Consider the following 54,728-nt stretch of genomic DNA (forward strand, 5'->3'; position numbering starts at 1 on the left):
TGGCCTGTTCCACAAAAATAAATCTGCTTGTGGAACAGGCCAGAAAGCCTGTTATTCAAAATAGTCAAGCCTGCTGCTTAATATTACTAATTAGCCATCGTGCGACTGGTGTAAGCATCCATGCTGTAGGCGGGAACGCGAACAGTGTAATCAATTTCTGTTCCAGTCATCGATTTTGCCAGTTGTTCAAAAGATTCATTGCTCCAATTGCGATCGTGAATGGGCTTGGACTGTTCGCCCAGGAAATATGCTTGAGTGCCAATTAAAGATGCTGCGACCCAACCGACGACCAAAAGAGCGATTACAATAGTCATTTTTGCTATTTCCTTAAACTTTTGTTGCTTTATGTAAACAAATGTAACAAAAATTTACAAACAGCGTCAAGGCAGTGTAGTGTCGTGCAAACCGTCCGGTAGGTAGTAAAAACCGTCACTCCGACGGCCGCCGGAGAGGGTTCGAGGGGGAGAGGGGACACGGGGAAAGGATTTATATATAAGTATGTAGGGCGTGCACCGCCAAGCACGGGTCTGTAATACGGCGATCGAGATCCGAATCATGAACTGTATCCGCAATAACAAATAAGATTGTTTAATTTTTTTAGTTAAGAACTTATAAGTTTTGCGTTCATAAATTACGATTAAAACTCTACCACTGGCATGACGAATCGCGATAGAATTATGCGTTATGATTTATCAGTTTGGATTTTTCACTAACAAATCCAAATTACCAAATCCAAATTACCAAATCCAAATTACCATTCTCCCATAAAAATTATGCCAAACTCAATGTTAAATAACGATCCCTTGTGGTTCAAAGACGCCATCATTTACGAAGTACCAATTCGCGCTTTTGCAGACAGCAATGCAGACGGCATCGGCGACTTTCGGGGACTCACAGAAAAACTAGATTACCTGCAAAACTTGGGAGTAACAGCAATTTGGGTACTGCCATTTTTTCCCTCGCCACTCCGAGACGACGGCTACGATACATCTCACTATACCACCGTCAACCCGATTTACGGCACGTTAGACGACTTTAAAGAGCTTTTAGAAGCAGCGCACCAGCGCGGAATTCGAGTTATTATTGAGTTAATTGTCAACCACACTTCCGACCAGCACGCATGGTTTCAGCGAGCGCGGCGCGCCCCGAAAGGCAGTAACGAAAGAGATTTTTATGTGTGGAGCGATACGCCGGAAAAATATCAAGATGCTCGGATTATTTTTCAAGATTTTGAAACTTCTAATTGGGCTTGGGATGCGGTAGCAAAAGCTTATTACTGGCACCGTTTTTATTCTCACCAACCAGATTTAAATTACGACAATCCCGCCGTCCGCCAAGCCATCTTAGATGTGGTAGACTTTTGGTTGGAACTGGGAGTAGATGGACTGCGAATGGATGCCGTGCCTTATCTGTACGAGCGGGAAGGTACTAACTGCGAAAACCTGCCAGAAACTCACGTATTTCTCAAGCATTTGCGGCAGCACGTAGATGAGAAATTCCCGAACCGGATGCTGCTTGCTGAGGCGAATCAGTGGCCGGAGGATGCGGTTGAATATTACTCGGGTGGCGATGAATGTCACATGAATTTTCATTTCCCGCTGATGCCGCGTTTATTTATGGCTTTGCACATGGAAGATAGCTTCCCAATTAGCGATATTCTCCAGCAAACTCCGCAGATTCCTAATAATTGTCAGTGGGCATTGTTTTTGCGGAATCATGATGAATTGACGCTGGAAATGGTGAGCGATGAAGACCGAGATTATATGTATCGGGTTTACGCTCAAGATACTCAGGCGAGAATTAATTTGGGTATCCGCCGCCGCTTGGCTCCGCTGATGGGAAATAACCGCCGCCGCATTGAGTTGATGAATGCTTTGCTGCTGTCTCTTCCTGGTACGCCGGTGCTTTACTACGGCGATGAGATTGGGATGGGTGATAATATCTATTTGGGCGATCGCAACGGGGTGAGAACTCCGATGCAGTGGAGTAGCGATCGCAATGCCGGTTTCAGCCGCGCTAACCCGCAGCGGCTGTACGCGCCACCAATCGTTGACCCTGAATATCACTACGAATCTGTGAACGTGGAAGCGCAGCGGGCGAATCCAAGTTCACTCTGGTGGTGGATGAAACGCTTGATTGCTGTGCGCCAGCGCTTCCAAGCATTCGGCCGCGGCACTTGCGAGTTTCTGTACCCAGAAAACCGCAAAGTTTTAGCTTTTGTTCGCACTTATCAAGACGAACACATCCTCGTAGTCGCTAATTTGTCGCGCTTCGTGCAGACGGCAGAATTAGACCTTTCTCCGTTTAAAGGTGCTGTGCCGGTGGAGATTTTCGGTCGCGCTGAGTTTCCACCTGTTGGCGAATCACCTTACTTTTTGAGTTTGAGTCCTCACACATTTTACTGGTTTACTCTTACTCCTAAACCCGAAGAATTTTCGCTGCACGGTTTTAAGACAAACTTGCCTAGTTTGGCGGTAATCGGCAATTGGAAAACCGCTTTTGTAACAAGTCAATTAAGCGAGATGCTACTCTCTCTTTTGCCAAACTATTTACGCAGCAATCGCTGGTTCATCGGTGCAGATAGGACGATTCAATCGTTGGAAATTAGTGAAATTATTCCTGTAGAATGTCACAATGGTGCGGGAGAAGAATCTACAGTTTACATTCTGTTTGTGCTGTTGAATTATACAGAAGGTATGCCGGAAACTTACGTTTTGCCCGTAGGTTGGGAAGAGATGAAAGGCGATGCGGACGATCGCGCGATCGCACGCCTGCACTTCCCTGAAAGCAACGAAGCCGGGGTGCTATTTGATGCTGCTGGGGACAAAGGCCTGCTGAGCGCGCTGCTGGGGGCGATCGGCAATTCTCGCAGTTACAAAGGTACAGCAGGTCAACTGGTGGGAATTGCCGACATTGCATTCAACTCAGACCAAGATTTATCGCAGCTCGAACCTCACCTGTTCAAAAAAGAACAAAGCAATACATCCGCAGCTTACGGCGATCGCTACGTCCTAAAAATATTGCGAAAAGTCGAAGAAGGAATCAACCCCGAATTAGAAATCGGGCGGTTTTTAACCGATCGCAACCCGATCCAACACTACGCTCCAATTGCCGGAGCCTTGGAATATCACACAGCCGAAAAACAAGTAATTACAGTCGGAATACTGCAAAAACTAATCCCCGACAGCAGGGACGCTTGGTCTTATACATTAGACACGCTGCGCGACTATTTCGAGCAAGTAATGACAGTAGAAGCCAAGCATTTAGGCGATAATTTATCGACAGATCCCGAAAACTATTTACCCAGCGCTTTGACCGCACAAATGCGGCAACCAAACTCTCTAGTAGCCGATTTATCCCTAGAAATTCCGGCCTTAGCTCGCGAACTAATCGGCTCTTACTTAGCATCAGCCGAACTTTTAGGTCAGCGGACAGCGGAACTTCACCTCGCTTTAGCTTCAGACACCGAAAATCCCGCTTTTGCTCCAGAAAACTTCACCTCATTTTACCAGCGTTCCATCTACCAACACATGAGAAATATGGCAGGAAGAACTTTGCTGCTGCTGAAAAAGCGGCTGTCAAAACTGCCGCCAGAAGCGCATAAACTAGCACAAAATCTCCTAAACCGGGAAGAGTTGCTGATGGAACGTTTCAAGTCTATTTTGAACTTGAGAATCACGGCGGATCGAATTCGCTGTCACGGGGACTTCCATTTCGGACAAGTTCTTTATACAGGTAAAGACTTCGTAATTATTGATTTCGGAGGAGAACGGAATCGACCGTTAAGCGAGCGGCGGATGAAAAGATCGCCCCTGCGAGATGTGGCGGGAATGCTACAATCTTTCAATTATGCTGTTACTTTGGCACTGCGAAATGAAGTTGAAAGCGGTATGATCCGCCCTGAAAATCTTCCGGAGATGCAGCAGTGGGCGAATGTTTGGCACCGCTGGGTCAGCCTCACTTTTCTTAACAGCTATTTGGTAACAGCAGCCGATGCCAGTTTCTTGCCAAAATCTATACCAGAACTACAAGTTTTGCTGGATGCTTACATTTTGGAAAAAGGGGTTGCTGAGCTGGCCTACGAACTCAATTACCGCTTGGATTGGGCGGAAATTCCGCTGAAGCGGATTCTGGAATTGTTGAAATTTAATGGCAAGCCGTAGTTAATTTTTAAGTAGTGAGTAGGGTGCTTGTGGCGCACCTGGCATTAACTCGTTTCTGCTGGTATACGAATAATAATTCTCTGAATTTAGTGCTGTCTCGCTCGCGAGCTGTCATCGCGAGCGAGACAGCACTATAATATAATTACGATGTCACGGAATTTGACAGCTCGCGATCGGGACAGCACTATAATATGCACACCTTTGAGGAATCGCTAGCGAGACTCTGACAATATATAATACGCATCTGGCATTACTTAAAATAGAGAGCTGCTTCATATAAAACTTTTTCTTGATGAGTTAACAAAGTGCAGTCAGAAAGCGGGTAAGCGACACAGGTAACAGCGTAGCCAGCTTGCAATTCTGAGGGCTTCAAAAACTTTTGTTCGCTTTGGTCGATTTCACCGCTAAGCAGTTTGGCAACGCAAGCAGAACACTCTCCTTGCTTGCATCCATTCGGCAAGCGGATGCCGGCATCTTCTGCCATATCTAGGATATACTGGTCGTCCGGTACTGCGATCGTGCGATCGAGCGATCGCTCCTCATTCACCAGCCGAACTTGATAAACTGCCATTTTCACCTCTGATATTATTTCCGACTATTAGTGCGGTTGAAACCGATTTTTGTCAAATACAATCGAGACTCGGCGGTTGAAACCGCGTCTACACAAACGAAGTCCGCCTCCGCGGACTAAAGAATAATTGATGTTAGCTTCTTGATATCGGCGATTGAAACCTCTTCTTGTCAAACAAAGTCCGCAGCAGAGGGGGACTGAAGAATAATTGATATTAGCGGAATTCTCGGCTGCTAGACAAGTGCTTGTTGATAATCGAGATTTTCATCCAGATAAATAGCGCGAATATCCTGCGGCAAATTTGACTCTAAAGTTTGATATCCTTTTTGCAGCAAAGCCCTAACTTGAGCGGGCGAAATAGCTTCACCTTCTGCTTGCAAATAAGCTGCAATTCGAGTTTCGCTCCAGCGGAAAGTCTGGGCCATCAACACGACTAAACGTGGCAGTGGCGCCAACAATTCTAAGGCTTGTCTGACGTAACACCACAGGGGAGGCGAAGCGGATTGCAAAGAGTAGTGAATAGACTCAACTGGGGGTAATTCGGCTTGATTGATGCAGACAGCGGTGACATTAATCAGCCAGTTTTGGAGACTGAGATTGTCGCCATCAGGATCTTGGGTTTCGCGGCGCAAATCGAGGCCTCGGAGCTCGTGATAGATGTGCTGCCAGGTGTGGGCGAAGAGGTAATCGCCTTGTACGGGCGATCGCACGGAATGGCGGATCAGGGAGTGTACAATTTGAGCGTAGCGGCAAAAAATCGCCGTGAAAAAGCGGCCCTGATCGGGATGGTTTTGAAACAGGGTCAATAATTCCTGATCGCTGTGATGGAACAGGGATTTGACCACAGGGTGGTTGAGTTCGGAAAAAACTGGTGCTTGCACAATTGTTCTGTAAAGGTTTTGGGTATCAATGCTGTTGCAGCCCGATTCTACACTACGATCTACATTTAATGCAACTGCTTAAAAAGTGTTGATACTTAAGTCAATTTTAATTATATAATGGAGTTGTAGGTGATGCTGCATTAATCTAAATTGATACATATAAATTCTATGTATCCAGCGCATCTAAAAAGATAATTAGTTGTTTCAAGGGTCAAGTGTTTGTATGTCTAGCATTAATACTGGTATCGAGTGGTGCGATCGCACATGGAATCCAACAACTGGCTGCGATAAAGTCAGTCCCGGCTGCACCCATTGTTATGCAGAAGCATTAACAAAAAGGTTTCACACTAATTTTCCTAACGGCTTTGATTTAACACTCCATAGGAATCGCTTGGAAGAACCAAAACGCTGGCGAAAACCGAGCCGTATTTTCGTGAACTCGATGAGCGATTTATTTCATGAAGAAGTGCCAATAGATTTTCTCAAAGAAGTTTTTGAGGTAATGCGTGAAACTCCCTGGCATATATATCAAATTCTGACCAAAAGACACGAACGCCTTCGAGAAATAGCTGACAAATTAGACTGGCATGATAATATTTGGATGGGAGTTTCTGTTGAAAATCAAAACTACGTTAACAGGATTGACTGTTTGCGACAAGTACCCGCTAAAGTCAGATTTCTATCATGCGAACCACTTTTAGGTAATTTAGAACTAGATTTAACAGGCATTAATTGGGTGATTGTTGGCGGAGAATCTGGGGTAAAACACCGTCCCATCCAAGCAGAGTGGGTTGAGAATATTAAGCAGCAGTGCGAGGATGCTGAAGTCGCATTTTTCTTCAAGCAATGGGGAGGTAGAACACCTAAAGCTGCTGGGAGACTTCTGCATGATAAAATTTGGGATGAGATGCCGGAAGCATGGGATAAACATCAAAGGCAATGGAATCGTTACACTTTGACAACAAGCAGAGATAGAGGACACGTCAGTGGCGTGTGCCTACAGGAATCGATTGCTTGAGGAGTGTACTTCATCAACGTGACATCTCCTGTCTATCTATAATATGGTTTATTTTACTACTAAATACACTACAGTACAATCTACCTTTAGTGCAAAGGCTTAAAAATTGTCAATATTTAAGTAAAATTAATTATATAATGTTGAAATTTCCTGAATAAGTTATACAATCATGAGCAACTTGAAACAAGTTAGCATTTATACTCGCGGTATAACTATGGCGAGCGGTGCTGGTGGATATGGGGCAATCTTGCTGTATGAAAATTTTCGCAAGGAATTATGTGGCGGATTTCAGTTAAGTACAAATAATCGTATGGATATTATTGCTGCAATTGAAAGTCTGAAAGCACTCAAAACAAGATGTAAAGTGACGCTATACAATAACAACGGCTACCTTGTAGATGCTATTGCCAACAATTGGGCGATTCGCTGGCAGGCTAATAACTGGAAAAATAGTGACAATAAACCTAGTGCTAACGTAGATTTGTGGGAGCAACTACTTCTATTATGTTCACAACACGATGTTGAGTTTATTAGAATTAAGCAATGTGCGGGCAACCAAAAGTATCAACGCTGCAATTATGTTGCCAGACAGGCAGCAAATCAACAAAAATTACCGGTAGATGAAGGCTATCAACCGTAAAACTCGCTACAAATAACCATAACCTCCGCCCCCCGGAGTCTCAATGACAAACACATCCCCGGGCTGCATTTCGACACTCGCCGTACTCCCCAATTCCTCAACATTTCCATCAAATCTTTCAACATAACTCCGGCCAACTTTCCCCGCTTCACCTCCATGCAAACCACACGGAGAAATCACTCGCCTCCCCGATAAAATTCCCGCCGTCATCGCCTCCAGAAACCGCACTCGCCGCACCACTCCATTACCGCCGCGATGACATCCATTCCCCCCGCTATTAGCCCGGATTGCAAAACTTTCTAACAACACCGGAAACCGCCATTCCAACACCTCTGGATCGGTTAAACGCGAATTAGTCATGTGAGTTTGTACCGCATCTGTGCCGTCGAAATTTGCACCAGCACCCGAACCGCCGCAAATTGTTTCATAATATTGATAGCGTCGATCGCCAAATGTGAAATTATTCATGGTGCCCTGAGAAGATGCGATCGCACCCAGCGCACAATACAAAGCATCCGTAATATTCTGCGATGTCTCCACATTTCCCGCAACCACAGCCGCCGGATAACGCGGATTCAGCATACAGCCAGCGGGATTGATGATTTCGAGAGGCTTCAAACAGCCAGCATTCAGAGGGATATCGTCATCTACCAAGGTGCGGAAAACGTACAACACAGCCGCTTTACACACCGCAGCGGGAGCATTAAAATTGTTGAATTGTTGGGAAGAAGTGCCAGTAAAATCTATTTTTGCACTGCGCGCAGACTTGTTAATTGTAATAGCTACTTTAATTTGTCCGCCGCTATCCATCGGATAAGTAAACTCGCCATCAGTCAAAACCTCAATTACGCGCCGCACAGATTCTTCAGCATTGTCTTGCACAAAACCCATATAAGCTTGTACTGTTTCCAAGCCGTAATGTTCTACCATCTTGACAAGTTCTGCTAAACCGCGATTGTTGGCGGCAATTTGGGCTTGCAAATCTGCGATATTTTGTGCGACATTGCGAACCGGAAAATCCCCGGCTGTCAGAATTTGTAGTAATTCTGTTTCTCGGAATTTACCCTCGCTGACTAGCTGAAAATTGTCAAACAATACGCCTTCTTCAGTGACTATTTTACTATTGGGAGGCATGGAACCGGGAGTGATGCCGCCGATGTCGGCGTGGTGTCCCCGCGACGCAACATAAAATAAAGGAAGCGAGGAATCACGATTAAATACTGGACTAATAACGGTGATATCTGGTAAATGCGTGCCGCCATTGTAGGGATTGTTAGAAACATAAACATCGCCCGGTTTAATAGTATGACTTTGTGCTAGGATTAAAGCTGCAACACTTTCGCTCATGGAACCGAGATGCACGGGAATGTGCGGCGCGTTGGCAACTAATTGCCCGTTTGCATCGAAGATTGCACAGGAAAAGTCCAGGCGTTCTTTGATGTTGACTGAGGAACTTGTATTTTGTAAAGTCACGCCCATTTGTTCGGCGATGGCGCGAAATAAGTTATTAAAAATTTCTAGCAAAACTGGATCTGATTTAACCGCCGATGAATGGGTTTTAACTGCATTCATCGGCGCGGATCTGCGGTTCAAAATTAAGTCATTGTTTTCGGTGATTTCGCCTTCCCAACCCGGTTCTATGATATTAGTTCCAGTTGCTTCGACAATCATCGCCGGGCCCGTAATGCAGTCGCCCGATCGCAAATCGTCTCTCTGATAAACAGGTGTTTCTCGCCACCCGCCAGCAACATACATTTGTACAGGCAAGATGCCTGTGCCACAAGATGGGGAAGTTGTAGATGCTTCAGCCACAGGCAAGATGCCTGTGCCACAAGATGGGGGATTTGTTGATGCTTCAGCCACAGGCAAGATGCCTGTGCCACAAGATGGGGAAGTTGTATAATTATCAGCCACAGGCAAGATGCCTGTGCCACAAGATGGGGGATTTGTATAATTATCAGCCACAGGCAAGATGCCTGTGCCACAAGATGGGGAAGTTGTAGAATTATCAGCCACAGGCAAGATGCCTGTGCCACAAGATGGGGAAGTTGTAGAATTATCCAGTACATCCATTGTTTCTACAACTTCTACAGAAACTGCTTCTACAATTAGCGATTTTTCCGGCATAATAAAACTGTAACGCTGTCGGTGTGCTGCTTCAAAATCAGCCTGCATCTCCTCAACACTCCCAGCAAAATTCACCATCAAAACCGAATCGCTTCCCTGATATTTAAGATGCAGCTTCCTCACAACCAAAACCTCTTTCTCTCCCTCTGCGCCCTCTGCGCCTCTGCGGTTCAATTCCCCTTTTCCCTCCGCCTCCAATTGCGCTAAAATATCATGCAAATCCGCAATTAATTCAGCAGTTAATAATTGCTCGATCGCCCTTTCGCGCATAGCCCGCACATCAGCCAAACCCATACCGTAGGCGGATAACACCCCCGCGTAGGGATGAATGAACACCCGTTTCATGCCCAAACTATCGGCGATCGCACAAGCGTGTTGGCCGCCCGCACCGCCAAAACAGCACAAGGTATACTCGGAAACGTCGTAACCGCGCTGAAGCGAGATTTTTTTGACCGCATTAGCCATCTTTTCCACCGCGATCGCCAAAAACCCCTCCGCCACCTGTTCCGGTGTCCTCTCGCCCCCAATTTCCCCCGCTAACTGCACGAATTTTTGCTTAACTACGTCAGAGGCGATCGGCAAATCTCCCGTCAATCCAAACACTTTCGGGAAAAAATCAGGTTGAATTTTGCCCAACATCACATTGCAATCAGTCACCGTCAAAGGGCCGCCCTTCCGATAGCAAGCAGGGCCTGGATTTGCGCCCGCAGACTCCGGCCCGACGCGGTAGCGCGCGCCGTCAAAAAACACGATCGAACCGCCACCGGCTGCTACAGTGTGAATTGCCATCACGGGCGATCGCAATCTCACCCCTGCAATTTCAGTCTCAAATTCGCGTTCGTATTCGCCGTTAAAATGGGCAACATCTGTCGAAGTTCCGCCCATATCAAAGGTAATAATTTTATCGAAACCAGCCTTTTTACTCGTTTGAACTGCACCGACAATTCCCCCAGCCGGGCCTGATAAAATACTGTTTTTTCCTTGAAATTGGGCGGCATCAACTAAGCCGCCGTTTGATTGCATAAACATTAATTGGGGGAATTGGGCATTGGGAATTGGGCATTGGGAATTGGGCATTAATAATCCCTCATTCCGAGAACCTACCTCAATTAACTCACTGGTTATTTGTTCGACATATCGGCGTAAAATCGGAGATAAATAAGCATCGACAACCGCAGTATCTCCCCGCGAAACTAATTTCATTAAAGGGCTGACTTCGTGAGATACTGATATTTGACTAAAACCAATTTCTCTGGCTATTTGAGCAACTTGTTTTTCGTGTTCCGAATAGCGGTAGCCGTGCATAAAGACGATCGCACAACTGCGAATTCCGTCATCGTAGGCTTGCTGCAAAAACGGGATAAACTCAGGATTGACAGCAATTAACTCTTCACCTCGGGCGCTGTAACGTTCTGCAACCTCAATAACGCGATCGTACAACATCTCGGGCAGCACAATGTGGCGGGCGAAAATATTCGGGCGATTTTGATAGCCAATTCTCAGCGCATCGCCGAAACCTTTGGTAATTAACAGAATAGTGCGATCGCCCTTACGTTCGAGTAAAGCATTTGTCGCCACCGTCGTCCCCATTTTAATCGCTGCAATCTTGTTCGCCGGTATCGATTCCCCCGCCTCAATCCCCAAAATATCGCGAATTCCTTGCACTGCTGCATCGGTGTAGCGATCGGGATTTTCCGACAGCAGCTTGTGAATAACTAACCTACCGTCGGGCTTTTGGGCGACAATATCGGTAAAAGTACCACCGCGATCGATCCAAAATTGCCACGAAGTGCGATCGGGAAAATCAACATTCATATCTTTTTCTATCATCTTCTTTCTTTATTCCTTCGCGTTTTTCGCGTCTTCGCAGTTCATTAAAATAAAATTATAGATATCGAATAGCCTCAACCAAGCCCCCACAAACACCAGCCAAAAAATCCAAATCCAAAGTCTCAATCTTATCACTCGGTTGATGATAGTGCGGATTCCGCATATTAGCCGTATCCGTCACCATAATCGCCGGATAACCATTATCCCAAAAAGGAACATGATCGCTGCGGCGAGTATCCGGCACAATCAAACCTCGATTCGGCACCGGCAACCACTCGCAATCCTGACCGACTTTGCGGATATTTCTGCTCAAAGTAATCATATCGCGCACAGTCCGCAAGTTCCCAATTAAAGCAATAAAGTTGCCAATATTCGGATAAAAATATTTTAGTCCAGCCGGATAGCTTTGGGAGTTCGGAGTGCGATCGCAATAACCCAACATTTCCAAAGCAATCATCAACCGAATTGACTGTTGCTGTTGCTTGCATTTAGCTGCATAATGCCTGCTTCCCCAACAACCAGATTCTTCCATATCGAACGCAACTAACTGTACTGGATATTTTAGCGGTTGAAGTGCGATCGCCCTTGCGAGTTCCAGCAACACAGCAACACCCGTAGCATTATCATCAGCCCCAGGCGTCCCCGGCACAGTATCGTAATGAGCGCCTATAATAATCGGCAAATTTTCTTGCTTCCCCCCCTTAGCAAGGGGGGGATTGAGGGGGGGTAAATCCAAGATAAAATTGTGATGAATTCGCCCGCGCACCGCAAAATCGTCGGTTTCTACAGCGCCCCACTGTCCCAACTGTTCGCGAATGTATTGCTGCACATAGAAGTGCCCTGCGGATGCCAAGTAAGGATTGCGATCGCGTACAATTTGAATTAGGTGGCTGTGCAGGCGTTCTTTTAGATCCATGACATCCGAGATACAATGAGTACATTCAGATTATAGGGGATTTAATTATGATTAAAGAAGTCAGAATCAAAAATTACAAGTCTATTCAAAAGCTGAAGCTGGAATTAGGACGAGTCACCGTACTGATTGGCGAAAATGGCTGCGGTAAGAGCAATATTTTGGAAGCCATCGCCCTGGCTTCGGCGGCTGCTAATGATAAACTGGATAACGAGTTTCTTGCTGCACGGGGGATTCGGGTGACAGAACCTCGATTTATGCGATCGGCTTTTGAAAAAGATAATCTTACTAAAGATATCAGCATTGAATTAAGACAGAATGATAAAGAACAATTTAGTTGTATTTTACAAAATGATAATTCTCCCTATTCTCAGTGGATTAGTAAAAAATTTTTTGGTAATTCTGAAATATCTACAGAGAATGCTCTTAAACTTTTTGTTGAGCAATACGGGGGACAAGACAAACTTTTATCAATTTTAAAAGGAGCAACTCAACTAACGGAACAAGAATTATCAATATTCAACAAGGATGTAGACTCATTTATTGAATTATATTATCTAAATAAGTTTATTGTTTACTCCCCTGAAAACCCAGCTTTACGAACCTTTGAAAAAGAAGGGCAAATTCAACCATTAGGCATTAATGGTCAAGGTTTGTTTAAACTTATAAATATCTTGAATGCAGATAACCCAGATAAACTTAATCAAATCAAAGACAAGCTGCAATTGATAGATTGGTTTAAAGATTTTGAAATTCCTCACAATCTATCAGCGATGCAAACTTCTCTCCAAATTACAGATAGGTACTTAGATACAGATTTAAGTTACTTTGACCAAAGAAGCTCGAATGAAGGCTTTTTGTTTTTACTCTTTTACTTTACCTTGTTCATAAGCGAACTCACACCTAAATTTTTTGCAATAGATAACATTGACGCTTCCTTAAATCCTCGATTATGTCGCAGATTAATCGAAGAATTAGTCGAACTAGCAAAAAATAACGATAAACAAGTCATCTTGACAACTCATAACCCCGCTGTTTTGGACGGCTTAGATTTAGATGATGATGAACAGCGGTTGTTTGTGATTTCCCGCAACCAATTAGGTTATACTAAAGCTAGACGTATTCTCAACCCGGAACCTTTGGATGGACAAGAACCTGTAGATTTATCAGAGGCATTTTTGAGGGGCTATATCGGCGGACTTCCTGAAAATTTTTAATATGATTAAGTTTGGATTGATTACAAAGGGACTTACCGAATTTTTATGTCCTATAATAGAGACAAAGCTTAGGAGATTAGTATGCAAGCATACAAACTTAGAGGTAAAATAGATGAGGCTGGGAATTTGGTAGTTTTGGAATCCCTGGATATGCCAGCCGGAGATGTGGAAATCATCGTTTGGCCGGTGGCTGATGCGGTTGTCAGTTCCCCACAGCTAGTAATCCAGTCAGAAGAAGCTAACCTTAAAAGAAAAGTGAAAACTAAAATCAAGGCTTTGCAAGCCTGGTTTGAGAATACTCAGCCTGTCCCGCCTGACTTCGATGCAGAGGAAGCTAGATGGGAAGCTTTGAAGGAGAAACACAAGCTATGAAAATCTTGCTAGATACCAATATCATCTTAGATATCGCCCTTGAACGACAGCAATTTTTTGGTGAAAGCGAACAAGTTTTGTCCTTTGTTGAACAGGCACAAGTAGAAGGTTATATTTCAGCCTCTACTTTTGGCGATATTTACTACATCATACGCAAAGTTAAAGGTCGAGATTCAACGCTTGAGTTTTTGAAATATATAGCCACATTTTGTCAAGTGGCGACTGTGGATAGCTCTGCTATTTCAATGGCATTAATTTCCAACTTCAAGGATTTTGAAGATGCGATTCAGTATAGCACTGCCGTAGTCAATCAAATTGATGCCATTGTCACCCGCAACCCGCGAGATTTTCCGGTGACAACTCCTCGAATTGTCACTCCCAATCAGTTAATTGAAGAGTTAACCAATTCTGTCTAAACCTCCGGCTCCAATTCTGTAGCCCGCACTTGCACGGGAAATTCAACTGCATTCAACTCCGACGACTCTAATAACTGCACTTCCTCCTCAGAATTCGCTGCACCATTCCGGCCTTTCCCCAATTTCTCAGCCAAAGTATCCCGCTGATTAATCAAATAAATACTTACCAAAGTCAGCCCGACTCCCATCGATTGCAGCGGATTCAATACTTCGCCCAACAACAAATTCCCGAACAGCAAAGCAAAAATCGGAGTCAGAAACGTTAGAGAACTTAAACTCGTCAAACTGCCGCTTGAAGCAAAGTAAAAGAATAAACCGTAGGCGATCGCACTTCCGAACACAGTAGAATACCCTAAAGCCATCCAACCCGACAAATCGATATTCACAAACTGCCCCGACTCAGTAGCCGCCGAAATCGCCAACAACGGCAAACCGCCTAAAATCATGTGCCAGCCCGTCGCCACCACCGGGTCAACATAGCGGCACACCCACCGCACCAAAACCGTACCTACAGCCATCGACAAAGCCGCCAACAGCATCAACCATTCCCCGCCCTGAAACACACTTTCGATACCCGCAGAAACCTGCACATTTTCAGGATGAAACAGCCCCAAAATAAAGCCATCCGGCAATCCAATCAAACTGATGCCGATAACGCCAATTACTAAGCCCAACCAGCCCCAAAAACCTATTTTTTCTTGAAACAGCCACAAACACAAAATCGCCACGGCTAGCGGTTGAGAATCAATCATCACTGAACCCAAACCCGCACCGGTTCTCGCCAAACCTTCGGCTAAAAATCCTTGAAACAAAGTGCCGTCAACTAATGCAAACAGCGAAATCCACAGCCAAGCTTTCCAACCCTGCGGCTGCTTTTTTCCCATCAAAGCCGCCGCCAGCAACACCAACACGCCCGCAGGTAATAAACGCACGACAGCCACAAACAGCGGTGTCGTGTGTGGCATCACCCCTTTCATCGCTACCATCGCGGTTCCCCACAGGAAAAACGGCGCAATGAGTAACAGCGGGGCAAAGGGCAGTTTAGAATCGGTAAGTTTTAGCTGCATGGCGGAGGCTCCAAATAATTGATGAGAGTGGCGCTCTCGGGAATGATGTAGATTTGTTAAGCAATTTTTACAATTATATATCGAAGGTGGGTTAAGTGCGATCGAACGGGCAAGATGCCCGTTCCACAATTTGTGAAATTGGTTGTAGAACAGGCATCTTGCCTGTTGCAGTTCCACAATTTCTGCAATGGTTGTGGAACAGGCATCTTGCCTGTTGCGGTTCGACAATTTGTGAAATTGGTTGTAGAACAGGCATCTTGCCTGTTGCAGTTCCACAATTTCTGCAATGGTTGTGGAACAGGCATTTTGCCTGTTGCAGTTCCAAAATCAGTGAAATGTGTTGTGGAACAGGCATCTTGCCTGTTGCAGTTCCAAAATCAGTGAAATGTGTTGTGGAACAGGCATCTTGCCTGTTGCATTCCAAAATCAGTGAAATTGTTTGTGGAACAGGCATCTTGCCTGTTGCAGTTCCAAAATCAGTGAAATTGGTTGTGGAACAGGCATCTTGCCTGTTGCGAACACAAGCACAACATCTAACCCAATGAATAAGGCACACTAGAAGTGAGATACAAAATTTCACATTGCCCGAAACTGCCCATGATTTGGCCATTCAAGCCCCGCTACCGCAAACAAATCGCCCGCATCGAAGTCACCGGAGCGATCGCCGGAGAAACCCGCAAACGAGTTCTAGAAGCGCTCAAAACCGTTGAAGAGCGCAAATTTCCCGCCTTGCTGCTGCGGATAGACAGCCCCGGGGGCACTGTCGGCGATTCCCAAGAAATTTACAGCGCCCTCAAGCGTTTGGGCGAAAAAATCAAAATTGTCGCTAGTTTTGGCAATATTTCAGCTTCTGGCGGAGTTTACATCGGCATGGGAGCTCAACATATCGTTGCTAATCCCGGTACAATTACCGGCAGCATCGGCGTGATTATCCGGGGTAACAATCTAGAAGGGCTGCTAGAAAAAGTCGGCGTTTCTTTTCAAGTGATTAAATCCGGGCCCTATAAAGATATCTTGGCATTCGATCGACAATTGACCGAGCCCGAACAGCAAATTCTGCAAGACTTGATCGACAGCAGCTACCAGCAATTCGTGGAAACCGTCGCCGAAGCCCGGAAACTCCCCGTTGAAAACGTCAAAACTTTTGCCGACGGTCGCGTTTTTACCGGCCAGCAAGCCTTAGAATTGGGTTTGGTCGATCGACTCGGAACAGAAGAGGACGCTCGCCGCTGGACTGCCGAACTCGCAGGCCTCGATCCCGAAAAAACCGAATGCTGCACTCTAGAAAAACAAAAACCTTTCCTAAATCGCGTCTTGGGGAGTAGTCTTGATACATCCGGGCTTTGGGCTTACAAAAATTTGCTGGAATTCGAGCTGTCTACTAGCGGTTTACCGCTGTGGCTGTATCGCCCGTGATTAAATAAATTAGTCATTGGTTATTGGTTATTGGTTATTGGTTGTTGGTTGTTGGTTGTTGGTTGTTGGTTGTTGGTTATTGGTTGTTGGTTATTGACAAACCAACAAATAACAAGTAACTCTTCGACTCCGATCGGGGCAACGCAAATAACAAATAACAAGTAACAAATAACAACTAACAAATAACAAGTAACAAATAACCATTGACAACTAGCAACTGACAACTGACATAAAAAATGGAGAATATTTGCGTGGATTGGCAAGTGCGGGCGATTCGCGGGGCAACAACTGCCAGCGATAATTCGGTAGAAGCAATTCGAGAAGCGGTGAGAGAACTGTTAGATGAATTAGAAACAAGAAATAATTTAGATCCGGAATTAATAATTAGTGTTACGTTTTCTGTTACCCGCGATTTGGATGCTGTCTTTCCGGCTGCGATCGCCCGCGAACGCCCTCGGTGGTGCAATGTTCCTTTGTTGGACGTGCAGCAAATGTACGTTAAGGGTTCATTAGAACGCTGCATCCGCTTTTTAATTCACGTCAATTGGCCCGCACACACCGAAATTTATCATCCTTATTTGCGCGGAGCTCAAAATTTGCGGCCCGATTGGAATTTAGCCGTTGCAGTTGCTGCGGAAAAATAAGAAAATCACTTTTTGATTGATTCAAGAGTAAACCCACCAGCCATGGTGGGTTGATTTTTAACTGAGGAATGAAAAGATGTAATAACAAAATGAGTGATTACAAAGGATGTAACTACTGCCAACATTTTCGAGCAGACGGAACTTGTCCGGCTTTCGATCCAGGTCTAATTCCCTTAATAATTGTTGACGCGCAAATCAAACACACTAAGCCTTTGAAAAATCAGAAAAACACAATTGTTTACGAGCCAACTGAAAAACACATAATGTACAGGTATAGTCCTGATTAAGTATTGATGAAGTTGAGCTATTAGCTGCAATTGTTATGGATTGCAACAGTCTGTTGTTAATCCCAGATTTGCCGTAAATTCAAGGTAAATCCCGGCAACACATCTACCGAAACAGTTTGAGGTGCTTGCAATACCTCAACTTCTCGATCGGGGCGATAAATTTCCACTTGTTGCTTTTTGCGGTTAATTAACAAACCCAGACGACAGCCATTGTCGATATACTCTTGCATTTTGTCTTGAGTTTTTTTCAGGCTATCGCTTGGTGAAAGAATTTCAATCACAAAATCGGGACACAGCGGGATGAATTTTTCTCTTTGTTGTGCAGTCAAAGCCTCCCAGCGAGATTTTTCGACCCAAGAGACATCGGGAGATCGATCGGCTTTGTTTGGTAGAGTAAACCCTGTCGATGAGTCGAAGACTTCGCCGAGTTGAGTTTGCTCGTTCCAGATTGCCAGTTGTACAATCAGTTTGACGTTACGTTTTCCGGTTTCTCCTCCTGTCGGCGGCATCACGATTAATTCTCCATTAGGGTTCCTTTCTAGTTTTAAATCTGGGTTTTCTTGACAGAGTAAATAAAACTGTTCTTCGGTAAGTTTGATAATTGGGTTGAGGTCGAGAGTAATTTGGGTCATGGCAGTTGCGATCTGCTGAATTGAAATAGGCTTCTCCAGCAGATAAATTTATTTTAGCTTACCTTTTTCGGTTGGGATTGGCTTAGATAAAAAACATAAAAAAACCGGCTTCTCGAAGAAACCGGATTTTTTGTCAATCAGTGGCTTTCTTGTGATGCAGCCTAATCCCTAAAAAGATGTCATATATAAAACTCCAAAAGTCCTTTTTACCTTCCAATATTCCCAGACTTTGAGGAGAACCCTTTTCATCTAACAGCGGCTTCACAGCTTCATAAGCTGGCTTGTAATTGTACCAAGGAATTGAAGGCCACAAGTGATGGATCAAATGATAGTTCTGTCCCAAAATTAAAATATTCAGAATTGGACTAGGATATACTCTGGCATTTTTCCAGCGATCGCGCTCGTGAAACGGACGGTGTGGCAAATAATCAAAAAATAAGCCCAAGGCTAACCCCACTACCAAAGCAGGAGAAAACCAAAAGTTCAGCACATAGCCTAAATGGTCGTATTGAATTGAGAGATAAACCACTCCGATCACAAACAAACGGCTGAAAAACCATTCCCAAAGTTCGTATTTCCGCCACAGTTTGCGCTTAAAGAAGAAAATCTCGTGGTAAAAAAACCTCGCAGCAATTAGCCACAGAGGCCCACCCGTAGAAACATAATGGTCTGGATCGTTATCTGGGTCGTTAACGTGGGCGTGATGCTGCATATGTACCCGCGTAAATACCGGGAAAGCAAAGCCCAACATCAGCGCGCTACCGTGTCCCAAAATAGCGTTAATTGTACGATCGCGGTGCGCCGCGTTGTGAGACGCATCGTGAATCACCGTTCCAGCCATGTGCAACGCCAGCACGTTCAGCGAAAAACAACACCAATCCGGCCAGTCCCCGTACCAGTAACCCACAAAGGAAATCGCGATAATCGCTAATGCACTCAAAAACAACAGCAGCGTCGGATTCAAGTCACCCGGAGGACTCAGAAACTCTTTCGGCACTGTCAGCGGCCGTCCTGCCTCCGACATTTTTGTTAACACTCCTTAATATTTCACACTTGCGTAGTATAAGATACAAGTCTGCCAATAGTAAAGTTTCGTGAAAAAACAGAGTCCGATCGCCAGACAGTTGCCTCTGCACAAGAAGCCAAGTATTGCTGCTGTGAAACGATCCCAATCCTCGATTAGCCGCATAGCAGAGCAGCTCAAGTCTAATAAATGGGTATATCTGTATTTATGTCAACCCTGGGAGCGGAAATATTTTCTAAAAAAGCCGATCGCCAAGAAAAGATTACCGATCGGTAAAAAGTCAGATATTCTATATATTGGTCAATGCCTGCTGTTTTGACGACTATCAAAATTTTTAAGACTTGAGACTAGCGTCATTGCTTGTACTGAAAGATGAAAAGTTAGCCGAAATTTAAACTAGAAATCCTCCAGCCACCCCATCTCAATTCATGCAACTGCCAAAAGCCCTACGCCGAACTAAAATTGTAGCCACCATTGGCCCAGCAACATCCGACCCAGAAGTGCTCCGCAACCTCATAGAAGCTGGCGCCACAACTTTGCGACTCAACTTTTCCCACGGAACAGAAGATGACCACCAGCGCAGCATTCGCTTAATCAGACAAACGTCCTTTGAACTCAACCAGCCGGTCGCCATCCTCCAAGACCTTCAAGGCCCAAAAATTCGTTTGGGGCGCTTTGAAACAGGCTCTATAGTTGTCAAAAACGGCGATCCTTTCATTTTGACCAGCCGCCCGGTAGCCGGCACAGAGCTGATTTCCTCCGTCACCTACGAACCCCTAGCTTCGGAAGTCCCAGAGGGAGCCGTAATTCTGCTCGACGACGGAAAAGTGGAAATGCGTGTGGAAAAAGTAGACCGCGGCGCGGGAGAATTGTACTGTCGCGTCGTTGTCGGCGGCCCGCTTTCCAACAACAAAGGCGTGAATTTTCCGGGCGTATACCTGTCAATTAAAGCGCTCACGGATAAAGACCGCAAAGATTTAATGTTTGGCCTCGACCAAGGTGTCGATTGGGTAGCCCTCAGCTTCGTGCGGAATCCCCAGGATATGCTCGAAATTAAAGAACTGATTGCCAGTGCGGGCAAGCAAGTACCGGTAATTGCTAAGATCGAAAAGCACGAGGCGATCGAACAAATGGAAGAAATTCTCGCCCTTTGCAACGGCGTGATGGTCGCCCGGGGCGATTTGGGCGTAGAACTCCCCGCCGAAGACGTGCCGATTTTGCAAAAGCGCTTGATTGCGACTTCCAACCGCATGGGGATTCCGGTGATTACCGCTACCCAGATGCTCGACAGCATGGTCAACAATCCCCGTCCTACCCGCGCCGAGATTTCCGACGTAGCCAACGCGATTCTGGACGGAACCGATGCGGTAATGCTCTCCAATGAAACAGCAGTCGGCAGTTTCCCCGTCGAAGCGGTGGCGACGATGGCGAGAATTGCAGTGCGGATGGAGAGGGAAGGAATTAGGGGCAATATTAGAAATGTAGAAGATGTTGGTCGATCGATCACCAACGGCATCAGCCAAGCAGTCAGCCAAATCTCCGAACAGTTAAACGCAGCGGCGATTATGACACTGACCAAAACCGGCGCTACAGCCCGCAACGTCTCGAAATTCCGACCCAAAACACCGATTTTGGCCGTTACTCCCCACGTAGACGTAGCCCGACAACTGCAATTAGTATGGGGAGTCAAACCATTACTGGTGCTGGATTTGCCCTCAACAGGCCAGACATTTCAATCTGCCATTAATGTCGCCCAAGAAAAAGAGTTCCTGTGCGACGGAGATTTAGTAGTGATGACAGCCGGTACTCAGCAAGGGGTTGCCGGCTCGACGGATTTGATCAAAATTGAGGTAGTCACAGCCGTTTTAGGCAAAGGCACCGGTGTCGGTTTAGGATCTGTGAGCGGCATGGCCAGAGTTGCTCGCACTGCTGCGGATGTAGCCAATTTCCACGCAGGAGACATTTTAGTAGTAGAACGCACCAGCGCCGAGTTTGTGGAGATGATTCGCAAAGCCGCTGGTGTGGTAACGGAGGAGGAAAGTTTGACTTCTCACGCCGCGATTATCGGTTTGCGTTTGGGCGTGCCGGTGATGGTGGGTGTGGAGAATGCCATGCGGGTAATTCGGGACGGCACGATGCTGACGCTGGATATGCAGCGTGGCTTGGTTTATTCCGGTGCCCGCGGCGGCTCAACAGACGGAGAACTTGCGGTTTAACAAGTTATGAGTTTTGGGTTGTGGAGTTTTTCATGAAATTCTACAGCTCATTGCTTTTTTGTTGAATTTGTGCTATAATTCATAATCGTCTTGCCGATGTAGCTCAGTGGTAGAGTAATCGATTCGTAATCGATCGGTCGCGGGTTCAAATCCCGCCATCGGCTTTAGGTTTTGTGAAGTGTCAAAAGTTCTAAAGACTTTCATACACTTTTAACACTTCATCCCCGTAGTGGTTAATCACCTTAACCGCAATCTTTCCCGATTTACCATTCTTGCCTTTGGGAGAATCAAAAGGACGGCTAGTAGTAGAATACATCTGACTCCAAGCATCTTCATCAATTTCTGCTTTCAGCGCCCGCTTTAATTTTTCATAAGGTTGGTTAGCACCTGTAAAATAGGCATGACGCACAAAAAAGCTTTCCTCATTGTAGTCAGTGTCAATAAACCAACAAGCAATATCATCAGGCGAACTGCTGCGAATTTCTCCTGTAGTGGGATCGTAAATATCTAAACCTTTTAAGGTGACTACTAGCTGACCATTTTGGCGTTTTAACTCAATATCTGGTTCGCCAAATACCATAAATAAATTACCAGCCCCTGTTTTCTTGAGCAGTTCATCACCCAGTAACAAATCAGGATTCATGCGAGTGATTAAAACTTGCAATTTGCCATAACGTTTTGCTTCTTCATTAACATTAGGTTCAAAGGCAAAACCGCAGACAATTAATACATCATTCCCCAAGCCTTTAACAGCTTCTTTGGCAGCTTCTTTGATATCATCAACGCTGACAGTGCCGTATTCTGGCCCGATGTGGACTGCTACCCGCTTGATGGTTTCATCGCTTTCTGCGTACTCGCCTACAGCATGAATGTAAGTACCCGCATGAGATTCTAAATACTCTAAATTTTCAAACTTGAGGCGTTGATTTTTTAAAGTATTTTGGATTCCTGCCCTTTTCAGGTTGTCAATGATTCTGACTTCAAATTGATCTGATGCTTGGGTAACGCCTTCCTGTTCTGAGGCTGGGTATGCTTCATCAGTAGAAAGAATGCGGTGAGGTGAAAGACTTTCGACAGTAAACGGGCCAGTTATCCGAATGCGTTTATTGTTTTCATAAGGTTTGTCATAGAGTAGTTCCGTATCCGCATTACGGGCAATAGATTCATCGATTTCTTCCTGCCGTTGTTGCCTGAGTTGCCACCATTTAGCTATTAATTCTTTAGCTTCGTCTGACCATTTAGCATCGGATTCTCTGGGAATTTCCCATTCTTCCCAGGATTTTTTGAGTAACTGGTTTAATTGAGTGCGAACTGGTTCTAGTTGTAACTGCCATTTGGCATGGATAGTATCAATTTCTGGATTATTGGCGATTGATCCCAATGTAACATGAGGAACGCGCTTATAAACAAAGCCTTTTTTGATTGCGTTGTCTGTCTTAGGTTGTGTTGATGGCAGTTGTTTAGTGATTTCCGCTTCTTTCTGGATGCCGTCAGGGGAATCTGCTAGGAAGTAGTAGGGATATTTAGCAGACATGAGGCGAGTTCTAGCTAGTGCTAAAGCAACACGGCTTGTGTCGATGGTAATCCAACGTCTTCCCCATTGTTCGGCAACATACGCTGTGGTTCCAGATCCGCAGGTTGGATCTAATACTAAATCACCGGGATCTGTAGTCATTAAAAGACAGTTTTCAATTATTTTGGGATTTGTTTGAACTACATAAACTTTGCTTTCCGAGAAACCACCAGCCGTTTTTGCCCAAACATTTGTAATTTGGCTAACAGGGTAATCATCAAAAAAAGATTTATATCTAAGATATCCACCTAGTTTAATTATTCGGTTAGCTAATTTTAATCTTTGTATTCCTGGCAAATGCGTTTTCCAGCTTTTGCCCCTTAATGGATAAAATTTTTCGCCTTGATAATCAATAGGAAAATTTGTACTAGCTCCCCAACCAGTCGCAAGTAAATCGATGCGTTGAAAAATTTTTAAGTTATCGCTAATATGACTTTTTTCCTGCTTGTCTTCAGTTGTTAATCTCTGATGATTACCATCAATATCCTGTGCTAGAGTAAATTCAGAATTGCTTACTAAATTTTTTTCTTCATAGAGCTGTCTATATTTAACACTTTCTTTGTTTTTGGAGTACCAAATAATATAATCTTGAACCCCAGCGATGTATTTACTTCCTAGAGAAACTTTAGTAGTAGCAGAAATTTGAGTAATAAAGTTTTCGCTCCCAAAAACCTCATCCATCAAACACCGAACCAAATGCACATTGTCATCCCCAATCTGCACAAAGATACTACCAGTTTCCGTCAATAACTCTCTTGCTACAACCAACCGATCGCGTAAATAACTCAAATAAGAATGAATCCCTAACTCCCAAGTATCCCGAAACGCTTTCACCTGTTCCGGTTGCCTTGTTACTTCTTCAGCCTTCCCATCTTTAACATCGCGCTTCCGAGTCGAAACCTGCCAATTAGAACCAAACTTAATCCCATAGGGCGGGTCAAGATAAATCATCTGCACTTTACCCTTTAAACCCTCCTTCTCCGCCAATGAATTCATCACCAACAGCGAATCACCCAGAATCATCCGGTTAGCCCACTTCACCCCATCCTTATGCTGATAAAAGTCAATTAATTGGTCAAACTCTAACCCATTGAAATCACTAAATAAACTTAATTGTTCCGCTGGCTGTTCTTTCTTAACCTGCTTCTTAAAATCCTCAATAATCGCATGGGGGTGTATTTTCTCCTGAATATAAATCGGCACAGCAGGCACTTCTAAATCCTGACTGTCCTGTTCGTCTTTCCCCTGCCACACCAACTGCGGATCTAAAGATGGATCGCGGGGATAGAGAACTTTTTGAGGTTTTTTCTCGTCGTCAGCCATAAAATCACGCAACTCTTCAGTAGGAATATTAGCCCGTTTATCCTGATGTTTCACACTATCAATAGGTGTAGATTTGTCATTCTTTTTCCTAGGCATTAGTTATTTCCTTATAGATAAATGTTTGAATTTTACAGCCTTTGACATTCTGCTTTTGTACTCGAAACAATCGAGACTTCAATTCACTGAAATCTAAAATCAATTCATGAATTTTTAAGGCTTGTTGTTCATAATCAAAATCTCCTTGACATTCTTTACAGAGGATAATTCCACTGTGTTCTTTGACAAGCTTGTGTAGTTCAATAAAATCCTGCCTATTGAGCGTAATCACAGCCCGCTCTTGTTGATGGGCAAACTTGAGAACATCATCATCGGGAATTCCTTGATTAGCCTGTTTTGCGTCATAGGATGTCAACACATCATGTCCGAGATAACGAAGTTTGTTGACGATATCTAGGGGGAAATTTTCGTTAGAGTAAAGCCTAGCTATCTTCATCATCGTCATCCTGGGCAGCAATTACTCGATCGATTTCTGTTTGATGCTGTTCGTAGTATGACGAAGCTAATCTTAAATCTGCGGGAGTTAACCCCGGATAATTCCTCAGTATTTCCTCATCGGATGCCCCCAGTTTGTAAAAAGAAATAATTGTCCAGACAGGAATGCGTGTATTGCGTATCCTAGCGTTACCTCCACAGACACCAGCGGTTTTTTGAATGGTACTAATATTCGTATCCGTTTGTGCTGTCTGCTTAGACAAATACATCCGAATAGATTTTTCGGCATTCCAAGGATCGGATATTTCTAAGAAATCCCAACGCCCTAATCCCCCGTGATTTTTTACTGCTGGTATCCAAAGAGTTCTAGCAGTCGCCACCTTAGCGGCTTTGTCCTTTCTCGCTTCCCCCGATACTTCCAAAATTAAATTCAGTAGTTCTTTTTGCCCATCATTAATTCGCACAATAAAATCAGGCAAATAATTTCTCTGTTCCCCATTGAGAGTATAGGGAATAGTAAAGCCTAAATTGTGATTTTTTACATAGGAGACAACCTCATTCATTTGTTCTAAGGATTGCACCATCTTTGATTCCCAATTACTATCGAGTACCACATGAGAAACATGACATTTATGAGGGTTAGTCGTATAAACCGCACGGGCGGTGTCAAAGTCTACATAGCGAGTCGAACCAAAAGTATCATAGGGGCGGAGAATTGGCTTTAAAGATTTTCGCAACTCTCCTTCCACAATGGCATGATAAATCTTGTCTGTCGCATCGTGGGCAAATTCAGTCAGCATTAACAACTGAGGATAGGTATTGTCTTTGTAACGGACACATTCTTTGAGCCACTGTTTAGTTATTTGCAAAACTTGGGGAAACAACCAAGCTTGTACATCTGCATCAAAAAAATGTATTGTAGTTTTTTCTGGTTTCTGATTCCCATCCCATCGAAAATACTTTTCTAAAGTTAGTTTTGCCAACAAAAAAGCGACTTCCTGTTCTCTGTGGGATTTCAATTGATCCAATGTATGAATACTGGATTGACCAACAATCGGAGCATTGACTGTAAGAGTAGGCAAATCAGCCGTAGAGATAACATATTGACAAACATCTGTAAAATTAGCTGTTAATTTGCCCCTACTAATGTCGTAGCGATAACCCGTCAATCGAGGGAAAGTAATTTCAGATTCATTTCGTTCTGCTAAAGCTCGAACACGGGTAGGGAGTGTTCCCCGCTTGGGTGTTTTATTAGAACCTGCACAGGGGATAAAAGCAAAGGGAATACCGTAAACTTCGGCATATTCGGGTTCATACATTCCCTCTTTATTCACTGCATAGTTAATCCGTCGCAGTCCCCGTCCAACAACTTGTTCGCACAACAACTGAGTGCCAAAAGCTCTTAACCCTAAAATGTGGGTGACGGTACTAGCATCCCATCCTTCAGTCAACATAGAAACAGAGACTACACAGCGAATGTGTTCCCCCAGTTTTCCGGGTTTACCAACGGTATTTAATACTTCGCGCAGTAACTCTTCTGGTGTGATTTTTTCGGGATCTTTACCTGGATATCTTTGTCGATATTCGGCTTTAAATTCTTCAATCTCCTGTGCTGTAATTTTTTTGAATTCAGCACTCATCGCCTCGCCTGATTCTAGTTGTTCGCTGTCTACCAGAATCGTGTTAGGTCTAGCTGTCCAGTTTTCGTTTTGGACGTTACTAAATAATGGTAGTTTACCGGGAGCTAAAACAGGTCTACCATCAGGATATTTTTTGCCAGTATCCCAGCCAGCAATATAGTCATAAACTAATTTAGAGACATTGGTATTATTACAAACAACGATAAATACAGGCGGTGTTTGTCCTCTGTCAGTAGCTTCTGTGTCCTGTTCCCATAATTCAAAAGCTTTTTTGTAGTTACTATAGAGACTTTCTAAGGCTCCCTCTAACTCTTTAGGAAGTTTTGGTTCGGGTGATGATTTACTTTCATCTTGGGTACTGCGTCCTTTCTTGGGGAGTTGATCGCGAATTAATGGCCAAATACTGCGATAAGCAGGCAATTCGCCTTTCATGTTGTCGTCAGATACGGGAACGCGGGGAATTTTGACAATGCCTGATTCGATCGCATCAATCAAGGAAAAGTCAGAAACTACCCAAGGAAATAGATTGCCTTCTTGATAGCCAGAACCTTTTAAAAAGAACGGTGTAGCTGACAAGTCATAAACTACTTTGACCCCAATTTTTGACTTTATAGCTTCAATGCCAGAAATCCAAAGTTGTGCCTGATCGTTGCGTTTTTCTGCTTCTTTGCGGTCATCACCTTTGAGCTTGGCATCGTCATCACCAACGCGACGACGGTAACAGTGGTGAGCTTCATCATTAATCACGATAATGTTTTTCTTGTTTCCTAAACCTTTGCAAACTCGCCTTACCATTTGGTCTGGGGTTTCAGTGAAAGCACTTTTTTGTCCTTGGGCGAGAATATCTTTAGTTAACCGAGCTGCTGAATTAAGTTCTCGCAGTTTAAAGGCATGATAGTTAGTAATAACAATTTTAGCTTTTTCTAATTCTGGGATTAAATCTGGTGGTACTAGGTCAAGTTTTTTGTAGTAATTTTCAGCATCATTAGGTTGGAGTACCCGCAGGCGATCGCGCACGGTAATTCCTGGCGCTACTACTAAGAAAGCATCGCTAAATTTATTGTTCTGAGGGTTGGCGGCTTTATTAAGAGTATGCCACGCCATCAGCATTGACATGACTACTGTTTTACCGCTTCCTGTCGCCATTTTACAGGCCATGCGGAACAGCAGCGGGTTCGCATCTTCATTGAATTGTCGGAGTTGATTCTCAATCCAGTTATCGCCGCACTTTTTTGCAACTTCGGTGATATAGATAACTGTCTCTAAAGCTTCTATTTGGCAAAAATATAATTTACGTTCGCGATCGGGGTTAGTCCAATATGCCAACAATTTTTTAGTGGTAGGGGTAACGTAGAGATAGCCGCCACGTCTCCACAGGCTAACGCGATCGCGAATTTGGTTAATAAACTTGTTTTCTGCTACTCTGTCTTGTGTCCATTCACCTAGATTTAGCTCTAGTTGTTGAAACTGCTTGCTTTTTTTCTTCGGTTGGGCGATCGGGATAAAATAATGGCTGATGCGACGCTCTTCGAGAATTTCATCGGTAATACCATCATCGTCAAAGCGAAAGTGGTACTTGGGTTCCAAGAAGGCAGAGTTAATAATAGGATTTTCAATGACAACTTGATTCATCTATTTCCTGATACTTGTTATATGGACATAGCGATCGCCAATGATAGAGAATTCCTTATTCCCTAACCAATTGTCCCAAGGTCAGAGCAAATTCCCTCCAAATAGACTACCATCATAAATCATCCTTTTATCTATATTTTAACTGAAAATAAGTTACTTATATTTATATATCTACATAAAATATTATCTAAAATGATGGACTTCTGGAAATTGCTCATCTGCCCAAACCTCATAAAACAGTGCTGACACCAGCCATGCACCCACAAAGCAGAAATCTTAAACCTGGGCCCACAATTGGGACATTCCCAACCTGCGTAGGTGAAATCTGCCAAAGCGATCGCACCTCCCAACCCCACCAACTTCCCCAAGGATCGTCGGCGTTAACTCCTTCGCCTGTCGAAACCGCCCCAAAAGAGGACTGGCATTCCTCACGAGAAACCCCACATTGTATTAGTTCGGAGGGCGGGGGATGCGAAAACTTAGGGGGCTGAGGATTTGATTGAGGGCGCGCAATTGTTCGGCAGTACCCAAACAAATGAGCGTATCTCCTCCTTCGATCGCAGTTTCTCCAGTTGGCCCGACAATCAAAGTGCCGCCAGCCCGTCGAATTGCTAACACTAATGCCCCGGATTGCGATCGCAATTTGGCATTTCTCAAAGTTTCTCCGACGTAGACACAACTATTCGGATCTACCAGAAATTCTTCCATATAAAAAGAACTATCCGTACCCGTCAATACGCCGTCTAAAAAATCCATCACCTGAGGGCGCAAAGCAGCCGCTGCCATCCGTTTGCCGCCCGTAATGTAGGGGGATACGACGGCATCGGCGCCGCCCCGCTGCAACTTCTTTACGGCTTCTTCTGTGGTGGCGCGGGCGATCGCCCGTACCTTCGGATTCAGAGTTTTCGCCGACAGCACAGTGTACAAATTCTCAGCATCCGACGGCAAAGCTGCTACTATGCAAATTGCGCGATCGATCCCCACATTCAACAAAATTTCATCGAGTGTCGCGTCTCCCTGCACCGCCGTGTACCCCAACGCCAAAGCAGCCTGCACCGACTGTAGCGCCGAATCTACCACCACAAAAGGAATATTTTCTGCCTCAAATTCCAAGGCAATCTGTCGCCCCGTGCGCCCGAAACCGCAAAGAATGTAATGTTCGATCAAAGAATCCACCAAACGCCGCTGCTGCCTAATTCTTGCTCCTTCTTGAAAATATCCTTGAATCAGCGCTTCTGTAAAGCGGTTGACGATATAACCAATCACCATCACGCCCATCAAAATCAGGCACATGGTAAACATTCGCCCGCGTCTTCCGAGGGGGTGAATTTCACCGTAGCCGACAGTTGCTAAAGTAAATACAGTCATGTAAGCGGCATCGAGCAAAGGCCATTTTTCCACCAGCCAATACCAAAGAGTACCCGTGCAGAAAATGCCGCCAAGGGCGATGATGCCGCCCGTTAACTGTTTTTGCAGGCGCTGGTACTTTTGCTCTAAAGTTGAATACACCGATCGCCCTGACCTATTATTTATTACCTGCTACCAAATTTAAGCATATCAAGACTTAGGCAGAAACCCGGTTCCTCGGAGTAAATCTACAATCTACAATCTCAAATCGCCCGATCGACTTTCAATCCCGTCGCAGAGGTGGCGGTTGCTGGAATTGGCGAGCGGCAATTATTGCAGTGCGATCTGCAATTTTTATGAGGAGTATTTTCGCGCTCGCCTAGAATGCAAATAATCCTGAATTCAAAAAATAATGCAACTGCAAGCAAACTTAAAACCCATATCCACTAAGTCATTCCCAAATCTCAAATCTCAAATCTAAAATGGTATAATCCTGATTTAGCCGATCGCCAAATCCACACTAACTACAAATTCGGGAAAAGCCAGCGGCGACACTCGATCGCCCCGCCAAAACCTCAGCATTAAACTGTAACCGTTAACAGTCGGCTGGCGGTAAACTTCCAAGCAGTTTTCCTGTAAATTGACTATCCAGACTTCCTGAATTTGCGATCGGGCATAAATAGGAAGTTTCACATCTCTGTCATAGTCTATGGAAGTGTCAGCTACTTCTATTAATAGTAAAACTTCCGATGGGAGGGGGTGGGCGGTTGAATAGTAATCGGCGCGAGGTTGCAGCAATACTATATCAGGTTGCGGCTCAGTGCGATCGCTCAACTGAACGGGGTTCTGCACGTCAAAAGTAGCCAAATTTTCGGGAATTTGGCTGCACAGTCTGGCTAAGCGCCTCACAGAGGAAGCATGACGAGTTCCAATAGCGGCCATTTCAACAAGTTCTCCTTCTATCAATTCTAGGCGATCGCCCTCCGAAAGAATCCCAGCTTTACCCATCAGATGGTATTCTTCTACTGTGAAAAGTCTTTTGAGCAACTGCACAGCCATAACTTACCGTTCCTCTAATTAGTTCTTAGATTATAGTCGATCGAAACATAGCTATATTAACAGGGGTTATAAAAAATTATAACTTTGGTGGGATTTGTTTTTGACGAACCGCGAAGGCGCGAAGGACACGAAAGAAGAGGAAAGAAGAGGAGAGAAGAAGGGAAACTCACAAATATCTATCAATAGAAAGGTGTGTCCGGCTGAATGATTCGGTATCTTGAAAATAAGCAGCCAAAATATTCAGCAATCTGCAACGGTTGGCTGTTTTGGCAGGCTGCACAATAATCTGAGTTAACATAACTTGATTCCATGCAAAATACCGCAGATTTACTCCCCAAAATTGACTCGCCGAGTCTTCCTAAAAAGCAACCCGCACTTCCAAATTACGAAGCAGCCGATCGCCAATTTGTCAATTTGCTGCTAGTGGATGATTTAGACAAGACGGTGGCTGCAAAACCGTTACTTGTTAGCGATTTTGAAAGCGCGATCGCCGTGGCGCTGCGATCGGCATATCAGCAACCGGAGGGCGATGAGGCCGCGCACCGTTTCTTGCAGCGCGTACTGTACCGCATCAACCGCCTCAACTTGTTTTGGTACGACGATTTGCGCCGCTACAACAACGAACGATCGCACTATTTGCGTTCTGTGCGCGATCGCATCGAAGAACCTTGGCAGCAGTGGGAAATCGCCCAAATCGACGTTGCAGCCGTGCAAAACATCGAGAATGTCAAGCAAGCCCTGCGCGATCGTGCAGCCGTCGATGTCGATCCTCCGCTGTCTGAGATCGATCGCTACCTGCGAGAAGAGATGACAGCAGCGGGATACAGACACCTGCTGGCGATCGCCTCCTTCGACGGTTTAGTGGAAGCCAGCCGTCTTTCCCGCATCCTCGGCGGGGCAGGCAACGAAATTCAGTCAACCCTGACGCGGGTGCTGATCGAAGAATACGGCGGCGGTCGCTTACCCCGCAAGCACTCGACCTATTTTGCCCAAATGATGGCAGAATTCGGGATGAGCACAGAACCGGAGGCGTATTTCGATTTAGTACCTTGGGAAGTGCTCTCCAGCATCAACCACAACTTCCTGCTTACCGAACGCAAGCGCCACTTTCTGCGCTACAACGGCGGACTCACTTATTTTGAGGTGGCTGGGCCCGTCGCTTACCGCAATTATCTAGGCGCCGCGCAGCGCCTGGGGTTGTCCCAGGCTGCGATGGGTTATTGGGAACTCCACATCCGAGAAGATGAGCGTCACGGGCGCTGGATGCTTGATGAGGTGGCGATCCCGCTGGTTGACAAATACCCGCAGGATGGGTGGGAATTGGTGTTGGGCTACGATCAAGAGAAGTCGATCGGCGATCGGGCTGCGTTGGCTGTAGTGCGATCGATCCAAGCAGCAGAACACAATTGACACGTAGATGGGGATTTGCCGTTGGGTGGGGGCGGGTTCACAGACAATAATTGCCACTCAACCCACAATCTAATCAACCCGCCCCCACCGATAAAACAACGAACGATCGATCCGTGCTGTATTTTACAAGGCTGTCATTAACTGAATTAGCTCGATCGACAAATCTCTGGGCGACTTTTGCTGCTTCTGAAACAAAACTCCCGCCAGCAGATAGATATTTTCCGAATAAAAAGCCATGCCCTGTTTTTGCAGATTGGCGATCGCGCTTTTCACCTTCGGTTCCGAACTGTAATAGCCAAAAGTTAGAGGTGCAATCTCAAAATTCGCCACCGAGTAGCCTCGATCCAAGGCATCATCGATCAAACCCACAGGATTAGAATAGCTCGAAACCATCAGCAAAACTTTGTCGCAGCCCAAAGATAAAAGTTTTTTAGCAATTGTAGAACCATCAGTCCCGCCGTGCAACAGCGGCTGATAGAGCTTGTCATCCGCCGCCGGCAAGTAAGGCGGATTTGAAATTATACAATTCGCCGACTGATATAAAGGCGAATCAAAAAAAGAGCAATTTTGGACAGTGTATTGTTCGCTCAGTTGATATTGCTTAATTTGAGACTCAGCAATTTTCGACGCAACCTTATTTAACTCAAATCCTTGTATTTTTCCGTCAAAATTAGTTCTGACCAAAGACTTAATAACTGGACTTCCCTCTCCGGAACCAAATTCTACTATAAGTCGAGAATTGTCAGCGGTATCTAACACTAAACTTTCCAAGCAGTGCGAGTAAAAATCAGATTCTTCAGGGCAATGAAATACCTGTTTTAGAGGATGGGATGAAGTGAGCATAAATTCTGTAACAAAGTTTACTTTTTTAAAGTTATCTAATAAATAATTGTGAAGCCATCTGTCGCAAGAGCTATTTATAAACTTTTTAAATCTCTCTCTTGCTATTTTATCTGCTGCGATCGTCAATGCTTATTATAGCGGTTCTCAGAAAGATGAGGTACGTTGTTGGGCTTGGGCCCTCTTGGTTTCAGTGGTTATATAACCTGTCAGTCATACCTCACCTTTTTGAATTACTCGGAAAATGCGGACTTAATTCCTCGGAAAATGCGGACTTAATTCCAAACGATCGAACCTCAATCATATTGGTTCGATCGTTGGGAATTCATTCCTCATCAGACGAGAGATGACTCAAGTCCCAACGCTCAAACCCGATCGAGGTTATTTTAGCGGACACGATAGAACTGATAACGTTCGCGAGCGGGGACGCTCGCACTTCTGAGTCATGACTGATGACTGATGACTAATTGCCACCAGACTGTACAGATTTGCGGGTTTGGTTAGTATCGTCGCCCTTGTGATGCCACGTGCCACCGTCGCCTTGAACATACTCTGATTTTACGCTGTTCCAAGCAACGCGAGTAGCAGCATCTTGGCTCATTCCATCTTCGCTAGCGCTCTTAAAAGCCGCTTTAAAAATATTCTGCGCTCCTTGGGGTAGTTCTTGTGCTTCTGAAGGTAATGTGTCAAATTGTTGTTCTGGCATAATGGTCTCCTTTTTTTTAACATAAATGCTATTTTATATAGAATAAACAACTACCTTCCTCTCTCTAAAAGCAAATTTAAGACAGCATTTATCTCAGTCCGAAGACCGATGTAATCTTAAATTTATTAGTTTCAGAAAAAGGAACTTGCTTGCCGTTGCTGGTGGCACGGAATTTGGGTAATTTACCCGATCGCACAGCTATAAATCTGACTTCGGCTTTTTCACCTGCGAACTTAGAAAATACGTCAGCGAAGCGATTACTAAACCGATACTCCCTCCCAAGGGAAGGATGTTCGGATCGCCCTTCCACCTAACTACCTCAGCGAGAAACAATACGCTCAATACAACGACGATCACGCTGGTGAGCTTGGTTTTGAGATCCTCGATGCTGTGAATTTCCAGCCAGTGGGGTACTTTTATGCGCTCGTCAATGAACAGCTCGTAAAGTCCGAGGGCAGTAATGTAAAATACTGTGGCTAACAGAAACAAATCTACAACTTCGATCAAGGACAGAATCAGTTGTTTGGAGTTTTCGCTGGAAACCGCTCCTGTAGTTAGAATGTGGCCGATGGTAGCGACTGTTTCCAGCGCGCCGTAGACCAAAGGTAATAGCTTAGAAACTATTGAGGCTGTGGGGTAAGTTTCAATTGGAAAAACAATCAAGGGAACGGGACTAAATTTGCTCTCTTACCTTCATTATCCCGTAGCGAATATGAAAAGAGTTGTACGTTCCGTTGTCAATTTGACCATAAGGTTTTGCAATCAAAAGCGATCGCAGGACTCTACAAGGCAAAAGCAAGCATAACCATGAAATCTTCTAAATTGTTGAAAGTTGTTTTAGCAGGGGCTTGTACTTTAGGTTTAGCAACGGTTTCCTTAGCAGTGCCTGCTTCTGCCCAGTCGGGAGGCGGTGCAGGCACGGGTACTAGCGGTACGACAGGTACAACCGGTACCAGCGGTACAACTTCGGCGCCGACTGAGACTAATTCTGGAGTTTTGAGCGATCGGCGCGATCGCCCCAACAATCTGGGCTGGCTGGGTGCCTTGGGCGCGTTAGGTTTGCTCAACTTGTTTCGCAAAAAAGACGATGCAGCGTCGGTTCGTCGGTAGTTTCGGGCGATTCACGCTCGGGATAGATTCGCACGCGCGTACTATTGAAAACTTGAAAACATAGAGGCTTAGAAATTCATGACTTCACCAAATCGCCAAAATTTGTTCGTAAAATTGGTTACTGTTGCCGGAATTGCCGGCGTTAGTTCCTTGCTCGCCGTGCCCGGATTCGCAGAATTGAACCGCCAGACTAACGACTCGAACAATTCTAATTCTGCGGGCTTGATTGCGATCGACGCCAACAACAATACCAATCCCGGCGGCCGTCCTTTTGACTCGACTAATCCGAACTACACTAACGATTTGGGGGGCAGTCCTTCGGACTCTACAAATAGCCCCAGCAACAATAACAATCCCGATCGTTCTTCGGAAGCTCCTGTGAGCGATCCGAACAACAATACCAATCCGGGCGGCCGTCCTTTCGACTCTACTGTCCCCAGCAACAATAACGATGCCGGCGGCCCTAGCAACACTCGCAATAGCCCCAGCAACTAGAATAGACCTCTTGCAAAAATCCTTTTAACCAAATTTTGGGACGGGCTAGAAGCCCATCCCACAAGAAAAAAGATTTTTGTGGGATGGGCTTCTAGCCCGTTCAGCCGCAATAATTAGCTAGAGTCCGATCGCACTTGCACGCGATCGGACTCTATTTTTGCTGCTGTTAAACTTAGGCTAAATTAATAATTTTCTCACCGACGGGCGATCGCACTTGCGCGCCCGCCGATTTATTCAAACAACACACTATTAGTTACTGCTGATTGTCCACAAAAACAGTCACAGCCGCCACAGCGATTAACATTTCATCATTTTTATCATTCAGAGAGGCGATCGCCCTTCCTGGCACAATCATGCCCCCTTGCTCCACAATCAGAGTTTTGCTACCAAAAGGCAGCACCGCCAACACATCATCCGGCCGCACTTGTTCCGGGTAAGGAACAGCCACCTTTACCTCAACAATCATCTGATTGGGGTCAGTCAAACCCGCCACTTCCCAGACGCCTAGCAGAGCATTATTGGCGATCGCATTTCGTACAGCCCTAGCCGCCGCCACAGTAGGTTCCTGCCCGTGCTGGTCGATACCCATCCCCATTTCAATGATGAAACATTTACGTGCCACAGTTGCCCCTTCCTTGATTTTTGTGAATAGTCGTTAGCGAAGCTTACAGAAAAGAATCGCACTCTTTACCAAAACAATTATCAACCAAACCGACCGCAATTTTTATTATTTTATAAATCGTTATAACAACACAAGAATCATCTTAGTTCAAAAAAAACAATCAAACAACCGACAATCTCATAACCATAGTTAATCAGTCATTGTCAATCTAAAATCCCAAATCCCAAATCTAAAATCGCATAACTTATGGTAATATAACCAAAATCACCATTCCTCGCGGACTGCCAAACTCATCGCCAGCTTGAATCATGGATAGTTTTCTCCCCATAGCCTACTTTCAAAACCAATTTCTCCCCTTTACCGACGCCAAAATTTCCATAGCCACCCACGCCCTGCACTACGGAACCGGAGTTTTAGGCGGGTTGCGAGGAATTCCCGACCCCCAAAATGGCGATCGCATCTTACTATTTAGATTAGACCGCCACTGTCAAAGATTAAGTCAAAGTGCCAGCTTCCTCCACTGCGATATTCCCCCGGACAAAATCCAACAAGTAATCACTGATTTTGTTAAAAAAAATCAGCCAACAAAATCATTTTACATCCGTCCATTTATCTACACATCAAGTTTAGGAATAGCCCCCAGACTGCACAACGTAGACACAGACTTCTTTGTTTACGGATTAGAACTTTCCGACTACTTACCCAAAGAAGGAGTCAACTGTAGAATTAGCTCTTGGTACCGTCAAGAAGACCGCAGCTTACCCTTAAGAGGAAAAATTAGCGGCGCCTACATCACCTCAGCCCTAGCTAAAACAGAAGCAGTAGAATCCGGCTTCGACGAAGCGATTATGATGAACACCCAAGGAAAAGTCAGCGAAGCCTCTGGGATGAACATATTTGTCGCCAGAAACGGCAAATTAGTTACTCCCGGTTTCGAGCAAGATATTCTCGAAGGAATCACCAGAGACAGCGTAATCACCATCGCCAGAGACTTGGGGATTGAAGTCACAGAAAGACCAGTTGACAAATCAGAACTGTTGATTGCAGACGAGATTTTTCTGTGCGGAACCGCCGCCAAAATTACGCCAATTAACCGAGTAGAAAACTATCAATTGCCTAAAAACAGACCCATCACCGAAAAGATTTTGGACAAACTGACGGGGATTATCGAAAATCGCGATAGCAAGTACAAAGAGTGGGTATTTGCGATTAGTCTGAATTAACGCGATACTCAAGGATCCATGAAGTAAATTAACCGGATTTGGTTAAATACCAAATCCGGTTAAATACCCCCTCGATCTCTTAGTCTGCGGAGGCAGACTTCGTGTGTGTAGTCGCGGTTTCAACCGCCGAGTCACTTTTTTACTCGCACAAGGCAGCCGCATGATGGCGAATGTGATCCTCCATAAAACTCGCCACAAAATAATAGCTGTGATCGTAACCTTCCTGCATCCTTAAAGTCAGCATCTGTCCCACTTTTGCACAAGCAACCGCAAACGCATCCGGCAACAATTGCCCGTCAGCTAGATACGAATCATCCGTACCGCAGTCAATCAAAATCGGGCGCTTGTATTGCTGTTCCAAAACTAATTCGCTAGCATCCCAAGCCTTCCAATTCTCCCGATCGCCACCGAGGTAGTGTCCAAATATTTTTTGTCCCCAAGGGCTGCGGACAGGGGCGCAAATAGGCGCAAAAGCCGAAACAGAAAGATAGCGATCGCCATTTTTTAACGCGCAAATTAAAGCCCCGTGTCCGCCCATCGAATGCCCGAAAATTCCCTGTTTTTCACGTATCACCGGAAAGTTTGACGCGATTAAATTCGGCAACTCATCAACCACATAACTGTACATTCGATAGTGAGAATTCCAAGGTGCGGCTGTCGCATCCACATAAAAACCCGCGCCGCTTCCCAAATCCCAATTGTCCGCTTCCCCAGGAATGCCAGTATTGCGCGGGCTAGTGTCGGGCGCCACCAGCATTAACCCATATTTTGCTGCCCATTGTTGCGCCCCCGCTTTTGCCATAAAATTCTCTTCCGTGCAGGTTAATCCTGACAAGTAATAGAGGATTGGTACGGGTTGTGATTCGGCTTGTGGTGGCTGGTAGACAGTGAATTTCATCTCGCTGTTGCAGGCGGATGATTGATGGCTATAAAAGCCGAGTTTGCCACCCAAACTTTTATATTGTTTTTCCAGTTTTAGGGATTTTGAGATCATGTTAATTTTATTTCATTTGTGAATTAGATTTTTTTTACCGCAGAGAGCGCAGAGGGCGCAGAGGAAGAGAGAAGAGAGAAATATTTTTGTTCAAAATGTTAAAACTGTGCGTATTACTTTTCCTTGGTGCATCAAATCAAAGGCGTCATTAATTTGCTCGATCGGCATAATCTGGGTAATCAAACTATCAATATCAATTTTACCATCCATGTACCAATCAACAATTTTCGGAACATCGGTTCTGCCCTTCGCGCCACCAAAAGCCGTGCCTTTCCACACCCTACCAGTTACTAATTGAAACGGGCGGGTGCTAATTTCTTGCCCGGCTCCCGCTACTCCGACAATCACGCTCACACCCCAACCTTTGTGACAGCATTCCAAAGCTTGGCGCATCACATTAACGTTGCCGATACATTCAAAAGTGTAATCAGCTCCGCCTTTGGTTAAATCTACCAAATAAGGCACTAAATCGCCCTCAACTTCGCGGGGATTTACAAAGTGAGTCATGCCGAATTTTTCCGCCATTGCTCGTTTGTCGGGATTCATATCTACGCCGACAATCATGTTGGCTCCCACCAGGCGCGCTGCTTGGATTACATTCAAACCCACGCCGCCTAAACCAAAAACTATGACATTAGAACCTGGTTCTACTTTGGCAGTATTGATGACAGCGCCGATGCCAGTTGTAACGCCGCAGCCAATCAAACAAACTTTGTCAAAGGGAGCGTCATCGCGAATTTTCGCTACCGCAATTTCTGGCAATACTGTATAATTAGCAAAGGTAGAAGTTCCCATGTAATGGAAAATTTTCTCGCCATTAATTGAAAATCTGCTCGTGCCATCGGGCATTACGCCTTGCCCTTGAGTGAGGCGAATTGCTTGACAGAGATTCGTTTTGCCGCTCAAACAATACGCGCAGTTGCGACATTCGGGAGTGTAAAGTGGAATTACCCGATCGCCCTTTTTGACACTTGTCACTCCCGCCCCAACTTCCGCGACAATCCCGGCTCCCTCGTGGCCGAGAATTGCCGGAAACAAACCCTCGGGATCGGCGCCGGAAAGAGTATAAGCATCGGTGTGACAAACACCCGTCGCTTTAATTTCTACCAGCACCTCACCATCTCGCGGCCCATCTAGATCGACCGTTTCAATGGTCAAAGGTTGGCCGGCACTGCGAGCAACTGCTGCTTTTACTTTCATGCTTTCCCCCTGGGATGATTTGTTAAATGCTCCGTCAATATGTATTCTATTACTTAATCTAAAAATTGCACCAATTCTATGACAAAATTAATTGTAATTACCGGAGTCAGTCGCGGTCTCGGTCTCGCGATGACCGAAAAGTTTATTGAATTGGGACACACAGTTTTAGGATGCGCCCGCTCTTCGGAAGCAGTGGAAAAACTAAAACAAAAATATCGCGCGCCCCATCATTTTACTTGTTTGGATGTCGCTAGCGACGAGCTAGTCAAAGCTTGGGCTACAGAAATTTTGGCAAAGCAGCAACTGCCAGATTTGCTGATTAACAATGCAGCTATAACTAATTATTCCGCGCCTCTGTGGAATATCAGTAATGAAGAGTTTTCTGAGGTAATTGATGTTAATATTAAAGGTACAGCTAATGTGATTCGCCACTTTGTCCCGGCAATGATTGCTCGAAAAAGTGGCATAATTGTCAACTTTAGTTCGGGTTGGGGAAGGTCAACTTCGCCGGAAGTCGCGCCCTATTGCGCTTCTAAGTGGGCGATCGAAGGATTGACGCGATCGCTCGCCCAAGAACTCCCGCGAGGCATGGCAGCGATTCCTTTGAATCCGGGCATAATTCACACCGATATGCTGGAAATTTCTTTCGGAGAACACGCGGCAAGTTACACGCCAGTCAAAACATGGGTGCAAAAAGCAGTGCCTTTTTTACTAAAATTGAAACCTTCAGATAATGGCGTGCCGATGACCGTTCCGGGATAATATAGCAACAGAAAGCAGAATTTGCGAACATCTCTCTTTTCTACTCCTCTGCGCCCTCTGCGCTCTCTGCGGTTAAATAAAAAAAGGGAGCATCCCAATTGTGCAAACATATCCGCAAGGGCGAAGCATTCGCGCCTGTATCCTATCGACTATATAAGAGATTTTCAGCGCGAATGCTTCGCCCCTACAAAAAACGGGATGCTCTCTAAAAAAATCTCAGAAATCAAATAAAATTACTGTATTTCCCAATCAAAACTCTCTCCCCCAACAGCCACTGTGAACTTGCCATTAACCTCGCCCTCGCAAACCGAAACCCGCAAAGCAGACCACCTCAGGATCTGTCTCGAAGAAGACGTACAATTTCGCGAAACTACCAGCGGACTGGAACACTACCGTTTTGCTCACTGCTGTTTGCCAGAAATCGATCGCACCCAAATCGATCTCACATCCACATTTCTCGGCAAAAAACTAGGCGCTCCGCTGCTAATTTCCTCAATGACAGGCGGTACAGAACTAGCCCAGACCATTAATTATCGCCTCGCCGATGTCGCTCAGGAATACAAACTCGCAATGGGAGTCGGTTCCCAGCGATGCGCTGTCGAAAACCCTCAACTTGCTCCTACATTTGCCGTGCGCCGTCGCGCTCCCGATATTCTGCTATTTGCTAATATCGGAGCGGTTCAATTAAACTACAATTACGGTTTGGAAGAGTGTCAAAAAATTATCGATATTCTGGAAGCAGATGCCCTAATTTTACACCTCAATCCGCTGCAAGAGTGCGTTCAAACTGAAGGCGATACTAATTTTAAAGGACTGCTCGAAAAAATTGCTAAATTGTGCGATAAATTACCAGTACCGGTGATTGCGAAAGAAGTAGGCAACGGTATTTCTGGAAAAATGGCACAGAAATTGCGATCGGCTGGGGTAAGCGCGATCGACATTGCCGGAGCCGGAGGCACTTCTTGGGCCAAAATAGAAGGAGAGCGAGCCAAAGACGGCAAGCAGCGGAGGTTGGGCGCCACCTTTGCCGACTGGGGAATCCCGACAGCCGAGTGCGTTGTCAGCACCCGCGCCGTAGCGCCAGATGTTCCCCTGATTGCCTCTGGGGGCTTGCAAAACGGCTTGGATGCAGCCAAGGCGATCGCCCTCGGCGCGGATGTGGCGGGGCTGGCGCGGCCGTTTCTGGAAGCAGCCGCAGCATCGGAATCAGCAGCAGGTGTTCTAGCTGAGGTTTTAATTGCAGAAATCGCTACTGTGATGTTTTGTACGGGCTGCGCTAACTTAGATGAGTTAAAACATTCTGGGGTTTTGGAAAGGTTAAGATAAAAGTATGTCAGTTGGCAGTTGGCAGTAGACAGTTGGCAGTTGGCAGTTGGCAGTTGGCAGTTGGCAGTTGGCAGTGGGAGCATCTCAGTTTTGCATTTATAGAGCGTCTCCGCTCGCGAGCGGTATAATACTCGCGAGCGGGGACGCTCGCACTATATATAAAAAATGCTTTTTTCAAAAATGAGATGCTCCCGTTGGCAGTTGGCAGTAGTCAGTAGTCAGTAGTTACTGATTATTGGGAGAGATTCAAAAATAACAAATAACAACTGCTAATTACCAACTGCTAATTACCAATTACCAACTGTAACTGTTAACCATCAACTGTCAACTATCAACTATCAACTGTCAACTGTCAACTGTCAACTGTCAACTGACTAATTATCTAAATGAAAGATTTCCTAAAATATACTTGTGCAAGTTTGCTGGGAACCTTCCTGGGATTGTTGCTGCTGGGCGGCATCGGATTGGGAGGACTGGTACTGCTAATTGCTCTGGCGGCATCGTCGTCTAAAGATTCAGGCCCGCAAGTTAAAGATAAGTCTGTATTGGTATTAGACCTTTCTCTAAATATCACCGATAGCAAACCGAGCCGCAGCACGAGCGCGGCGATTCAAGAAGCACTTTCGGATGAATCCGGGGATGCTGTGACGCTGCGGACTGTTTTAGATGCGATCGAATCTGCGAAAAAAGACCCGAAAATCGTGGGGATGTATCTCGAAGGCAGTTCGGATTCCAGCAGCAGCGGGTTTGCTAATCTCAAAGAAGTTCGATCGGCATTACAGCGTTTCCGAGATGCCAAAAAACCCATTTTTGCTTACGAAATGGACTGGAATGAGCGAGATTATTACCTCGGTTCAGTTGCTAACACAATTGCGATGAATCCTTACGGATCTCTTGAAATCAACGGTTTTAGCAGTCAAGCAATGTTCTTAACCGGTGCTTTCGAGAAATACGGCCTCGGAGTGCAAGTCACTCGCGTCGGTAAATACAAGTCAGCCGTCGAACCGTTTTTGCTCAAAAAAATGAGCCCTGAAAATCGCCAGCAAACTCAAAAATTGCTGGGAGATATTTGGGGCGAATACTTAAAAACTGTCGGGCCGAGCCGCAAATTGAGCGTTCCCCAACTGCAAGCAGTTGCAGATAATGGCGGAACTTTGATGGCTAACGAAGCTCTCAAAGGCAAGTTAGTTGATAAAGTTGTCTACTTTGATGAAATTGCAACAGAACTGAAAAAACTAACAGGAACCGATGCAGAAGATAAATCTTTCAAGCAAATAAGTTTGAAAAACTACGCAAGAGTTGCTGAGAGTAAAAACTCTACTCGCGCTCACAAGAAAAACCAAATTGCTGTCCTTTACGCTGAAGGTGAGATTGTAGACGGCGAAGGCGGCCCGACTCAAGTAGGGGGCGATCGCATCGCTGAAGAAATGCGTAAAATCCGAGAAGATGACGACATAAAAGCAGTAGTTCTGCGCGTCAACAGCCCTGGAGGCAGCGCGACGGCTGCGGAAGTCATCGGGCGCGAAGTCGCGCTGACAGGCAAAAAAAAGCCAGTTATCGTATCGATGGGCAATTTAGCAGCTTCCGGCGGCTATTGGATTTCGATGGGTTCTAGCAAAATCTTTGCCGAAGCCAGTACGATTACTGGTTCCATCGGCGTTTTTGGGATGCTATTCAATGCCGAAAAGTTGGCTGCTAACAACGGCATAACTTGGGACGTGGTAAAAACCGCCCGTTTTGCGGATACTAACACGGTTTCCCGCCCCAAAAATCCTCAAGAATTGGCGAATATTCAGAGAATAGTCGATCGCATTTACGATCTATTTATCACCAAAGTCGCCGACTCCCGCAAACTGCCAAAAAACAAGGTGCAAGAAATTGCTCAAGGCAGAGTTTGGTCTGGTACGGCTGCGAAACAGTTGGGCTTAGTCGATGAAATTGGCGGCCTAGAAGATGCCGTTAGAGAAGCAGCTAAGCAAGCTAAGCTAGGCGACGATTGGCAGTTAGAAGAATATCCAAAACGCCGCAGTTTGGAAGAGCAAATTTTGGAAAGAATATCCGGCGTTCGCGTTTTGAAACCAGCCACCAAACTCGATCCGCTGAGTGCAGAAGTTAAGAAAATGCAGGATGAATTGGCTGTTATCAAGTCGATGAATGACCCGCAAGGGATTTACGTTCGCTTACCTTTCGACTTGCGGATTAATTAACTTTACTCTTTAACCCGCGTCGGCGGGTTTTGTCTGTGTAGAAGCGGTTTCAACCGCCGAGTTTCAACCGCCGAGTTTGTCTTTACTCTTCAACCCGCGTCGGCGGGTTTCCGAGTTTGTCTTTACTCTTCAACCCGCGTCGGCGGGTTTTGTCTGTGTAGTAGCGGTTTCAACCGCCGAGTTTCAACCGCCGAGTTTCAACCGCCGACTCCGATATTGAAAAACCCGGTTTCCTCAAGAAACCGGGTTTATGAATACCCTTTAAGTCGATCGACTGGGAATTGGAAATATTTATTATGCAGCACGCTGAGTCAACAATCCCCAGATGAAAAGTACCACGATCGCGCCGATGACTGCAAAAGCTATGCTGGGTACAGTTAATGCTCCGAAGGATGCTCCCGCGCTAGTCCCCACAAAGACTTGGCCTAAATAACCTCCCACCAGCGCGCCGATAATTCCTAAAACTGTTGTTGCGACAAAACCGCCACCTTGAGTTCCCGGATAAATGGCTTTGGCGATCGCACCGGCAATCAGTCCTAAAACGATCCAAGCAATAATTCCCATTTCTTTTTCTCCTGAGTCCTTAACTTTTGTCTGCCTTGTCTTATGTTCTAAGAATAGCAACTGATATCCCGTCCTTTCCTCTACCGTAGGGATGAACCGAAAGAGGTATAATTTCTCATGAATCATCCTAATTTAAGGCTTTTTAATATGTCAAAAGAGTTATTGAAGAACGGACAACTAAGAATGCAGAACGCAGAACGCACAACTAAGAACGAAGCCTTTAATTATCTAGGATAGAAGGCTTTATTTATTTAGGACAGAAGCAATCGACTACTCATGGAAAGTGCTATTTCAGAACCTTCTAACCGTTGGGTGCGGTTGGTATAACCCAATTTTTCTAAGGAAGAAAGCTACTTATGCTCAAAGCCGAAGGGAAGTAGGAGAAATTTTTCTGGGACTTTTGGTGTTTTACTGGTAAAAAAAATTACAATAATTCAGTCAAATTAGGAAAGTTGGCCCCCGATGAATCTGACACTGTGCACGATCGTGAAAAATGAAGAAGCAACACTGTCGCGGACTTTGGACAGCGTGAAGGGTGTTGTAGATGAAATAGTTGTAGTAGATACCGGTTCGCGCGATCGCACTCGTGAAATAGCCCGAGAATCCGGGGCGAGGGTTTATGACTTTGAATGGTGCGACGACTTCGCAGCGGCGCGCAACGAGTCTCTGAAGCACGCCCAGGGCGACTGGATTTTGGTGTTGGATGCCGATGAGGTGCTGGTACCGGAGATTGTACCTCAGATCCAGCAGGCAATTAAGAGCGATCGACTGTTGCTAATCAATCTCATCCGCCAAGAAATCGGTGCATCTCAATCACCCTATTCCCTAGTGTCGCGTTTGTTTCGCAATCGCCCCGGCATCCGCTTTTCTCGCCCTTACCACGCCATGGTAGACGACAGCGTGGCTGAGATTTTGCAGCGCGAACCAGAGTGGAAAATAGCTTCTCTCCCCGATGTGGCGATTTGGCACTCTGGTTATCACAAAGATGCGATCGCAGCAAAAAGCAAATTCCAAAAAGCTCAAACAGCAATGGAACGCTATATAGCTTATTATCCAAACGATGCTTATGCGTGCAGCAAATTAGGCGCGCTGTACGTAGAAAGCGGGCAAATCGCGCGGGGCATTAATTTATTAACTAGGGGATTGACTGCGGCGACAATTGATGAATCTATTGTTTACGAACTTAACTATCATTTAGGCATTGCTTACCGCCAGCAACAGCAATTTGCCAAAGCCAAAGAACACTATCAACTCGCAATTAATACAGATGTTTTCCCGGCGCTCAAATTAGGTGCTTACAATAATTTGGGCAATTTGCTCAAAGATGAAGGAGATTTGCCAGCAGCAGAAAAAGCTTACAAAGCAGCTTTAAAAATAGATCCCAATTTTGCACCAGGTCACTACAATTTAGGACTCACACTGAAAGCAACCGGAAATTTGGTAGATGCGATCGCCTATTACCGACAAGCCATTAAAATCGATCCCGAACACGCCGAAGCCCATCAAAACTTGGCAGTAGCGCTGCTGAAAATTGGCAAAATGCCCGAAAGTTTAGCAGAATTCAAAAGAGCGATCGCCCTTCACGAACAGCGCCGCCCCTTTGAAGCAGAACGCCTGCGCCGCGGACTGCAAGAAATGGGTTTAATCTAAACCTGCATATCTACTTTCTCGTTAAGTAGGTCATTTGTAGGGGCAATCGTCGGTAGTTTCCCATCGATCCCAGAGGGGTAAGCACTCTTGGCATTAACCCTACAAATTGCGAAAAATACCAACAAAATCAAGCAATTATCTCTACTTTGCCGCTGTCCAAATCGTAGCGCGCCCCAACAACTTTAAGCTTTCCCGCTTTCACTGCTTCAGCCAAAATAGGCGACGCAGATTTTAACTTTTTTACATTCATTTTTACATTAGCTCTGACTGCGTTATCCCAAGCATCGCCCAATTGATTTTTTGTAGCATCAACGGCTGGTTTAATCGCCGCCACCAAAGTGCTAATGTGACCCGGCACAGCTTTACCATCCAAAGCCGCTTTCACAGCACCGCAGCGTTCGTGACCCAGAATTACTAATAGCGGAACGCCTAATTCTAATGCGGCATATTCCATATTTCCGAGAACCCCGTCGTCGAGAAAATTTCCAGCTACTCGGATATCAAATAAATCCCCCAATCCTTGGTCGAAAATAATTTCGGGTGTTACCCGCGAATCAGAACAAGCAAGGATGGTTGCAAACGGATGTTGACCCTTTGCTACTTCGGTAATTCGCGATCGGCTTTGGTCGGGAAATGTCCGTTTTTGGTGAATATACCGCTGATTCCCGTTCATCAATTTCTTGAGTGCGGCCTCAGGAGTGATGTTTGAGACTACTCCTTCTGCATAGGCCGGTTCAGTTTTGAACAGCCCTGGGGCCATGGTTGCCACCAGCGCCCCTGCACTTGACATCCAGATCGCACTCCGCCTCGACATCTTGCCTATTTTTTTTGAGTCGGTCATTGCTTGCAACTCGGTTAATTGTTTTATATTTATTAGTATAATATTTGCCATCAGCCCAGCAAAAATTCTTTACTTTTTCTTTACAAGTAGCTGCCAAATATAAACTAATAAAAAATCGCCCCTTGTAATTTCATGGAATTAACTGCGGTCATCATTCTGCCTGCGGAGGATGCTATAGTGTATCTAAAACAACAATTATTTATCAATGAATCACAATGTCTTACGTCGCCAGCATTCATATCTATCCGGTCAAGTCCCTTGACGGCATAGCTGTCAGTCAAGCTAATATTCTTGCCAGCGGAGCTCTAGCAGGCGATCGCTCTTTTGCCATCTGCGATCTTTCCGGAGCATTTGTTAACGCTAAGCGCAACAGCGGAGTCCATTTTCTGCGCCTATCATTTGACATAAAAAAGAGAATCGCCGGTCTGAAAATTCAAGACACCGAACAAGAAATATTTTTTCATGTAGATAGAGAACGCCCCGCAATAGAATCTTGGTTGAGCAACTACTTCGGTTTCCCGGTCAAATTAATTGAAAACTTGCTCGCAGGCTTTCCCGATGATACCGCAGCACCCGGGCCAAGCATTATCAGTACCGCAACAATAGCCGAAGTAGCATCTTGGTTTCCCAGAGTTTGCGTTAACGAAATGCGCCATCGCTTGCGAGCTAATATTGAAATAGGAGATGTCCCGGCTTTTTGGGAAGATCGACTTTTCGGAGCAGCCGATGAAGTTGTCAGGTTTAAAATAGGGCCAGTAATATTTGAAGGTATTAATCCCGGTCAGCCCTGTCTGCAATCCAACCGAAATTCTGCTGCTCAAGAAGCTTATCCAAACTTGAAAACTATGCTAACAGCCAAGCAAAATGAAATCATGCCTGAATTGCAAAAAAAAGGGCATTTCAATCACTTTAGTCGGCTGCTCGTTAACACGCGAGTGCCACTTCAATCAGCCGGAAAAATAGTACACATAGGAGATGAAGTTCAAATCCTCAGCGTTAGCAAATCCGTAGTTAATACCATTTCTGATTAATTTAAAAAAATTAGGAGGACTTGCATCCCTCACTAATAACTCAATCCTTTTGACTTAAACGTCCCCATTACCAATCACCAATCACCAATCACCAATCACCAATCACCAATTACCAATTACCAATTACCAATTACCAATTACCAATTACCAATTACCAATTACCAATTACCAATTACCAATTACCTTAAATTTCTGTTGGTACTATAAACCACGATCGGTCTGTCAATTCCTTTAAAGCGGAAATCTCCCATCGGCTCAAAACTTTGGGGCGATCGCAGCAACGTGTAAGTAGCTTCGCTCACCACGCATTCCCCAGGCTGACAAATTCCCTCCATCCGAGCAGCCAGATTAATAGTCGAACCCAACACAGTATAATCAACTCTTTTAGAACTGCCGACATCACCAATTATTGCCTTGCCGCTGTTAATAGAAATCCGCAATTGCAGCGGTTCGCCCAAACTCTTATTTGCATTGAGTTCGTCAAGACGGTTGAGCATTCCCAAAGCAGCAGCCACCGCGCGATCGGCATGATCCGGTTGAGGTTCCGGCGCTCCAAAAAATGCCATAATACAATCTCCAATAAACTTATCTAAAGTTCCTCCTTCCCCAAAAACTTCTTGCAGCATTTCCTCAAAGAAATTGTTCAGCAACCGGGCAATTTCAGGGGGCCTCAAGCGTTCAGACATCGCAGTAAAGCCCACAATATCTGCAAACAAAATGCTGATTTCGCGTTCCACAGGCGGCAGGCGGTGGTCAATTAAAGTCCCCGTATTCATTAAATGCTGCACCACAGCCGGAGAGTGATAGCGTTCCAATCTTTGCCGCATAGTTTCTTGGGTGCGGAGTTTTTGTGTCAGCAGCCACCGCTGCACGCTAGAAGCAGCGATATTTCCTAAAGCTGAAAAAAAGCTCAAGTCTTCATCTCCGCCCAGATACCACTCTCTAGAAGTCAGTTGAGCGTCGCCGTAAAGCACTCCAAAAACTGTATTTTCATCCCAGAGAGGAACAGCTATCGCCGTGCGAATTCCTTTATCGATCATGCTTATATTGTCGTCAAACTGTTCGTCAAACTGAGCGTCGGCAGTTTTGAGAGCAACTTGTTCGTCTAATACTTTGCGGCAAATAGTCCGGCCGATCCAACTGCCGTCAGCAGGGATATATTTATTTTTGGCAGTGGGTCTGGCGGCAGTCTTAACTACTTCGAGTTCGCCGTTATTTTGAAAGTCTATTAATAGTGCCAAACGTTCGATATTTTTGATATCGCGGAACACGATTTGCTGGACTTGATCGAAAATTGCTTCGATGGATTCAGCGGTGTTTAAATACTTCGCAATATCGACTAAGTATTTTAAACGCGAGATAGCTTGTTCGTAATTTTTTTCAAGTTTTGTGTCTGGTTCTATCCACTGTTTTTGCAGTTCTTTAGCTTTGCCGAGGATAGTCACTCCTTCGGGCATGGTGCCGATTTCAGGAAGTTGGGGGTCAGAGCGATCGGGCAAAACGACAATCAAATTAATCCGGTGTCCCAGATAAATCACATCGCCCTGATTGACTAAGTGAGGTTGGTTGAGGGGACTGTTGTTTAGTAGCGTCCCGTTGGTACTGCCCATATCCTCAACTAGCCACTCCCCTGAAGCTATTTTAAACAAGCGGGTGTGGTGCCGGGAAATGTCAGAAAAAGGCAGTTGCAAATCGCATTCTAGCAACCTACCGATAATAAATTGCTCGCCTTCGACAGGCACGGTTTTTTCGATGATTCCATTAATTTGAAGTTCCAGATTCAGTTCATTCATAGACAGCACCGCTGTTGAATTTTCAAGGCTTTGATAAGACTTGAATTCATCAGATCAAATCTCCTACAAGTCTTATAAAGCTGGCGGCAACTCCAAAGTAAGCTGACCCAACACACCAGTTCTAAAATCGTTTAACATCTGCCGCGCCGTTCGTTCGACATCTCCTTTATACCTGTCTTTTGCTACTTCGTGCAAATAATCTTCACCATTGCTAGATCCTATATCTAATTTATACCGAGATTTGAAACCAGATACTGATATCAATGTGTCATCAGCCGCCTCCAGCCCGAGGAGCAAATCAACCATAGCTGCTGCTACTACCTGATTGTCGTAAGCTGCTTCGCCAATATCTTCGCAAATAGCTAATTTTATGGCATTTTCTTGATTGTTAATCCGGGTGGGGATTACTCCGGGGGCGTCTAGTAACTCAATTTCGTCAGAAATGCGAATCCATCGGAGCGATTTAGTTACTCCAGCTCTGCGGGCACTGTCTACTACTCTGCGCCCTAAAAGGCGATTAATTAAAGCAGATTTGCCGACATTGGGAAAGCCCATCACCACGGCGCGGACTGGACGGGGTAGCATTCCTCGATCGAATCTGCGTTTATTTAGCTGCACCCCAGCCTCCTGGACAGCATCGGAAACATCGTGTACTCCTTGACCGTGCTCGGCGTTAGTAAAATAAGCAGTTTCGCCCTGAGATTCAAACCAGGTTTCCCACGCATCGAGGGTTCTAGGCGTAATCATGTCCATGCGGTTGATGACCAACACTCGCGCCTTACCGCCCACCCAGGTAGGCATTTGGGGGTGGTAAGTCGCTAGTGGAATGCGGGCATCTCGGACTTCGAGCACCACATCTACCCGCTTTAGCTGTTCTTTTAATGCCCGTTCAGCTTTGGCAATGTGACCGGGATACCAGTGAATTTTCATTAGTTATTAGTTATTAGTTAGTTGTTAGTTGTTAGTGGTCAGTTATCAGTTGTTCGTTGTTCGTTGTCAGTTGTTCGGGGAGCATCTCAATTTTTGCAAAAAGCATTTTTTTGTTGTAGTGCGAGCTTAAGAGCTCGCTTGGTTTTAACAGCAAGCGAGCTCTTAAGCTCGCACTACAAAATCAAAACTGAGATGCTCTCGTTGTTCGTTGTCAGTTGTTAGTTGTCAACTGCTTTCGGAGTCAACTAAGAGGGCGAGCAAGGCGGGGCACCGCCCCAACTGTCAACTGCTTTCGGAGTCAACTGCCAACTGTCAACTGTCAACTGCCAACTGTCAACTGCCAACTGTCAACTGTCAACTGTCAACTGTCAACTGACTAAGGCACAATCAAAACTGCACAAGGAGACAGATTGATCACCCGACTGGTAACGCTGTCAGACGCACCATCATCAGTTAAACCCATCCCACGACAGCCCATCACAATCAAATCAGCCCCAACTTCGTCAGCCACATCACAAATCGTGAAAGCAGGTTTGCCTTCTCGTTCGATGATTTCAGCTTCAATTCCCTGCTGGGAAAACATCGACTGGGCTTCAGACAGCAGTTTGGCGACTGCTTCGGGGGAACTCATCACCTCTCGCGGTGCCTCACCCTCCTCGGCTGGGGGTTCGACTACCGACAGAATAACTAAACGAGAAGCGTAGGTTTTCACAATATTGACAACCTTTTCCGCCGCTTCGCGGGCTTCTCGGCTTTGATCTACAGGAAATAAGACAGTCTTGAACATAGTTCGCATTTCCCGGACACGGACTCCGATAAAATGTTTACGTTGAGCCAAATCAGTGCCGTTTGTTTCATCTTCCGTTTTTTGTACGGGCGCGGTTGAATGCGCCCGAGGCCCCAAGTGCAAGTGACGAGTGCCGCCATTTCAACGGAATTAGACAAAAACACAAATATTAGGAGGTTAATCCTGTGACAAAAAAAACTGTAGCAAATTTATCGGCATCGGACTTATCGGGCAAACGGGTATTGGTGCGCGCGGACTTTAACGTGCCGCTCGACAACGGCAATATCACCGATGATACTCGCATCCGGGCTGCTCTGCCGACTATTCAGGATTTAGCGTCGAAGGGCGCTAAGGTCATTTTGTGCAGTCACTTCGGGCGTCCCAAGGGTGTGACGGAGAAGTTGCGCTTGACTCCGGTTGCTAAGCGGCTGTCGGAATTGTTGGGGAAGGAAGTCAAAAAGACTAACGACTGTATTGGTGATGAAGTGGCTGCTACTGTGGCGGCGATGGCTGATGGCGATGTGATTTTGCTGGAAAATGTCCGCTTCTACCCTGAAGAGGAAGCAAATGACCCAGAATTTGCCAAGAAGTTAGCTTCTGTTGCTGATTTGTATGTCAATGATGCTTTTGGTACGGCTCACCGGGCTCACGCTTCGACTGAGGGTGTGACTAAGTATCTGAGTCCTTCGGTGGCTGGGTTTTTGATGGAGAAGGAGTTGCAATATCTCGGTAGTGCGATCGACAATCCGCAACGTCCCTTAGCTGCTATCATCGGTGGTTCTAAGGTTTCCAGCAAGATTGGAGTCATCGAAAAACTGCTCGAAAAGTGCGACAAATTGCTGCTGGGTGGCGGCATGGTGTTCACGTTCTACAAAGCTCGCGGTTTGAACGTTGGCAAGTCTTTGGTGGAAGATGACAAGCTCGAACTGGCTAAGTCTTTGGAAGCGAAGGCAAAGGAACGGGGAGTTACTTTCCTGTTACCTACTGATGTGGTAGTTGCTGACAAGTTTGCTGCTGACGCCAACACTCAAACTGTCTCCGTTGAGAGCATTCCCGACGGTTGGATGGGTTTGGACATCGGCCCGGATTCTGTGAAAACTTTCCAAGATGCTTTGGCTGATTGCAAAACGGTAATCTGGAACGGGCCGATGGGCGTGTTTGAGATGGAGAAGTTTGCTGCGGGAACTGAAGGAATTGCTCATTCTTTAGCTGGAATTACTAAGACTGGTACTACCACGATTATCGGTGGCGGTGACTCGGTGGCGGCTGTGGAACAGTTGAATCTGGGGCCAGAAATGAGCCACATTTCTACTGGTGGCGGCGCTAGTTTGGAACTGCTAGAAGGTAAGGAATTGCCTGGTGTTGCGGCTTTAGATGAAGCTTAAATCTTCCGATAGAAGGTAGAAGACCGAAGGCAGAATTCAAGACGATTGTCAATTAAAAAAAACTGAATTTTTTAGTTTGCTATTATGTTGAAAATTCTGGCTTCGGGCGGCTTATATGGTCTCCACTAGAACCAGCCTAATAAAATTGGTTCGTAGTGAGGACTTTAGTCCGCATCCATAGAAGGACTAAAGTCCTCACTACAAACCTTTTATATGGGAGTTATTGAGGGTAAATAATATTACGTTTACCAGTTGAAAATTCTGGCTTCGGGCGGCTTATATGGTCTCCACTAGAACCAGCCTAATAAAATTGGTTCGTAGTGAGGACTTTAGTCCGCATCCATAGCAGGACTAAAGTCCTCACTACAAACCTTTTATATGGGAGTTATTGAGGGTAAATAATATTACGTTTACGAGTACAAGACTAGCGATCGCAATTTTTGCGAGTATAATTGGTCTGAAGTGGCAGTGAGGTTTGTTTGTGAAACTTAAAATCTTGGCAAGTGTAACGGCAACTGTAGCAGTTTTAGCCCCGTTTTTGCTGGCAGCTCCCGTCAAAGCTCAAAATCCAGATCATGTCCGGCAATTGCTCGAAAGTAAGGAGTGCGAGGGCTGCGATTTGAGAAATGCTGATTTGTTTAAGGCGAGTTTGTACAGAGCTAATTTAAGAGGAGCTGATTTAAGCGGAGCTAATCTCTACGAAGCTAATTTGCTAGAAGCAGATTTAAGTGGTGCTAATTTGGCAAATACTAACTTGGTTAATGCTGAAATGTATGGTGCCGACTTGGACAGCGCTAATCTGCGAAATGCGGATTTGTCTAATGCTTTTTTGGGGCGGGCCAATCTGACGAGAGCTGATTTGCGCGGTGCTAAGCTTTTTAATACTAATTTGGGCGAAGCTTATTTGCTGCAAGCTAATTTGTCGAATGCAGATTTGCGACGTTCGCTGCTGTTTAGAGTGAATTTGAATCGCGCGAATTTAAGCGGGGCTGATTTGTCTTTTGCTGACGTGCGCGATACTAATTTGCAGAATGCTATTCTGTCAAATACCAGGCTTCCTAGAGCTCAATTGACCGGGACAAATATCGATGCGGCGAGGGACGTGCGGCAGGCTGATTTGGAACGTGCAAATTTGCGGGGTACAAATTTGGGGCCGATGGTTTGCGTGACGACGAGTTTTCCTTATTGTGTTTTGAATTTGGAATAATATCAGGTTCTCTCGAACGACGACAATCAGATGGGTTTGTAGTGAGGACTTTAGTCCTCAGATTATGAGGACTAAAGTCCTCACTACAAACCGTTTTTATTGCGGGTAATTAAGGGCTGGTACACCGTAAGTTGAGACCGGAGCTAAGTTTGAGGTGGTTTGTATCCCCTTTCTAGGGCAAATCTCACAAGCTGGGCGCGATTTTCTAACTGTAGTTTGCTGAATATGCTGCCTAAATGAGCTTGGACGGTGCGGGGGCTAATAAACAGTCGATCGCTAATTTGTTTGTTAGTATAACCCTGGATCACCTCCCAAAAAACTCTTTCCTCGGCTGGTGTTAGAGGCAAAGGTGCTAGTGGTGGCAATACTGCGACAACTTTGGGCTCCACCGCCAGGGCGGTAGAAGTTTGCAGCAGTCGGACAATCTCGGCGTGAATGCGGTGGGAGCGCTCTAACTGAGCTTTCACCTTAGCCAAGATTTCTTCAGACTGAAAAGGTTTTACCAGATAATCGTCAGCGCCGATCGCATGACCTTCAACTTTTGCCTCAATTTCGCCTTGACCAGACAAAAATATAAACGGCACCAACTGTCCCAAACGTGTAGTACGCAAGCGCCGGCAAAACTCAAACCCGTCCATTTCCGGCATCATCACATCTGAAATCACCAAATCTGGGGGGGCATTTTCAAAAATTGAGAGCGCCTCAACTCCTGAATTAGCGCATTCAACCCGGTATCCTTGGCTTTCGAGATACATTGCCAAGACTGTTTGACAGTCTGCTTCGTCGTCAACTACTAATATTCTTTCCATGAGGGCCTTGCACCAATTCCAGTTGACAGTTCTTGAAACTGCGGCTGATTCTTTTACGCTGAACATTTCTCTACATAGCTGTGCAATGCTGGAGATGTAACGATCGCAATTCCGTCATGGCTGACAGAACAGGTCGAATCCGACAAAGCACGTAACAAGATATTACGTGCGCCGTTCAAATCTCTCCCAATTACCGTTTGGCAATTCGGACATTTGAACACTTTAGAGCCGCCAAGTTTTCGATGAATATGACCACAATTTCCACAAGTCTTAGACGTATAGGCTTCTGACACATCAACAACAATCGAACCATTTTTGTCAGCTTGATGTTTGATG

The 54,728-nt window shown here is 45.4% G+C and carries 49 protein-coding genes and 1 tRNA gene; 21 read left to right on the forward strand and 29 right to left on the reverse strand.

The window, feature by feature from the left end:
* Window positions 1-86: 86 nt before the first annotated feature.
* Window positions 87-314: a photosystem II protein, Psb35-related gene (locus JGK14_RS17735; protein WP_293177558.1), complete on the reverse strand. Its 228-nt coding sequence runs from the start codon at window positions 312-314 to the stop codon at window positions 87-89.
* 459 nt (window positions 315-773) lie between these two features.
* Between JGK14_RS17735 and treS the strand changes: the two genes are divergently transcribed.
* A complete protein-coding gene (gene treS / locus JGK14_RS17740) occupies window positions 774-4,163 on the forward strand; it encodes a maltose alpha-D-glucosyltransferase (RefSeq protein WP_293177561.1) in 3,390 nt (1,129 codons plus the stop codon).
* A 250-nt stretch (window positions 4,164-4,413) separates the two neighbouring features.
* Here treS and JGK14_RS17745 read toward each other — a convergent pair whose 3' ends face one another.
* Window positions 4,414-4,734 carry a 2Fe-2S iron-sulfur cluster-binding protein gene (locus JGK14_RS17745; RefSeq protein ID WP_293157012.1) on the reverse strand — a complete coding sequence of 107 codons (321 nt, stop codon included), beginning with the start codon at window positions 4,732-4,734 and terminating at the stop codon, window positions 4,414-4,416.
* Window positions 4,735-4,967: 233 nt separating this feature from the next.
* Entirely contained in the window at window positions 4,968-5,615 is a 648-nt protein-coding gene (locus tag JGK14_RS17750) for an RNA polymerase sigma factor (RefSeq protein ID WP_293177564.1), read from the reverse strand.
* A 223-nt stretch (window positions 5,616-5,838) separates the two neighbouring features.
* Here JGK14_RS17750 and JGK14_RS17755 point away from each other — a divergent pair, with 223 nt between their 5' ends.
* Complete coding sequence (locus JGK14_RS17755) at window positions 5,839-6,633, forward strand: DUF5131 family protein (protein WP_325315329.1); 795 nt, start codon at window positions 5,839-5,841, stop codon at window positions 6,631-6,633.
* Window positions 6,634-6,802: 169 nt separating this feature from the next.
* The gene (locus JGK14_RS17760; RefSeq protein ID WP_293206767.1) at window positions 6,803-7,273 is read left to right on the forward strand and encodes an RNase H family protein; all 471 of its coding nucleotides are present in this window, start codon (window positions 6,803-6,805) and stop codon (window positions 7,271-7,273) included.
* 6 nt (window positions 7,274-7,279) lie between these two features.
* Here JGK14_RS17760 and JGK14_RS17765 read toward each other — a convergent pair whose 3' ends face one another.
* Window positions 7,280-11,215, reverse strand: a complete 3,936-nt coding sequence (locus JGK14_RS17765) for a hydantoinase B/oxoprolinase family protein (protein WP_325315332.1) — start codon at window positions 11,213-11,215, stop codon at window positions 7,280-7,282.
* A 70-nt stretch (window positions 11,216-11,285) separates the two neighbouring features.
* On the reverse strand, window positions 11,286-12,146 hold the full coding sequence (locus JGK14_RS17770; protein ID WP_293177576.1) for a M20/M25/M40 family metallo-hydrolase: 861 nt from the start codon (window positions 12,144-12,146) through the stop codon (window positions 11,286-11,288).
* Between the two features lie 47 nt (window positions 12,147-12,193).
* Between JGK14_RS17770 and JGK14_RS17775 the strand changes: the two genes are divergently transcribed.
* From JGK14_RS17775 to JGK14_RS17785, 3 genes are all read left to right on the forward strand, one after another.
* Entirely contained in the window at window positions 12,194-13,360 is a 1,167-nt protein-coding gene (locus tag JGK14_RS17775; RefSeq protein WP_293177579.1) for an AAA family ATPase, read from the forward strand.
* Window positions 13,361-13,441: 81 nt separating this feature from the next.
* Window positions 13,442-13,732: a hypothetical protein gene (locus JGK14_RS17780; RefSeq protein ID WP_293177582.1), complete on the forward strand. Its 291-nt coding sequence runs from the start codon at window positions 13,442-13,444 to the stop codon at window positions 13,730-13,732.
* The gene (locus JGK14_RS17785; RefSeq protein ID WP_293177585.1) at window positions 13,729-14,148 is read left to right on the forward strand and encodes a type II toxin-antitoxin system VapC family toxin; all 420 of its coding nucleotides are present in this window, start codon (window positions 13,729-13,731) and stop codon (window positions 14,146-14,148) included. Before JGK14_RS17780 ends, JGK14_RS17785 begins: the two co-directional genes overlap by 4 nt.
* Here the strand turns inward: JGK14_RS17785 and JGK14_RS17790 are convergent.
* Together JGK14_RS17790 and JGK14_RS17795 are read right to left on the reverse strand one after the other, a co-directional pair.
* Entirely contained in the window at window positions 14,145-15,215 is a 1,071-nt protein-coding gene (locus JGK14_RS17790) for a DMT family transporter (RefSeq protein WP_293190051.1), read from the reverse strand. The genes JGK14_RS17785 and JGK14_RS17790 overlap by 4 nt on opposite strands.
* Before the next feature lie 91 nt (window positions 15,216-15,306).
* Window positions 15,307-15,669: a hypothetical protein gene (locus JGK14_RS17795; RefSeq protein ID WP_293197552.1), complete on the reverse strand. Its 363-nt coding sequence runs from the start codon at window positions 15,667-15,669 to the stop codon at window positions 15,307-15,309.
* A gap of 143 nt (window positions 15,670-15,812) precedes the next feature.
* Here JGK14_RS17795 and sppA (JGK14_RS17800) point away from each other — a divergent pair, with 143 nt between their 5' ends.
* Together sppA (JGK14_RS17800) and aroH are read left to right on the forward strand one after the other, a co-directional pair.
* Entirely contained in the window at window positions 15,813-16,631 is an 819-nt protein-coding gene (sppA, locus tag JGK14_RS17800; RefSeq protein WP_293177588.1) for a signal peptide peptidase SppA, read from the forward strand.
* 236 nt (window positions 16,632-16,867) lie between these two features.
* Entirely contained in the window at window positions 16,868-17,275 is a 408-nt protein-coding gene (gene aroH / locus JGK14_RS17805) for a chorismate mutase (protein ID WP_293177591.1), read from the forward strand.
* A gap of 343 nt (window positions 17,276-17,618) precedes the next feature.
* Here aroH and JGK14_RS17810 read toward each other — a convergent pair whose 3' ends face one another.
* From JGK14_RS17810 to JGK14_RS17820, 3 genes are all read right to left on the reverse strand, one after another.
* Window positions 17,619-18,194, reverse strand: coding sequence for a Uma2 family endonuclease (locus JGK14_RS17810; RefSeq protein WP_293177594.1), 576 nt, complete (start codon window positions 18,192-18,194; stop codon window positions 17,619-17,621).
* A gap of 133 nt (window positions 18,195-18,327) precedes the next feature.
* Window positions 18,328-19,218: a beta-carotene hydroxylase gene (crtR, locus tag JGK14_RS17815; RefSeq protein ID WP_293177805.1), complete on the reverse strand. Its 891-nt coding sequence runs from the start codon at window positions 19,216-19,218 to the stop codon at window positions 18,328-18,330.
* 182 nt (window positions 19,219-19,400) lie between these two features.
* The gene (locus JGK14_RS17820; protein ID WP_293239099.1) at window positions 19,401-19,547 is read right to left on the reverse strand and encodes a hypothetical protein; all 147 of its coding nucleotides are present in this window, start codon (window positions 19,545-19,547) and stop codon (window positions 19,401-19,403) included.
* Between the two features lie 99 nt (window positions 19,548-19,646).
* Here JGK14_RS17820 and pyk point away from each other — a divergent pair, with 99 nt between their 5' ends.
* Both pyk and JGK14_RS17830 read left to right on the forward strand, forming a co-directional pair.
* Window positions 19,647-21,434 carry a pyruvate kinase gene (gene pyk / locus JGK14_RS17825; protein WP_293177597.1) on the forward strand — a complete coding sequence of 596 codons (1,788 nt, stop codon included), beginning with the start codon at window positions 19,647-19,649 and terminating at the stop codon, window positions 21,432-21,434.
* A gap of 92 nt (window positions 21,435-21,526) precedes the next feature.
* Window positions 21,527-21,598: transfer RNA gene (locus JGK14_RS17830), tRNA-Thr, on the forward strand.
* Window positions 21,599-21,624: 26 nt separating this feature from the next.
* On the opposite strand, the gene JGK14_RS17835 is transcribed toward JGK14_RS17830, so the two are convergent.
* The 6 genes from JGK14_RS17835 to JGK14_RS17860 form a co-directional block, all read right to left on the reverse strand.
* On the reverse strand, window positions 21,625-24,426 hold the full coding sequence (locus JGK14_RS17835) for a site-specific DNA-methyltransferase (protein WP_325315330.1): 2,802 nt from the start codon (window positions 24,424-24,426) through the stop codon (window positions 21,625-21,627).
* Complete coding sequence (locus tag JGK14_RS17840; RefSeq protein ID WP_293177715.1) at window positions 24,419-24,826, reverse strand: DUF5615 family PIN-like protein; 408 nt, start codon at window positions 24,824-24,826, stop codon at window positions 24,419-24,421. The genes JGK14_RS17835 and JGK14_RS17840 overlap by 8 nt, the downstream gene beginning before the upstream one ends.
* Window positions 24,810-28,094 carry a BPTD_3080 family restriction endonuclease gene (locus JGK14_RS17845; protein ID WP_293214201.1) on the reverse strand — a complete coding sequence of 1,095 codons (3,285 nt, stop codon included), beginning with the start codon at window positions 28,092-28,094 and terminating at the stop codon, window positions 24,810-24,812. The genes JGK14_RS17840 and JGK14_RS17845 overlap by 17 nt, the downstream gene beginning before the upstream one ends.
* 450 nt (window positions 28,095-28,544) lie before the next feature.
* Complete coding sequence (locus tag JGK14_RS17850) at window positions 28,545-29,603, reverse strand: potassium channel family protein (RefSeq protein WP_325315331.1); 1,059 nt, start codon at window positions 29,601-29,603, stop codon at window positions 28,545-28,547.
* A gap of 336 nt (window positions 29,604-29,939) precedes the next feature.
* The gene (locus JGK14_RS17855) at window positions 29,940-30,500 is read right to left on the reverse strand and encodes a Uma2 family endonuclease (protein ID WP_293190025.1); all 561 of its coding nucleotides are present in this window, start codon (window positions 30,498-30,500) and stop codon (window positions 29,940-29,942) included.
* Window positions 30,501-30,666: 166 nt separating this feature from the next.
* Window positions 30,667-30,798, reverse strand: a complete 132-nt coding sequence (locus tag JGK14_RS17860; RefSeq protein WP_293190023.1) for a hypothetical protein — start codon at window positions 30,796-30,798, stop codon at window positions 30,667-30,669.
* Window positions 30,799-30,809: 11 nt separating this feature from the next.
* On the opposite strand from JGK14_RS17860, the gene JGK14_RS17865 reads away from it, so the two are divergent.
* The gene (locus JGK14_RS17865; RefSeq protein ID WP_293220024.1) at window positions 30,810-31,910 is read left to right on the forward strand and encodes an iron-containing redox enzyme family protein; all 1,101 of its coding nucleotides are present in this window, start codon (window positions 30,810-30,812) and stop codon (window positions 31,908-31,910) included.
* A gap of 123 nt (window positions 31,911-32,033) precedes the next feature.
* On the opposite strand, the gene JGK14_RS17870 is transcribed toward JGK14_RS17865, so the two are convergent.
* The 3 genes from JGK14_RS17870 to JGK14_RS17880 form a co-directional block, all read right to left on the reverse strand.
* Complete coding sequence (locus tag JGK14_RS17870; RefSeq protein ID WP_293177730.1) at window positions 32,034-32,753, reverse strand: methyltransferase; 720 nt, start codon at window positions 32,751-32,753, stop codon at window positions 32,034-32,036.
* A 460-nt stretch (window positions 32,754-33,213) separates the two neighbouring features.
* Window positions 33,214-33,456: a ChaB family protein gene (locus tag JGK14_RS17875; RefSeq protein WP_293190017.1), complete on the reverse strand. Its 243-nt coding sequence runs from the start codon at window positions 33,454-33,456 to the stop codon at window positions 33,214-33,216.
* Window positions 33,457-33,654: 198 nt separating this feature from the next.
* Window positions 33,655-34,119, reverse strand: coding sequence for a YqhA family protein (locus JGK14_RS17880; protein WP_293220018.1), 465 nt, complete (start codon window positions 34,117-34,119; stop codon window positions 33,655-33,657).
* 144 nt (window positions 34,120-34,263) lie between these two features.
* On the opposite strand from JGK14_RS17880, the gene JGK14_RS17885 reads away from it, so the two are divergent.
* Window positions 34,264-34,566 carry a hypothetical protein gene (locus tag JGK14_RS17885; protein WP_293177739.1) on the forward strand — a complete coding sequence of 101 codons (303 nt, stop codon included), beginning with the start codon at window positions 34,264-34,266 and terminating at the stop codon, window positions 34,564-34,566.
* Window positions 34,567-34,644: 78 nt separating this feature from the next.
* On the forward strand, window positions 34,645-35,061 hold the full coding sequence (locus JGK14_RS17890) for a hypothetical protein (RefSeq protein ID WP_293177742.1): 417 nt from the start codon (window positions 34,645-34,647) through the stop codon (window positions 35,059-35,061).
* A 253-nt stretch (window positions 35,062-35,314) separates the two neighbouring features.
* Here the strand turns inward: JGK14_RS17890 and JGK14_RS17895 are convergent, their stop codons facing one another.
* Complete coding sequence (locus JGK14_RS17895; RefSeq protein WP_293177745.1) at window positions 35,315-35,683, reverse strand: Lin0512 family protein; 369 nt, start codon at window positions 35,681-35,683, stop codon at window positions 35,315-35,317.
* A gap of 308 nt (window positions 35,684-35,991) precedes the next feature.
* On the opposite strand from JGK14_RS17895, the gene JGK14_RS17900 reads away from it, so the two are divergent.
* Window positions 35,992-36,906: a branched-chain amino acid transaminase gene (locus tag JGK14_RS17900; RefSeq protein WP_293190013.1), complete on the forward strand. Its 915-nt coding sequence runs from the start codon at window positions 35,992-35,994 to the stop codon at window positions 36,904-36,906.
* Window positions 36,907-37,045: 139 nt separating this feature from the next.
* Here the strand turns inward: JGK14_RS17900 and fghA are convergent, their stop codons facing one another.
* Window positions 37,046-37,900 carry an S-formylglutathione hydrolase gene (fghA, locus tag JGK14_RS17905; RefSeq protein WP_293190011.1) on the reverse strand — a complete coding sequence of 285 codons (855 nt, stop codon included), beginning with the start codon at window positions 37,898-37,900 and terminating at the stop codon, window positions 37,046-37,048.
* A gap of 90 nt (window positions 37,901-37,990) precedes the next feature.
* Window positions 37,991-39,100, reverse strand: a complete 1,110-nt coding sequence (locus JGK14_RS17910; protein WP_293177753.1) for an S-(hydroxymethyl)glutathione dehydrogenase/class III alcohol dehydrogenase — start codon at window positions 39,098-39,100, stop codon at window positions 37,991-37,993.
* Between the two features lie 78 nt (window positions 39,101-39,178).
* Between JGK14_RS17910 and JGK14_RS17915 the strand changes: the two genes are divergently transcribed.
* The 3 genes from JGK14_RS17915 to sppA (JGK14_RS17925) all read left to right on the forward strand — a co-directional run bounded on the left by JGK14_RS17915 (window position 39,179) and on the right by sppA (JGK14_RS17925) (window position 43,395).
* On the forward strand, window positions 39,179-39,862 hold the full coding sequence (locus JGK14_RS17915; RefSeq protein ID WP_293190007.1) for an SDR family oxidoreductase: 684 nt from the start codon (window positions 39,179-39,181) through the stop codon (window positions 39,860-39,862).
* A gap of 276 nt (window positions 39,863-40,138) precedes the next feature.
* Window positions 40,139-41,188: a type 2 isopentenyl-diphosphate Delta-isomerase gene (gene fni / locus JGK14_RS17920; RefSeq protein ID WP_293190005.1), complete on the forward strand. Its 1,050-nt coding sequence runs from the start codon at window positions 40,139-40,141 to the stop codon at window positions 41,186-41,188.
* 386 nt (window positions 41,189-41,574) lie between these two features.
* Complete coding sequence (gene sppA / locus JGK14_RS17925) at window positions 41,575-43,395, forward strand: signal peptide peptidase SppA (protein WP_293282273.1); 1,821 nt, start codon at window positions 41,575-41,577, stop codon at window positions 43,393-43,395.
* Window positions 43,396-43,689: 294 nt separating this feature from the next.
* On the opposite strand, the gene JGK14_RS17930 is transcribed toward sppA (JGK14_RS17925), so the two are convergent.
* The gene (locus JGK14_RS17930) at window positions 43,690-43,959 is read right to left on the reverse strand and encodes a GlsB/YeaQ/YmgE family stress response membrane protein (protein ID WP_293177765.1); all 270 of its coding nucleotides are present in this window, start codon (window positions 43,957-43,959) and stop codon (window positions 43,690-43,692) included.
* Window positions 43,960-44,421: 462 nt separating this feature from the next.
* Here JGK14_RS17930 and JGK14_RS17935 point away from each other — a divergent pair, with 462 nt between their 5' ends.
* Window positions 44,422-45,609, forward strand: a complete 1,188-nt coding sequence (locus tag JGK14_RS17935) for a glycosyltransferase family 2 protein (protein ID WP_293177768.1) — start codon at window positions 44,422-44,424, stop codon at window positions 45,607-45,609.
* Between the two features lie 127 nt (window positions 45,610-45,736).
* Here the strand turns inward: JGK14_RS17935 and JGK14_RS17940 are convergent, their stop codons facing one another.
* Complete coding sequence (locus JGK14_RS17940) at window positions 45,737-46,450, reverse strand: carbonic anhydrase (RefSeq protein ID WP_293177771.1); 714 nt, start codon at window positions 46,448-46,450, stop codon at window positions 45,737-45,739.
* 215 nt (window positions 46,451-46,665) lie between these two features.
* Here JGK14_RS17940 and JGK14_RS17945 point away from each other — a divergent pair, with 215 nt between their 5' ends.
* Window positions 46,666-47,481: an MOSC domain-containing protein gene (locus JGK14_RS17945; protein ID WP_293177774.1), complete on the forward strand. Its 816-nt coding sequence runs from the start codon at window positions 46,666-46,668 to the stop codon at window positions 47,479-47,481.
* Between the two features lie 179 nt (window positions 47,482-47,660).
* Here JGK14_RS17945 and JGK14_RS17950 read toward each other — a convergent pair whose 3' ends face one another.
* From JGK14_RS17950 to JGK14_RS17960, 3 genes are all read right to left on the reverse strand, one after another.
* On the reverse strand, window positions 47,661-49,274 hold the full coding sequence (locus JGK14_RS17950; RefSeq protein ID WP_293177777.1) for an adenylate/guanylate cyclase domain-containing protein: 1,614 nt from the start codon (window positions 49,272-49,274) through the stop codon (window positions 47,661-47,663).
* A 72-nt stretch (window positions 49,275-49,346) separates the two neighbouring features.
* Window positions 49,347-50,204, reverse strand: coding sequence for a ribosome biogenesis GTPase YlqF (gene ylqF / locus JGK14_RS17955; RefSeq protein ID WP_293149305.1), 858 nt, complete (start codon window positions 50,202-50,204; stop codon window positions 49,347-49,349).
* A 376-nt stretch (window positions 50,205-50,580) separates the two neighbouring features.
* The gene (locus JGK14_RS17960) at window positions 50,581-50,991 is read right to left on the reverse strand and encodes a universal stress protein (protein WP_293177780.1); all 411 of its coding nucleotides are present in this window, start codon (window positions 50,989-50,991) and stop codon (window positions 50,581-50,583) included.
* Between the two features lie 185 nt (window positions 50,992-51,176).
* On the opposite strand from JGK14_RS17960, the gene JGK14_RS17965 reads away from it, so the two are divergent.
* Window positions 51,177-52,376 (forward strand): phosphoglycerate kinase, encoded by a 1,200-nt coding sequence (locus tag JGK14_RS17965; RefSeq protein WP_293177783.1) that lies wholly within the window; start codon window positions 51,177-51,179, stop codon window positions 52,374-52,376.
* 481 nt (window positions 52,377-52,857) lie between these two features.
* Window positions 52,858-53,583, forward strand: coding sequence for a pentapeptide repeat-containing protein (locus JGK14_RS17970; RefSeq protein WP_293325557.1), 726 nt, complete (start codon window positions 52,858-52,860; stop codon window positions 53,581-53,583).
* Between the two features lie 143 nt (window positions 53,584-53,726).
* Here JGK14_RS17970 and JGK14_RS17975 read toward each other — a convergent pair whose 3' ends face one another.
* A complete protein-coding gene (locus JGK14_RS17975; protein ID WP_442921463.1) occupies window positions 53,727-54,458 on the reverse strand; it encodes a response regulator in 732 nt (243 codons plus the stop codon).
* Window positions 54,446-54,728: transposase (locus tag JGK14_RS17980; RefSeq protein ID WP_293189999.1), on the reverse strand; the 283-nt coding region annotated here is incomplete at its 5' end. The genes JGK14_RS17980 and JGK14_RS17975, both read right to left, overlap by 13 nt.

The sequence above is a fragment of the Microcoleus sp. PH2017_28_MFU_U_A genome (assembly GCF_020738035.1).
Lineage (GTDB): Bacteria > Cyanobacteriota > Cyanobacteriia > Cyanobacteriales > Microcoleaceae > Microcoleus.

Excerpts from the sequence above, each read along its gene's own strand:
- JGK14_RS17860 (WP_293190023.1), bottom strand. The coding sequence starts at position 30,798 with ATGTTAACTCAGATTATTGTGCAGCCTGCCAAAACAGCCAACCGTTGC.
- JGK14_RS17755 (WP_325315329.1), top strand. The coding sequence starts at position 5,839 with ATGTCTAGCATTAATACTGGTATCGAGTGGTGCGATCGCACATGGAAT.
- sppA (WP_293282273.1), top strand. The coding sequence starts at position 41,575 with ATGAAAGATTTCCTAAAATATACTTGTGCAAGTTTGCTGGGAACCTTC.
- JGK14_RS17765 (WP_325315332.1), bottom strand. The coding sequence starts at position 11,215 with ATGAATGTTGATTTTCCCGATCGCACTTCGTGGCAATTTTGGATCGAT.
- JGK14_RS17945 (WP_293177774.1), top strand. The coding sequence starts at position 46,666 with ATGTCTTACGTCGCCAGCATTCATATCTATCCGGTCAAGTCCCTTGAC.
- JGK14_RS17870 (WP_293177730.1), bottom strand. The coding sequence starts at position 32,753 with ATGCTCACTTCATCCCATCCTCTAAAACAGGTATTTCATTGCCCTGAA.
- pyk (WP_293177597.1), top strand. The coding sequence starts at position 19,647 with ATGCAACTGCCAAAAGCCCTACGCCGAACTAAAATTGTAGCCACCATT.
- JGK14_RS17835 (WP_325315330.1), bottom strand. The coding sequence starts at position 24,426 with ATGCCTAGGAAAAAGAATGACAAATCTACACCTATTGATAGTGTGAAA.
- JGK14_RS17865 (WP_293220024.1), top strand. The coding sequence starts at position 30,810 with ATGCAAAATACCGCAGATTTACTCCCCAAAATTGACTCGCCGAGTCTT.
- JGK14_RS17735 (WP_293177558.1), bottom strand. The coding sequence starts at position 314 with ATGACTATTGTAATCGCTCTTTTGGTCGTCGGTTGGGTCGCAGCATCT.
- JGK14_RS17960 (WP_293177780.1), bottom strand. The coding sequence starts at position 50,991 with ATGTTCAAGACTGTCTTATTTCCTGTAGATCAAAGCCGAGAAGCCCGC.
- JGK14_RS17780 (WP_293177582.1), top strand. The coding sequence starts at position 13,442 with ATGCAAGCATACAAACTTAGAGGTAAAATAGATGAGGCTGGGAATTTG.
- JGK14_RS17885 (WP_293177739.1), top strand. The coding sequence starts at position 34,264 with ATGAAATCTTCTAAATTGTTGAAAGTTGTTTTAGCAGGGGCTTGTACT.
- JGK14_RS17875 (WP_293190017.1), bottom strand. The coding sequence starts at position 33,456 with ATGCCAGAACAACAATTTGACACATTACCTTCAGAAGCACAAGAACTA.
- JGK14_RS17900 (WP_293190013.1), top strand. The coding sequence starts at position 35,992 with ATGGATAGTTTTCTCCCCATAGCCTACTTTCAAAACCAATTTCTCCCC.
- JGK14_RS17975 (WP_442921463.1), bottom strand. The coding sequence starts at position 54,458 with ATGTTCAGCGTAAAAGAATCAGCCGCAGTTTCAAGAACTGTCAACTGG.
- JGK14_RS17845 (WP_293214201.1), bottom strand. The coding sequence starts at position 28,094 with ATGAATCAAGTTGTCATTGAAAATCCTATTATTAACTCTGCCTTCTTG.
- JGK14_RS17930 (WP_293177765.1), bottom strand. The coding sequence starts at position 43,959 with ATGGGAATTATTGCTTGGATCGTTTTAGGACTGATTGCCGGTGCGATC.
- JGK14_RS17855 (WP_293190025.1), bottom strand. The coding sequence starts at position 30,500 with ATGGCTGTGCAGTTGCTCAAAAGACTTTTCACAGTAGAAGAATACCAT.
- JGK14_RS17910 (WP_293177753.1), bottom strand. The coding sequence starts at position 39,100 with ATGAAAGTAAAAGCAGCAGTTGCTCGCAGTGCCGGCCAACCTTTGACC.
- JGK14_RS17785 (WP_293177585.1), top strand. The coding sequence starts at position 13,729 with ATGAAAATCTTGCTAGATACCAATATCATCTTAGATATCGCCCTTGAA.
- ylqF (WP_293149305.1), bottom strand. The coding sequence starts at position 50,204 with ATGAAAATTCACTGGTATCCCGGTCACATTGCCAAAGCTGAACGGGCA.
- aroH (WP_293177591.1), top strand. The coding sequence starts at position 16,868 with ATGGAGAATATTTGCGTGGATTGGCAAGTGCGGGCGATTCGCGGGGCA.
- JGK14_RS17745 (WP_293157012.1), bottom strand. The coding sequence starts at position 4,734 with ATGGCAGTTTATCAAGTTCGGCTGGTGAATGAGGAGCGATCGCTCGAT.
- JGK14_RS17795 (WP_293197552.1), bottom strand. The coding sequence starts at position 15,669 with ATGCCTGTTCCACAAACAATTTCACTGATTTTGGAATGCAACAGGCAA.
- JGK14_RS17810 (WP_293177594.1), bottom strand. The coding sequence starts at position 18,194 with ATGACCCAAATTACTCTCGACCTCAACCCAATTATCAAACTTACCGAA.
- fghA (WP_293190011.1), bottom strand. The coding sequence starts at position 37,900 with ATGATCTCAAAATCCCTAAAACTGGAAAAACAATATAAAAGTTTGGGT.
- JGK14_RS17770 (WP_293177576.1), bottom strand. The coding sequence starts at position 12,146 with ATGGATCTAAAAGAACGCCTGCACAGCCACCTAATTCAAATTGTACGC.
- JGK14_RS17890 (WP_293177742.1), top strand. The coding sequence starts at position 34,645 with ATGACTTCACCAAATCGCCAAAATTTGTTCGTAAAATTGGTTACTGTT.
- JGK14_RS17940 (WP_293177771.1), bottom strand. The coding sequence starts at position 46,450 with ATGACCGACTCAAAAAAAATAGGCAAGATGTCGAGGCGGAGTGCGATC.
- sppA (WP_293177588.1), top strand. The coding sequence starts at position 15,813 with ATGATTTGGCCATTCAAGCCCCGCTACCGCAAACAAATCGCCCGCATC.
- JGK14_RS17935 (WP_293177768.1), top strand. The coding sequence starts at position 44,422 with ATGAATCTGACACTGTGCACGATCGTGAAAAATGAAGAAGCAACACTG.
- crtR (WP_293177805.1), bottom strand. The coding sequence starts at position 19,218 with ATGTCGGAGGCAGGACGGCCGCTGACAGTGCCGAAAGAGTTTCTGAGT.
- treS (WP_293177561.1), top strand. The coding sequence starts at position 774 with ATGCCAAACTCAATGTTAAATAACGATCCCTTGTGGTTCAAAGACGCC.
- JGK14_RS17775 (WP_293177579.1), top strand. The coding sequence starts at position 12,194 with ATGATTAAAGAAGTCAGAATCAAAAATTACAAGTCTATTCAAAAGCTG.
- JGK14_RS17790 (WP_293190051.1), bottom strand. The coding sequence starts at position 15,215 with ATGCAGCTAAAACTTACCGATTCTAAACTGCCCTTTGCCCCGCTGTTA.
- JGK14_RS17840 (WP_293177715.1), bottom strand. The coding sequence starts at position 24,826 with ATGATGAAGATAGCTAGGCTTTACTCTAACGAAAATTTCCCCCTAGAT.
- JGK14_RS17760 (WP_293206767.1), top strand. The coding sequence starts at position 6,803 with ATGAGCAACTTGAAACAAGTTAGCATTTATACTCGCGGTATAACTATG.
- JGK14_RS17950 (WP_293177777.1), bottom strand. The coding sequence starts at position 49,274 with ATGAATGAACTGAATCTGGAACTTCAAATTAATGGAATCATCGAAAAA.
- JGK14_RS17915 (WP_293190007.1), top strand. The coding sequence starts at position 39,179 with ATGACAAAATTAATTGTAATTACCGGAGTCAGTCGCGGTCTCGGTCTC.